We start from the raw sequence: 41,811 nt of genomic DNA on the forward strand, positions 1-41,811 counted from the left end.
GCCCCCAGCCCCAGATGCCGCAGGCCGCCCCCGCCTGGCAGGCGGCTCCCGGTTCCGCCCCGTACCCCGGCGGCCCCGGCTACACCTCGCCGATCCCGGTCGTACGCACGCACCTCGGCAACGCCATCGCCTCCGAGTGGACGAAGATCAGGTCGGTGCGCTCCACGATGTGGACGCTCGGGGTGTTCGTCCTGCTCGTCGTCGGCATCGGTCTGCTGACCGGCATCGTGGTGTCGAGTTCCTCCTCGGACCTGTCCGGCGAGAACGCGCTGTCCCTCGGCTTCTTCGGTCTGCTGCTCGGCAGCATGTGCATCATCACGCTCGGCGTGCTGACCACGGCCTCGGAGTACGGCACGGGCATGATCCGCACCACGATGGTCGCGTGCCCGAGCCGGGGACGCGTGCTGGCGGCGAAGGCCATCGTGTTCTTCCTGGTCGCGTTCGTGGTGACGCTGGTGGCCGCCTCCCTCGTGGCGTTCCTGCATGTGGCCATGCTGGAAGGCAACGGCGCCAAGGAACCCTCGGGCGGCGAGTGGCTGAAGAGCACGGTCGGCATCTCGCTCTACATCGCGCTGCTCGGCCTGCTCTCGCTCCTCATCGGCTCGATCATCCGGCACTCGGCCGGCGCCATCACCATCATGATCGGCGCCGTGCTGGCCCCGCTGGTGATCGCGCTGTTCATGTTCTCGGAGTCGCTGCAGGGCGTGCGCGACGCCCTGTTCGAGTACTCGATCCCGAGCCAGCTGAGCGTCTTCTACGCCAACTCCCTCAACACGGCGAGCCAGTCCGGCCCGTCCGGCTGGGACCCGCTGTGGATCATCCTCGGCGCCACGGCCGTCGCGTTCGCCGGCGCCTTCGCGCTGCAGGAGAAGCGGGACGTCTGAGTCGGGTCAGAACTTCGGCGCGTTACGGGACCGCTGCACCCCCGGGGTGCGGCGGTCCCGCGCGTTCCAGCAGGCCTTGTGCCAGTGTCTGCGGTCGTCGACGCCCGTGTGCTCGGCCCAGGCCACCACGTGCGGCACGCCGTCCGGGATCAGCTGGTCGCAGCCGGGGCAGCGGTACGACTTGCCCTGCGCGCTCGCGCCGGCCACGTGCCGCACGCTCCAGTTCTCGCCCTGCCAGTTCTCCGAGGACTGCCAGCCGCCGTAGCGGCCGGGACGGTCGTCCTCGACGCTCCGGCCGGACTCAGCGGCGCCCTTGGGTCGGTTGCGACGCGGGGACACGGGACACCTCTCGGGGCTATACAGGAAGCACGGGCCGCGTCCAGCCTACGCGGCGCGCACAGGGGTACGCGTACGGAACCAATCGCCATATGTCCCTCGCGGGCGCGGCGGGCTCACCCCGGTTGCTCTCCCCCGGGCTCCTGGCGGAACGCCCCATTCTGCAGACAATCCGCAAAATACTCCGCCCGGCCGTGTCCTCGGCACGTGTCAGACGGTTATGCGGTGTGGGGGAGCTTCGTGTCGGAGCCAAGGAAGCAGGAAAGCAATGCGCGTTGGAAGTTTTGTGTTGGCAGCCCAGTTCCCCGGTCAGGGTGAGGGAGAGGCGCTGCACCGCGCGGTCCGCTCGGCCGAGGTGGCCGAGGAGGCCGGGCTCGACACGGTCTGGCTGGCCGAGCACCACTTCGTGCCGTACGGCACGTGTCCGTCGGCCGTCACCCTGGCCGCCCTACTACTGGGCCGCACCCGCCGCATCCGGGTCGGCACGGCGGTCAGTGTGCTGCCCACCGTCCACCCCGTGGCCCTCGGCGAACAGGCCGCGCTGCTGCACCACACCAGCGGCGGCCGGTTCACGCTCGGCGTCGGGCGCGGCGGCCCCTGGGTCGACCTGGAGGTGTTCGGCGCGGGTCTGGAGGCGTACGAGAAGGGGTTCCCGGAGTCCCTGGAGCTGCTGGTGCGGTGGCTGCGCGAGTCGTCCGTGGCGGCCGACGGGGAGCGCTTCCGCTTCCGCGAAGTCCCGGTGGTGCCGCGGCCGTCGGAGGCCCTGACGGAGGCCGCGGGGCCCGAGGTCGTCGTGGCCTGCACCTCGCCGGCGAGCGTGCGGCTCGCCGCCGAGCGCGGCCTGTCGATGCTGCTCGGGATGCACGTGGGGGACGAGGAGAAGGCCGAGATGGTCGCGCTGTGGCGGCAGCACGCGCGGGCCTGCGGCAGGCCGCCGGAGGAGATCCTGGGCGCGTCCCATGTCTCGGCCGGCGTCTGCCAGATCGCCGACCGGCGGGTCGACGCGGCGGAGACGCTGATGAAGGCGATGCCGGGCTGGCTGAAGCAGGGCCTGGAGGCGCATGTCACGGTCGACGGGCGCACGCGCCGGATGCGCGACCCGCTGGCGTACACCGAACTGCTCTGCGGGCTGCACCCGGTGGGCACTCCGCGGCTGTGCGCGGACCGGCTGGCGGCAACCAGCGAGCGGACGGGCATCTCCCGCTTCGCGCTGCTCGTCGAGGGCTCCGGGGACCTGGCGGCGACCGAGGAGAACGTGCGGCGGCTGGGCGCCGAGGTGCTCCCCCAACTCGTCTGAGGGCGCGGGGGATCCCTGGGGGCTTGCCGCTCCGGTACAGAACTGCACCTCCCGCGTACGGAGCGGCAAGCAGTGGCGCCGCGTCAGCAGTCCCGGAACTCGGGTGACTGGTTCAGCACCTGACTGCGGACCGAGGTGAAGCGGTCCAGCTTCTCGTCCACCGAGGAGTCAAGCGGGAACACGGCTACCCGGTGGCAGTTCTGGAAGGCCAGGCGCACACCGAAGTGCCGTTGCAGCGCGCCGCGTATCGCGTCACTCGCAAGCGCACGCAGCAGCTGACCGCGTGCCTGCTCGTCCGGCGGGGGCGTCTGGTTGTCGGCGAACGCGCCGCCGTCCACCTTCAGCTGGGCCACCAGTGAGCTGATCATCTCCCACGCGAAGGGCAGGGAGGTCCGGACGCAGTCGACGAATTCCGCTTCGTCGACCTCGCCTCGCTCGGCCTGTTCGAGTAGGGCCGGTGAGACGTCGAGCGACATGAGTTCTCCTCTCGCACCCCCGACGAGCAGGGGTTGCCGGACGAATAGAGGGAGTTCGCGATACCGGACACGCTGCGTACACGCCTCGCGACCTCCCGTTCATACGGTAAGCACCGTACGGTGGCGGCACCAGGAAAATGCGCAGATGAGACACTCCCGCTGAGCACACCATGCACACAATCGGCCATTACCGAACACGTGTTTTCCAGGGCGAATCGCGTGGACAGGTGCCCGTCGAGTAGCGTTGCCGACCATGCGTCTCGTCATTGCCCGCTGCTCCGTGGACTACGCCGGGCGGCTCACCGCCCACCTTCCCTCGGCCCCGCGCCTGATCCTGGTGAAGGCGGACGGCAGCGTCTCGATCCACGCCGACGACCGGGCCTACAAGCCTCTGAACTGGATGTCGCCGCCCTGCACGTTGAAGGAGGGCACCGGCGAGGAGGAGGGCGTCTGGACCGTCGTCAACAAAGCGGGCGAGAAGCTCATCATCACGATGGAGGACGTCCTCCACGACTCGTCTCACGAACTGGGCGTCGATCCCGGCCTGATCAAGGACGGCGTGGAAGCGCACCTCCAGGAGCTGCTCGCCGACCGCATCGAGACACTCGGCGACGGCTACACGCTGATCCGCCGCGAGTACCCGACGGCCATCGGGCCGGTCGACATCCTGTGCCGGGACGCCGACGGCAAGACCGTCGCGGTGGAGATCAAGCGGCGCGGTGAGATCGACGGCGTGGAGCAGCTCACGCGCTATCTGGAACTGCTGAACCGCGATCCCCATCTCGCCCCGGTACGCGGTGTCTTCGCGGCCCAGGAGATCAAGCCCCAGGCCCGCGTCCTGGCGACCGACCGCGGCATCGGCTGCCAGGTCCTCGACTACGACGCGCTGCGGGGCATCGAGGACGACAAGCTGCGGCTGTTCTGACAGCCCCTGAGACGACGAACAGGGCCGGGTCCGCGCAACGGACCCGGCCCTGTCGTGTGGACGGGTGTCAGATCACCCTCTCCGGGCCGCTCGGTGTGCCGGTGCTGCTCTGTGGCGCGCTCGCCGAGGTGCTCGTGGGAGCGCTGGGCGCCGGGCCGCTGGCCGAGTCGGAGGTGGACGGGCTGGTCGTCGGAGGCTCCGAGGTCGGCGGCTCGGAGGTGGGCGGCTCCGAGGTCGGGGGCTCGGACGTGGGCGGCTTCGATGTCGGCGGCTTGGACGTCGTCGGCTTGGACGTCGGCGGCTTGGACGTCGTCGGCGGCTTCGAGGACGTCGGCGGCTTCGACGGCGACGCGGACTTGCTCGGGTCCTGCGAACCGCTCGGCGAGTCCGTCGGGGTCGGGTCGTCCGACGTGCCGAGCGTGCCGTCGGGGCCCGGGTCCGTCGGGCGGGGGGCCGGCTCGCCGTTGTCGCCGTCGCCGTCGTTCGCCGCCGGGTCGGCGCCGAGGCTGCCGTCGTTGATGCCCTGGCTGGCGGAGGGGTTGACGCCGACCCGGTCGGACGGCGTGTTCGGGTCGTTGTCGGAGGTGGCGCCGAGCGTCACCACCGTGCCGAGGACGGCCACGAGCAGGGCACCGGCACCGGCGGCCACGAGGTTGCGCCGGGCGAGGCCCCTGAGGCCGCCGCGGGCCGCCCGCGAGGGCGCGGGCGAGCTGCGGTGGGTGACCAGGGTCGGGGAGGGCGGCTTCTGGAGCGTCGGGAAGGCCGCCGGAACACCGCCGGGCGGGGACGCCGACTCCTCGTCACGGGTGTCGGGCACCTCCTCCCCCGCGGTCGGGCCGAGCCCGAGGGGTGTGCCCGAGCGGTCGGCGACCAGGGCGAGGGCACGGCGGCCGGCGACGGTGCCGCGCTTGTCGGCGAGGGCGCCGCGCAGGCCGATGGAGGCCTCCAGTTCGGCACGGGCCCGGTCGAGCTGTCCCCCGCACAGGGCGAGGACACCGAGCTCGTGGTGGAAGTAGGCCTCTTCGCCGACGTCCCCGGCGAGCCGGGCGGCCTCGGCGCCGGAGCGCAGGGCCCGCTCCCAGGCGCTCCAGTGCAGTCCGGCGGCGAACGCGGGGGCGGCGGTGCGGGCCAGGTGCACGGCCGCGCTCTCCTCGCCCTCGGCCGGCGGCCGCGTCGCCGGGCCGAGGAGGGCCAGGGCGGCGAGGACCGCGTCGGCCTCGGCGCACACCCGCTCCGGGGTGACCGAGGGGTGCCCGGCCCACCAGGAGTAGTGCTGTGCGGCGCTGCGGGCGCCGGCCTCGGCCTCGTCGGCGTACCCGGCGGCCTCCAGCTGGGCCGGGACTCCGGCCGCGAGGCGGTAGCGGGAGCCGACCGGGGAGACGAGGCCGCAGGCGGCGAGTTCGCCGAGCGCGGCGTCCGCGTGGGTGTCGCCGACCAGGGCGGGCAGATGCGCCTGGTGCGGGACCTCGCCACCGAGGGCGACGGCGAACCGCAGGGTGGCGCGGGCGGAGGCGCTCAGCCGGGAGGCGAGCAGCGGCGCGGGCGCGGCGGCCTCGCCGAGCGCGGGCAGCGGCACGTCGTCGCCGAGGTCGTAGGCCTCGGCCGGGGGCGCGTCCTCGAAGACGCCGAACTCGTCGACGGCGCCGGTGCCGGCGCGCAGCCGGTCGCGCTGCCGGAGCAGGGCGCCGGCCTGGACGAAGCGCAGCGGCAGGCCCTCGGACTCGAACCAGAGGTCGCCCGCCCAGTTGGACTCGTCCTCGGTGAGGGTCCGGCCGACGGCGTGTTCCAGCAGGTCGAGGCCGGCCGCGCGCTCCAGTCCGCCGAGGAGGACCTCCTCGACGCCGGCGCCGGCGGAGGGGGCGGGCACGTCCGGGGTGGCGCCGAGCAGGAAGGCGCACTCGGGGGTGGCCTCCAGCAGCTCGTCGAGCGCGGCGCCGCCGAACTCCAGGTCGTCGAGGACGACGACCGCGCCGATCTCCCGCACGTAGGTGAGCAGCTCGTCCCGGTCCGGGCGGTGCAGGGGGGCGCTGTACACCGCGTGGAACAGGTCGTAGAGCAGGTCGCCGGAGGTGCGTCCGAAGCCGTTGAGGCGGACGACGCCGTCGGGGGCGAGGTCGGAGCAGTCCTCGGCGACGAGGTCGAGCAGGCGGGTGCGGCCGGAGCCGGGCGCGCCGATGAGGCGGGTGGAGCGGCCGCGGGCGAGCAGGCGCACCAGGCGCTCGCGTTCGTCCTGGCGGGCCAGCAGCGGCAGGGCGGGCTGCGCGGGGCCGGGCGGAACGGGCGGGCGGGCCGCGCGCTCGGCCTCGGCGCGTTCGGCCTCGGTGAGCTTGACGGGCCGGGCGGGCCGTTCGGTGGGCGGGCAGGCCTCTATCTCGCTGCCGTCGACGGGGTTGACGGTCAGCAGGAAGTCGCCGGAGACGAGCTGCACCGTGCGGGCGAGTGCCGGCGCGTGCTGCGCGAAGTCGGGTGTGAGGGATTCCCTGGGAGGGCGCTGGCGCGGCGCAGGGCCGTCACCGTCATGGCCGTACTCCTCGGGTCCCTGGTTGTCAGGATCCATAGGTCAAGCCCCCCAAAAGCGTGTGCGTGCTCGGAAAAGCCCCTCCCGGCCTTGCTGCACACCGCGCTGTCGCTTCTGGTCCGGTCCCGCTCGAAGGGTGTCAAGGCAGCGGGCAGCCGAACCCTAAACCTTCGCACAGTATCTACGACAGTCCGGGGTACCGCGCCGTCCATAACGTCACGGTCTCGTGAGGATTGTGCGCGTCGCACGATTCGACGACGTGCGTCCGGGTCTCCCCGGTCGCCCGGCTCACACCCGCGGGAGGCGTCACACGCGGGGAAGGCTCTCCACCCCGATGCCGCCCTCGATCGCCAGGATCCGGTGCAGGCGGGTGGCCACCAGCAGGCGCTGCATCTGCGGCGGTACTCCGCGCAGCACCAGACGCCGGCCGCAGCGGCCGGCCCGCCGGTGGGCTCCCATGATCACGCCCAGTCCGGTGGCGTCCCAGGAGTCCAGTTCGGACAGGTCCAGCACCAGGTCTCCGACTCCGTCGTCGACGGCCGAGTGCAGGACCGTACGGGCGTCCGCCGCGCTCCGGACGTCGAGGCGGCCCCCGACGACCAGCTCGGCGTGGTCGCCCCTGATGTACATATGCGCTCCCCGTGCGTGCGAATCGTGCTCCGCGTTCTGATGTGGGTGATGCAACCTCTGACTGTGTGGAGGTGTCAGAGGTTGCTTCTTGTAAGCGAACCGATACCGAATTCACCCTGGCGTGTGATGGGCCCGGGGCATGTGCGGTTTCAGTGCTTGTAGAAGCCCTGCCCGCTCTTGCGTCCGATGTCACCGGCGTCAACCATCCGGCGCATCGACTCGGGGGCCGCGAACTTCTCGTCCTGGGACTCGGTGTAGATGTTGTTCGTGGCGTGCAGCAGGATGTCGACGCCGGTCAGGTCCGCCGTCGCCAGCGGGCCCATGGCGTGACCGAAGCCCAGCTTGCAGGCGAGGTCGATGTCCTCGGCGCTGGCCACGCCCGACTCCTGCAGCTTCGCGGCCTCGACGACCAGGGCGCAGATGAGGCGGGTCGTCACGAAGCCGGCGACGTCGCGGTTGACGACGATGCAGGTCTTGCCGACCGACTCGGCGAACTCCCGGGCCCTGGCGAGGGTTTCGTCGCTGGTCTTGTAGCCGCGGACGAGTTCGCACAGCTGCATCATCGGCACCGGCGAGAAGAAGTGCGTGCCGACGACCCGCTCGGGGCGCTCCGTCGCCGCCGCGATCTTGGTGATCGGGATGGCGGAGGTGTTGGAGGCGAGGACCGCGTCGTCCTTCACGATCTTGTCGAGCGCACGGAAGATCTCGTGCTTGATCTCGAGCTTCTCGAAGACGGCCTCGACGACGACGTCCGCGTCGGCCGCGGCGTCCAGGTCGGTGGTCGCGGTGATGCGGGCCAGGGCGGCGTCGGCGTCGTGCGCCTCCAGCTTGCCCTTGGCGACGAACTTGTCGTACGACGCCTTGATGCCGTCGGTGCCCCGCGTCAGTGCCTCGTCGGTGACGTCCCGCAGGACCACCTCCCAGCCCGCCTGTGCGGAGACCTGGGCGATGCCGGATCCCATGAGGCCGGCTCCGATGACGGCGAGCTTCCGTGCCACTGTGCGACTCCCCTGACGCGCTGCTTATGTCTGCTTCTCGGGCGGAGACTAGCGCTCGTGAGAGTGCGTGTGAGCGCTTAGTAACGCGTTTCACGTCTCACGACGTGAGACGCGCGTCACGCGCCGCCTCGTACGGCGTAGTTGAGCACCTTCTCGCTCAACAACTCCTCGATGTCGTCGAGGAGGACGAGCGTCTCCCGTGACACTTCGTCCGGGTTGCGCCCCTTGGCCATCTCGCGGCCGATCGCGACGAAGACGGTGCCGTGCACCCAGCAGATCTGACCGGCGATCAGCCTCGGCAGCGGGTCGCCGGTCTCGGCACTCACCTCCTCGCGGAGCGTCGCCTCCAGGTTGTCCTGAACCTCCTGCTGCATGCTCCACAGCCGGGAGCGCAGCGGTGGCGCCTCTTCGATGCAGCGCATGAAACGGTCGTAGCCCTCGATGAGGCCCATACGGGGCGAGACGGCCTCGATCTCGGCGCGCAGCTCGCGCAGCACCGCCCGGGCGGCCGACTCCCCCGCGTCCCGGCCGCGCACCCAGCGCGAGAGCCGGTCGACGACGCCCTGAGAGCGGTCGAAGAACAGGTCCTCCTTGGCCGGGAAGTAGTTGTAGACGGTGTTCACGGAGACGTCGGCCGCTTCCGCCACCTCGGCGATCGTCACCGTCACGAACCCGTGCTCCAGGAAGAGCCCGGTGGCGATGTCCGAGATGCGCTGCCTGGTCTCGCGCTTCTTCCGTTCCCTGAGCCCCTCAGCCATATCCGAATCCTAGCTTCCCTGGAGCCTCTGAAAACTTGGGGTCATTGCAAACTTTAAGAGACTCTGTTTTTCTGGGGTCATGGCAATCATCAGTACGGCCGGGCTGGCCCGTACCTTCCTGACCGAGAACGGCCCCGTGGAGGCCGTGCGCTCCATCGACCTGACTGTCCGCGAGGGCGAGATCCTCGGCTTCCTCGGCCCGAACGGGGCCGGCAAGACGACGACCCTGCGGATGCTGACGACCCTGCTGGCACCGACCGGCGGCGCCGCCACCGTCGCGGGACGCGACCTGGCGACGGACGCGGCCGGGGTACGGCGGGCCTGCGGCTACGTGGCGCAGTCCGGCGGGGTCGATCCGCAGATCAGCGTGCGGGAGGAACTGGTCACCCAGGGGCGGCTGTACCGGCTGACCAGGGCGCAGGCCGTCGAGCGCGCCGGGGAACTGGCCCGCGACCTGGACCTCACCGGGCTCCTCGACCGCAAGTGCGGCGCGCTCTCCGGCGGTCAGCGGCGGCGGCTGGACATCGCGATGGCGCTCACCCACCGCCCGAAGGTGCTGTTCCTGGACGAGCCGACGACCGGTCTCGACCCCGGCAGCCGTGCCGACCTGTGGGACCTGGTGCGCCGGCTGCGCGACGAGCACGGCACGACGGTGTTCCTGACCACGCACTACCTCGACGAGGCCGACGCCCTCTCCGACCGGCTGGTCGTCGTCGACCACGGCGTGGTCGTCGCCGAGGGCACCCCGAGCGCGCTGAAGCTGCGGTACGGCGGCTCACTCGACGCCTCGCTCCAGGACACGTTCCTCGCCGTCACCGGCCGCAGTGCCGCACCGGCCGACGCCGCCCCCGTAGCCGTATAGGAGTTCCGGAATGCTGCTGCACGACACCGCCCTCGTCTACGGGCGCTACCTCCGACAGTCACTGCGCTCGCGCTTCGCGCTGCTCTTCGGCGTGCTCATGCCGCTGCTGTACCTGCTGTTCTTCGGTCCGCTGCTCACGGACCTGCCGCTCGGCGCGACAGGCAGCTCCTGGCAGGTGCTCGTCCCCGGGCTGCTGCTCCAACTCGGCCTGTTCGGGGCGTCCTTCGCGGGATTCTCGATCATCATCGAGAAGGGCCACGGCGTGGTCGAGCGCATGCGCGTCACCCCGGTCAGCCGGCTGGCTCTGCTGCTCGGCCGGGTGCTGCGGGACGCCACGGTGTTCGTCTTCCAGGCCGTGCTGCTGGTGCTGGCCGCGGTGGCGATGGGCCTGCGGGCCCCTCTGGCCGGGGTGCTGATCGGCTTCGCCTTCGTCGCCCTGCTCACGCTCTCGCTGGCCGCCCTGTCGTACGCGTTGGCGATGAGGATGGACACCCCGCAGAGCTTCGGCCCGGCGATCAACGCGCTGACCATGCCGTCCATGCTGCTGTCGGGCCTGATGCTGCCGATGACCCTGGGACCGGCCTGGCTGGACGCCCTCTCGCACCTCATGCCGTTCCGCTATCTGGTGGACGCGGTGCGGGACGCCTACGTCGGCAGCTACACGACACCCCACATGCTCTACGGCGCGCTGGTGGCCGCCGCGCTGACGGCGCTGTCCGTGACAGTGGGCACACGTGTGTTCCGAACGGCCTGAGCGTAACTACGCTGGCCACATGGTCAATCTGACGCGCATCTACACCAGGACCGGCGACCAGGGCACCACCGCCCTCGGCGACATGAGCCGGGTCGCCAAGACCGACCTGCGGATCTCCGCGTACGCCGACGCCAACGAGGCGAACGCGGCGATCGGCACGGCCATCGCGCTGGGCGGCCTGGACGAGGAGATCGTCACGGTCCTCACCCGCGTCCAGAACGACCTCTTCGACGTGGGGGCGGACCTGTCGACGCCCGTGGTGGAGAACCCGGAGTTCCCGCCCCTGCGGGTCGAGCAGTTCTACATCGACAAGCTGGAGGCGGACTGCGACCGCTTCAACGGAGAGCTGGAGAAGCTCCGCTCGTTCATCCTCCCCGGCGGCACCCCCGGCGCGGCCCTGCTGCACCAGGCCTGCACGGTCGTACGCCGGGCCGAACGCTCGACCTGGGCGGCGCTGGAGGTCCACGCCGAGGTGATGAACCCGCTGACGGCGACCTACCTCAACCGCCTGTCCGACCTCCTGTTCATCCTCGCGAGGACGGCGAACAAGGAGGTCGGAGACGTGCTGTGGGTGCCGGGCGGGGAGCGCTGAAGCGCCCCTGAAGGGGGCGCGGGGAACGGCGCGACAAGCCCCCACGGACCCGCGGTCGAAGTACGGGCCCTTAACGCTGCGCCCTCTCCTTCTCCACCGTCCGCCCGGAATCCCTGGTTTCCCCGGTTTCCCCGGCGGGAGCCCTCCGCGGCCAGATCGCATAGCTCAGCGCGATCAGGCCGTGGATCCCGGCCGCACGCCAGGCCACGTAGCGCCAGCTCTCCAGGGAGGTCACGCGGCTCGGGTCGTCCACGTACCAGATCGCCAGCTGGAGGAGCACGGTCGCGACGGCGGCGCCCACCAGCGTGCCCAGCCAGACCTTGCCCTCGTGCCGGGCCCGGGCCATGCCGTACCGCGGTGGGCCGGCCGGCTTCGGGGCGCCGCCCAGCCGGTGGGCGGCGTGGCCGTCCAGCCACTTCACCGTGCGGTGGCCGTGCCCGACCGTGTAGCCGATGTACAGCGCGGCCAGGCCGTGCGTCCAGTTCGGCTCGGCGCCGTTCTTCAGGTCCAGCGCGGTGGCGACCAGCAGGACGACCTCCAGCAGCGGCTCGCACAGCAGCAGCGCCAGGCCCGTGCGCGGCATCTTCAGCAGGTAGCGGGTGGCCAGTCCGGCCGCCAGCAGCACCCAGAAGCCGATCTCGCAGGCGGCGATCAAGGCGACGATCACGGTTCGCTCCTCTCGGTCACCTCTCCAGGCTCCCGGGCAGGGCGGCGGGAATCGTCGTCGTGACTGACGAACCCCGGGTACATCGAAAGATGCAGCCGGAGCCCCTACGAACGGATCATGCGCGGGCCGCGACCGGCCGTGTTGGATGGTGCCATGGCCGCTGGACTCCCCCGCCCCCGACGCTTCGACGTCTACGTCGCGCTCGGCAGCCTGCTCGGCGGGCTGTTGCTGTGGGGTGTCGGCCTGGCCACGAGACCGAGCACCGAGGTGTACGTGCTCCTGCCCGGGCGCTGGCCGGTCCTGGTGCCGCTGTTCGTGCTCGCCGGCTGCGAGTTGCTGCGCCGGGCCGCCCCGCGCACCGGCCTGCTGATCGGCACGGGCGCGATCGTCCTGGACGTCGTCACCCAGGGCAACCTGGTCTCGATCCTGATGTACACCGACCTGATGTACGCGGCCGTCCTGTACGGTCCGCCCGCCTCGGCCCACCGCATCCCCCGGATCACCGGGCTGCTCACCGTGGCCGGAGCCGTCGTGCCGTTCGCGGTCTGGCGCGAGCCCGAGGCGCTGCTGATCGGCGTGGTCACCGGCCTGGTCGCCTTCGGGCCCGCCTCCACCGGGCTGATCGTGCGCAACCACCGCGAGGCCGCCGACGCGGCCCGGCTGCGCGCCGAGCAGACCGCGCTGCTCGCGGAGATGGACCGCACCCAGGCCGTCACCGCCGAACGCGCCCGCATGGCCCGCGAGCTGCACGACATGGTGGCCAATCACCTGTCCGCGATCGCCATCCACTCCACCGCCGCGCTGTCCCTCGACGATCCGAAGACCTCTCAGGACGCGCTCGTGGTCATCCGCGAGAACAGCGTGGAGGGGCTCGCCGAGATGCGGCGGCTGATCGGCATCCTGCGCGACAGCAGCGGCGACGTGGAACCGTCCGCCGCTCCCACGCTCGACGGCCTGGGCTCGCTGGTGGACGGCGCCCGCGCCAACGGCCTCGACGTCACCCTCGACGCCGAACGGAGCGAGGTGCCCGCCCCCGTCGAGCTCGCCGCCTACCGCATCGTGCAGGAGTCACTGACCAACGCACTCAAGCACGCGGCCCCGGGCCGGGTCACCGTGTCCCTGATGCGGCGACACGGCTCACTCGTCGTCAGCGTGACCAGCCCCTACGGCGACCGGGACGCGCCGCGCGCCCCCGGGTCCGGCGCGGGCCTGGTCGGCATGAGCGAACGGGCGGCCCTGCTGGACGGCACCTTCGACGCCGCCCCCGAGGACTCGCCCGAGGGCAAGATCTGGGCCGTGCGCGCCACCCTCCCCGTCGACGACACCCTCGAAGGAGACACCGCATGATCCGCGTCCTGGTCGCCGAAGACCAGTCCGCCGTCCGCGCCGGCCTGGTCCTCATCCTGCGCAGCGCGCCCGACATCGAGGTGGTCGGCGAGGCAGCGGACGGCGAGCAGGCGGTGGCGCTGGCCCGCGAGCTGCGACCGGACCTGGTGCTGATGGACGTTCAGATGCCGCGCCTGGACGGGGTGTCGGCCACCCGGCAGGTCGTCGCGGAGCGGCTCGCGGACGTACTCGTGCTGACCACCTTCGACCTCGACGAGTACGTCTTCGGGGCGCTGCGGGCGGGGGCGTCCGGTTTCCTGCTGAAGAACACCGAGGCGAAGCATCTGCTGGAGGCCGTGCGGACGGTCGCGCGTGGGGAGGGGCTGATCGCCCCGGCCGTGACGCGGCGGCTGATCGCGGAGTTCGCCGCGAAGCCCGCCCGGGAGCCCGCGGCCGATCCGGCGGTGCTCGAACAGCTGACCAGGCGGGAGCGCGAGGTGCTGTCCTGCCTCGGCCTGGGCTTGTCCAACGCGGGCATCGCGGAGCGGCTCGACATGGCCGAGGCGACCGTGAAGACCCATGTCAGCAGGCTGCTCGGGAAGCTGGGGCTGCGCAGCCGGGTACAAGCCGCGGTGCTGGCACAGGAGTTGGGTGTCTGAGGAGTCCGGGGCGTGGTGGTCCAGACCTATTGACCGGTGGTCCAGACCTTTCTATTCTCACCGCACCACGAGTGGGCGTGAGGCTCAGTCACGCCCCCACAACTCCATCAAGGAGGCGCAGCATGCGCTTCAGACACAGAGCCGCGGCAGGGTTCGCGACGCTGTTGCTCCCGCTGGCCGGCCTCGTCGGCCTGGCGAGCCCGGCCCAGGCCGCGACGTCCGCCACCGCTTCCTACGCAAAGACCCAGGACTGGGGCTCCGGCTTCGAGGGCAAGTGGACGGTGAAGAACACCGGCACCACGGCCTTGAGTTCCTGGACCGTCGAGTGGGACTTCCCCTCCGGTACCTCCGTCACCTCCGCCTGGGACGCCGACGTCACCTCCTCCGGCACCCACTGGACCGCGAAGAACAAGTCCTGGAACGGCACCCTCGCCCCCGGCGCCTCCGTCTCCTTCGGCTTCAACGGCAGCGGCACCGGCTCCCCCTCGAACTGCAAGCTCAACGGCGGCAGTTGCGACGGCGGCACCACGGAACCCGGCGACAGCGCGCCGAGCGCCCCGGGCACCCCGACCGCCTCGGACATCACCAACACCTCGGTGAAGCTGTCCTGGTCCGCCGCCACCGACGACAAGGGCGTCAAGAACTACGACGTTCTGCGCGACGGCAGCAAGGTCGCCACCGTGACGGGCACCTCGTACACCAACACCGGCCTCACCGCGGGCACCGACTACTCCTACTCCGTCCAGGCCCGGGACACCGCCGACCAGACCGGCCCGGTCAGCGGCGCCGTCCGGGTCCGCACCACCGGCGGCACCACCGAGCCGCCCACCGGCGACAAGGTCAAGCTCGGCTACTTCACCGAGTGGGGCGTCTACGGCCGCAACTACCACGTCAAGAACCTGGTGACCTCGGGCACGGCGTCGAAGATCACCCACATCAACTACGCCTTCGGCAACGTCAAGAACGGGCAGTGCACCGTCGACGACACCTACGCCGCCTACGACAAGGCCTACACGGCCGACCAGTCCGTCAGCGGCACCGCCGACACCTGGGACCAGCCGCTGCGCGGCAACTTCAACCAGCTGCGCCAGCTGAAGGCCAAGTACCCGCACATCAAGGTGCTGTACTCCTTCGGCGGCTGGACCTACTCCGGCGGCTTCGGCCAGGCCGCCGCCAACGCCGCCGCGTTCGCCAAGTCCTGCAAGGCCGTCGTGGAGGACCCGCGCTGGGCCGACGTCTTCGACGGCATCGACATCGACTGGGAGTACCCGAACGCCTGCGGTCTGACCTGTGACACGTCCGGTCCGGCGGCCTTCAAGAACCTCTCCCAGGCCTTGCGCAACGAGTTCGGCCAGAACTACCTGATCACCGCCGCCATCACCGCGGACGGTTCCTCCGGCGGCAAGATCGACGCGGCCGACTACGGCGGCGCCGCGCAGTACCTCGACTGGTACAACGTGATGACGTACGACTACTTCGGCGCCTGGGACAAGACCGGCCCGACGGCCCCGCACTCCCCGCTGACCTCGTACAGCGGCATCCCGAAGGACGGCTTCAACTCCGCGGCGGCCATCGCCAAGCTCAAGGCCAAGGGCGTCCCGGCGAGCAAGCTCCTGCTCGGCATCGGCTTCTACGGCCGCGGCTGGACCGGCGTCACCCAGTCCGCCCCGGGCGGATCGGCGACCGGCGCGGCTCCGGGCACGTACGAGGCGGGCATCGAGGACTACAAGGTCCTGAAGAACTCCTGCCCGGCCACCGGCACCGTCGCCGGCACGGCGTACGCGCACTGCGGCAGCAACTGGTGGTCGTACGACACCCCGGCCACGATCGCGGGCAAGATGAGCTGGGCCAAGAACCAGGGTCTGGGCGGCGCGTTCTTCTGGGAGTTCAGCGGAGACACCGCGAACGGAGAGCTGGCGAACGCCATCGACAGCGGCCTGAAGTAGGCCGGATCAAAGGAAGGTTCGAAGTGTCGTAGACCCTAGGCGACATTGACGCGCTGACCGGGCGGGGCTGCCTCAAGCCACGCGAGGAAACCGGTCAGCGCGTCTTCGCTCATCGCGAGTTCGAGACGCGTGCCCCGGTGCAGACAGGCCAGGATCACATGGTCGGAGAGCAGCGCCAGCTCCTCCTCGCCCTCCGGGACGCGGCGGCCGGCCACCTCGATCGCGGAACGCTCCAGGACGCGGCGCGGACGCGGCGAGTACGAGAAGACGCGGTACCACTCGACCCGGTCGCCGTTGTAGCGGGCCACCCCGTACGCCCAGCCCTTGCCGTTGGCGTCACCCTCGGCGGGGGCGTCCCAGCGCAGGCTGGCGTCGAACGTGCCGCCCGACCGCTGGATCAGCCGACGGCGCAGGCCGAAGACGAACAGACCCACCACCACCAGGGCCACCACGATTCCGCACACAGTCAGAGCGAGGACCATCGACACCGACCTCCTCGTCTCCTAGGTAACGCAACGTAAAAATCACCCACATCCGCCTCAGCCGCGGCTGGGTCCGGATCTCTCCGGTACCCAGCCGCGGCTGAGTGACGTCATCACACGGCGGACTCCGGTCAGCGCGCCGCCGTGGCAGCCCGCAGACGGACGTCCGCGCGGCGCTGGGCCTCCGCGTCGTCCTCCGCCTTCGCGCGCTCGAGCTCCTGCTCAGCGCGCTGGACATCGATCTCGTCCGACAGCTCGGCGACCTCCGCCAGGAGCGAGAGCTTGTCGTCCGCGAACGAGATGAATCCGCCGTGCACAGCGGCGACGACCGTCCCGCCCTCGCTCGTACGGATGGTCACCGGGCCCGACTCCAGCACACCGAGCAGCGGCTGGTGACCGGGCATGACGCCGATGTCGCCGGACGTGGTGCGCGCGACGACCAGGGTGGCCTGGCCGGACCAGACCTCACGGTCGGCCGCGACCAACGCGACGTGCAGCTCAGCAGCCAAGGGTGGCTCCTCGGGTCACCACCCGGCGGGAGTGCCGGGTGTTGGTTACAAGTCTAGTAGGCGTGACAGAGGGGGCGGGACGAACCCCGCCCCCTCCGACGAGCACGGGGCTCAGGAGACGCCCAGCTCCTTCGCGTTCTTCTTCAGGTCCTCGAGACCACCGCACATGAAGAACGCCTGCTCCGGGAAGTGGTCGTACTCGCCGTCGCAGATCGCGTTGAACGCGGCGATCGACTCGTCCAGCGGCACGTCCGAACCGTCCACGCCGGTGAACTGCTTGGCGGCGTGGGTGTTCTGGGACAGGAAGCGCTCCACGCGACGGGCACGGTGGACGACGAGCTTGTCCTCCTCGCCGAGCTCGTCGATACCGAGGATCGCGATGATGTCCTGCAGGTCCTTGTACTTCTGCAGGATGTTCTTCACGCGCATCGCGGCGTTGTAGTGCTCCGCCGAGATGTACCGCGGGTCGAGGATGCGGGACGTCGAGTCCAGCGGGTCCACGGCCGGGTAGATGCCCTTCTCGGAGATCGGACGGGACAGAACCGTCGTCGCGTCGAGGTGGGCGAAGGTGGTGGCCGGGGCCGGGTCGGTCAGGTCGTCCGCGGGGACGTAGATCGCCTGCATCGAGGTGATCGAGTGACCACGGGTCGAGGTGATGCGCTCCTGGAGGGTGCCCATCTCGTCGGCCAGGTTCGGCTGGTAGCCCACCGCGGAGGGCATACGGCCGAGCAGGGTCGACACCTCGGAACCGGCCTGGGTGAAGCGGAAGATGTTGTCGATGAAGAACAGCACGTCCTGCTTCTGGACGTCACGGAAGTACTCCGCCATCGTCAGGCCGGCCAGGGCCACGCGCAGACGGGTGCCCGGGGGCTCGTCCATCTGACCGAAGACCAGGGCGGTCTTGTCCAGAACGCCGGACTCTTCCATCTCCGCGATGAGGTCGTTGCCCTCACGGGTGCGCTCGCCGACGCCCGCGAAGACGGAGACGCCCTCGTGGAGGTTGGCGACACGCATGATCATTTCCTGGATCAGCACGGTCTTGCCGACACCGGCACCACCGAACAGACCGATCTTGCCGCCCTTGACGTACGGGGTGAGCAGGTCCACAACCTTCAGGCCCGTCTCGAACATCTCGGTCTTCGACTCGAGCTGGTCGAACGCGGGGGCCTTGCGGTGGATGGACCAGCGCTCGCCCTCGTGGGTCTCGTCGCTGTTCAGCACCTCACCGAGGGTGTTGAACACCTTGCCCTTGGTGAAGTCGCCGACGGGGACGGTGATGCCCGCGCCCGTGTCGGTCACCGGGGCCTGGCGGACCAGACCATCGGTGGGCTGCATGGAGATCGCGCGGACCAGGCCGTCACCCAGGTGCTGGGCGACCTCCAGGGTCAGCGTCTTCTTCTCGCCCGCGAGCGCCGGGTCGGCGACCTCGACGTGAAGGGCGTTGTAGATCTCCGGCATCGCGTCGACGGGGAACTCCACGTCGACGACCGGGCCGATGACCCGCGCGACGCGGCCCGTCGCCGTGGCCGTCTCAACAGTGGTGGTCATTTATCGGTCACTCCCCGCGGTCGCGTCGGCCAGGGCACTCGCGCCACCGACGATCTCGCTGATTTCCTGGGTGATTTCGGCCTGGCGGGCCTGGTTGGCAAGCCGGGTGAGCGTCTCGATGAGCTCTCCGGCGTTGTCGGTGGCCGACTTCATCGCGCGCCGCGTGGCGGCGTGCTTGGAGGCGGCCGACTGGAGCAGCGCGTTGTAGATGCGGCTCTCGACGTAGCGCGGCAGCAGGGCGTCCAGGACGTCCTCCGCCGAGGGCTCGAAGTCGAACAGCGGGAGGATCTCGCCCTTGGGCTTGGCCTCCGCCGCCACCTCGTCGAGGCTGAGCGGCAGCAGCCGGGCCTCGATCGCCGTCTGCGTCATCATCGACACGAACTCGGTGTAGACGATGTGGAGCTCGTCCACGCCGCCCTCGGCCGTCTCCGTCTCGATCGCCTCGATCAGCGGGGCCGCGACCTTCTTGGCGTCCGCGTACGACGGCTCATCGGTGAAGCCCGTGAACGTCTCCGCGATCTTGCGCTCGCGGAAGTTGTAGTGGGCGACACCACGGCGGCCGACGATGTAGTTGACGACCTCCTTGCCCTCGGCCTCGAGCGCGGCCGTGAGCTTCTCCGCGGCCTTGATGGCGTTGGAGTTGAAGGCGCCGGCCAGACCGCGGTCGCTCGTGAGGAGCAGGACCGCGGCACGGGTCGGGTTCTCCGGCTCCGTCGTCAGCGGATGCTTGGTGTTGGATCCGCCGGCGACCGCCGTGACCGCGCGGGTGAGCTCGGTCGCATACGGGGTGGAGGCCGCCACCTTGCGCTGCGCCTTGACGACGCGCGAGGCGGCGATCATCTCCATCGCCTTGGTGATCTTCTTGGTCGCGGAGACGGATCGGATGCGACGCTTGTAGACCCGGAGCTGGGCTCCCATGAGTCAGGTCCCTTCCGTCGTCACTTGCCGGCAGCCGGGGAGTCCTCGCCGAGCAGCTTGCCGTCGGAGGTCTCGAACTGCTTCTTGAACTCCGCGATGGCGTCGGCGATGGCCTGGAGCGTGTCGTCGGACATCTTGCCGCCCTCGCGGATGGAGGTCATCAGACCCTGCTCCTTGCGGTGCAGGTACTCCAGCAGCTCCTTCTCGAAGCGGCGGATGTCGACGACGGGAACGTCGTCCATCTTGCCGGTGGTGCCGGCCCAGACGGAGACGACCTGGTCCTCGGTGGCCATCGGCTGGTACTGCGCCTGCTTCAGCAGCTCGACCATGCGCTGACCACGCTCGAGCTGCGCCTTGGACGCGGCGTCCAGGTCGGAACCGAAGGCGGCGAACGCCTCCAGCTCACGGAACTGGGCGAGGTCCACGCGCAGACGGCCGGAGACCTGCTTCATCGCCTTGTGCTGCGCGGAACCACCGACTCGGGAGACGGAGATACCGACGTTCAGCGCGGGGCGCTGACCGGCGTTGAACAGGTCCGACTCCAGGAAGCACTGGCCGTCGGTGATGGAGATGACGTTGGTCGGGATGAACGCCGAGACGTCGTTGGCCTTCGTCTCGACGATCGGCAGACCGGTCATCGAGCCGGCACCCATCTCGTCGGAGAGCTTGGCGCAGCGCTCCAGCAGACGGGAGTGCAGGTAGAAGACGTCACCCGGGTAGGCCTCACGGCCCGGCGGGCGGCGCAGCAGCAGCGACACGGCGCGGTAGGCGTCGGCCTGCTTCGACAGGTCGTCGAAGATGATCAGGACGTGCTTGCCCTGGTACATCCAGTGCTGGCCGATGGCCGAACCGGTGTACGGCGCCAGGTACTTGAAGCCGGCCGGGTCGGACGCCGGGGCGGCGACGATGGTCGTGTACTCCAGCGCGCCGGCCTCCTCCAGAGCGCCGCGCACACCGGCGATCGTGGAGCCCTTCTGGCCGATGGCGACGTAGATGCAGCGGACCTGCTTGTTCGGGTCGCCCGAGCGCCAGTTGTCGCGCTGGTTGATGATCGTGTCGACGGCCAGGGCGGTCTTGCCGGTCTGGCGGTCACCGATGATCAGCTGACGCTGGCCACGGCCGATCGGGGTCATCGCGTCGACGGCCTTGTAGCCCGTCTCCATCGGCTCGTGCACCGACTTGCGGACCATGACGCCCGGGGCCTGCAGCTCCAGGGCGCGGCGGTCCTCGGTCTCGATCTCGCCGAGGCCGTCGATCGGGTTGCCGAGGGGGTCCACCACGCGGCCGAGGTAGCCCTCGCCCACCGCGACGGAGAGAACCTCACCGGTACGGGAGACCGGCTGACCCTCCTCGATGCCGCTGAACTCGCCGAGGACGACGCAGCCGATCTCGCGCTCCTCGAGGTTGAGGGCGAGACCGAGGCTGCCGTCCTCGAACTTCAGCAGCTCGTTGGCCATGACCGAGGGCAGGCCCTCGACCTTCGCGATACCGTCGCCGGCGAAGGTGACCGTACCGACCTCCTCGCGCGAGGCCGCGTCCGGCTTGTACGCCTGGACGAAGTTCTCCAGCGCGTCCCGGATCTCCTCCGGCCGGATCGTGAGCTCCGCCATCTGGGTTCCCTGCTCTCCTTGTTGGGCCCGAAGTTTCACTTTGGGGGTCTGGGGGCGACCCCCAGGATTCTTCTGCACGGCCCAACCAGGGCCGTCGTAAGTACGTTGTGCCTATTGAGTTGCTGCTCAGCCGGCGAGCCGGCGGCTGGCGTCCTCGATGCGGTCCACCAGGGCGCCGTTGATGACCTCGTCGCCGACCTGCACCCGGATTCCGCCGAGGACCTCGGGGTCCACGTCCAGGTTGAGGTGCATCCGGCGGCCGTAGAGCTTCGCGAGGGCGGCGCCCAGGCGCTGCTTCTGCGGGTCGCTCAGCGGCACCGCCGAGGTGACGATGGCCACCATGCGGTCCCGGCGCTCGGCGGCGAGCTTGGACAGGGACTCGAGTCCCGACTCCAGGCTACGTCCCCGCGGCGCGGTCACAAGGCGCGTGACCAGACGCTCGGTGGTCGGCTGCGCCCGTCCGCCGAGCAGGCTGCGCAGCAGCGCGCTCTTGGCCGAGGCGGTGGCCTTGCGGTCGGTCAGCGCGGCGCGCAGCTCGGTGCTGCCGGAGACGATCCGGCCGAACCGGAACAGCTCGTCCTCGACGTCGTCGAGCTTGCCCGCCTGCTGGGCGGCCGTGAGGTCGGCGATGTTGGCCAGCTCCTCCAGCGCGTCCACCAGGTCGCGGGACTGCGACCAGCGGGAGCGCACCATGCCGGCCACCAGGTCGGCGGCGGGGCCGCTGACCTGGGTGCCGAGCAGGCGCCGGGCCAGCTCTGCCTTGGCCTCCGCGGGCTGCGCCGGGTCGGTGAGGACCCGACGCAGCGACACCTCGCGGTCGAGCAGCGCGGTGACGGCGGCCAGCTCGTCGGCGAGCGAGGCCGCGTCCACGGACGTCGAGTCCGTCAGCGCGTCGAGACGCTCACGTGCGGCTGCCAGGGCCTCGCGGCTCGCTCCGTTCATCGCCCGGCCTCGGCCTTCTCCTCGAGCTCGTCGAGGAACCGGTCGATCACGCGGCTCTGGCGGGCGTGGTCCTCGAGGGACTCCCCGACGAGCTTGCCGGCCAGGTCGGTGGCGAGCTTGCCGACGTCCTGGCGCAGCGCGGAAGCGGCGGCCTTGCGGTCGGCCTCGATCTGGGCGTGGCCGGCGGCGACGATCTCCTCGCGCTGACGCTGGCCCTCGGCCCGCATCTCGGCGATGAGCGTGGCACCCTGCTCCTGCGCCTCCTGGCGCAGGCGCGCGGCCTCGTGCCGGGCCTCGGCGAGCTGTGCCTTGTACTGCTCAAGGACGCTCTGGGCCTCGACCTTCATGGTCTCGGCCTCTTCGATACCGCCTTCGATCGCCGCGCGGCGCTCCTCCAGAACCTTGTTGATGTTCGGAAGCAGCTTCTTCCAGAAGAAGAAGAACACGATGGCGAAGGCGATGGTGCCGATGAGCAGCTCGGGGCCCGGAGGGATAAGCGGGTTCTGCTTCTCCTCGGCCGCCAGCTGCACCAGGTTGGCGATCACATCAGTGCCTTCCGTTGAAAGGTTTCGATCGTCCCGGACGTCTCTTAGTAGACGAACGGCATGACGATGCCGATGAGGGCGAGCGCCTCACAGAACGCGAAACCGAGGATCTGGTTGGCACGGATCAGACCGGCCGCCTCGGGCTGGCGGGCCAGGGCCTGGGTGCCGTTGCCGAAGATGATGCCGACGCCGACGCCGGGGCCGATGGCGGCAAGGCCGTAACCGATGGAGCCGAGGTTGCCTTCGACGGCGGCGAGGGTCTCAAGGGCAGCCATGCTGAATCTTCCTTCTCTTTCAGGACCGATGGGGGTTGGCCACCGGACGTTCTGGGGGCTGAGAGTGGTGGGGGCTCAGTGATGCTCGGCGAGAGCGCCCTGGACGTACGTGCAGGCGAGGAGTACGAAGACGTACGCCTGGACGGCCTGCACGAAAAGCTCGAAGACGATCATGACCGTGGCCATGACGAAGGAGACACCGGCCGCCGGGATCATCCAGCTGTTCAGCAGGTACCAGGACGCGACGGTGAACATGACCAGCATCAGGTGGCCGGCGAACATGTTGGCAAACAGTCGCACCGCGTGCGTGAACGGGCGGACGAGCAGGTTCGAGAAGAACTCGATGACCATCACGAGCGGCAGCACCGGCCCGAGCGACTTGTCGTAGCCGGTGACGTTCTTGAAGAACCCGACGAAGCCGTGCCGCTTGAAGGTCAGTCCGACCCACGTCACGTACACCACCGCGGCCAGAACAGCCGGGTACGCGATGATCGAGGACACCGGGAACTGCGCGAGCGGGATCACGGACCAGATGTTCATGATCCAGATGAAGAAGAACAGCGAGACCATCAGAGGGACGTACTTCTCGCCCTCCTTCTTACCGAGGGTCTCGTAGACGATGCCGCGGCGGACGAAGTCGTAGCCGGCCTCACCGACCATCTGCAGCTTGCCCGGCACCACCTTGGCCTTGCCGAAGGCTGCCCAGAAGAAGCCGATGACAACGATGGTGGTGATGATGGCGAGCAGCATCACCTTGTTGAACTCGTACCCCCCGACAGTGCCAATCGGCTTGAAGAGGAACGAGTGCAGGCCCGGAGCCGGAAAACCACACCCGTTGTCGGACATGATCCGACAGCTCCAGTCAAAGGCGAGCTGGGTCTGGTCAGCACTCACCACGGGCTCCTTCGGCGTGACGCATGGGTACGGCAACCTCGTTGTGTCGGCGCGGCACAGAGCCGCGGTTCGGCACGGGACTGGTGTTACGGATGTGGGGGCGGCTGGGGGGCATCTCGCCTCGCGATGGAGCAGGCGTCAGCTCAGATGCCCGCGCCCGCGATGCCGCAGTTGGCACCGGACGATAGCAGGAGATCTCATGCCTCTTTATCCCGGCCCTATCCCTCACGACGAGTGCCCCGACTTTTCGGGCTTCTCGCCCTTCGTCGAATCGGGCTCGACGTAAAGGATCTTGGCCTTCATGTGGGCACGCGTCTGTGCGGCGATCCACGCGAGGGTGCCGACAACGAGCGTGATGGCAAAGGCCTTGGGGTTGAACAGCGTCGTGTTCTTGAACGCGGCGACGAAGATGAACAGCAACAGAATCTGCGCCGCGTAGAGCATGAGGCCCATCGCCTGGAACAGGTGCGGAAGCGATTTGGCAGTGCGCTGCAAGACATAGAGGCCGATCCCCATGAAGAGGATCACAATGAGTGTCGCGACGACCGCCCCGATCGCTCCCTTGCCGCCGACGACCACACCACTGACGACGGCGGCAACAGCACCGACGGCGGCCGTGGGCACGGCAGCCTGGGCCAGAATCCGGGCGTCATTGGACGGCATGGCGGCAACTCCGCTTTCGCAGGGGGCAGGGGTGTCGTCATGGACGAGCGTAGTCCCGGGCTGAGTGGAGACCTCACACCAATGGACCGTCGCACTGCGGTCCTTCGGCTCTATCCGGGGGGTTCTCGTGAACCGTATCACAAACTATTTGATGCAGTCTTTACCTGGAGGTGTGCGGACTCTCACACATGAGAGTGAACCTGCGCGTCTGAGCGAGAACACTGACGACATGTCTGGTATTGGGATGCTTCGCACCCCCATCACAACCCCACGACTTGGCAATGCTCTAGTCAGATTCTTACCTTGTCCCCGCCTTGCGCCGATCGGCCAGACGCGAACGGGGCCCGATGGCCGTCGCCCCGTTGACGCCGGCGACGCCGGACACCACGGGCGTGCGGTTCTCGGCTCCGGCGGGGGCGGGCTGGTCCGCCGTCGACGCGGGGGTGGAGGCAGCGGGTGAGAGGGCCGCGACCGAACCGCGGCGCCGGTAGCGCGGCGGGACGAAGCGCTCCATCCAGCGCGGGGCGCGCGGCGTGAAGCGCGGCAGCAGAAGCAGGAGCAGTCCGATCGCGCTCAGGAACACCACACCCAGCACGATCCACATGGACGCCGAGTTGACCGAGTAGGCGAGCGCCCCGAAGGCGATCAGCGCCGACCAGAAGTACATGATCAGCACGGCCCGGCTGTGCGAGTGGCCGATCTCCAGCAGCCGGTGGTGCAGGTGACCGCGGTCGGCGGCGAACGGGGACTGGCCGCGCCAGGTGCGGCGCACGATCGCCAGGATCAGGTCGGCGGCCGGCACGGCGATGATCGTCAGCGGCAGCAGCAGCGGGATGTAGACGGGGACCGTCTGGTGCACGGCCTCCTTCTCGGAGCCCACGTAGAGGTTGAGCGCGTCCGGGTCGACCTGGCCCGTGACGGAGATCGCGCCGGCGGCCAGGACCAGGCCGATCAGCATCGAGCCCGAGTCGCCCATGAAGATCCGCGCCGGGTGCATGTTGTGCGGCAGGAAGCCCAGGCACATGCCCATCAGGATCGCCGAGAAGAGGGTGGCCGGGGCGGCGGCCTCGATGCCGTACGAGTACCAGATGCGGTAGGCGTACAGGAAGAACGCCGTGGCCGCGATGCAGACCATGCCCGCCGCGAGGCCGTCCAGGCCGTCGACGAAGTTGACCGCGTTGATGGTGATGACGACCAGAGCCACCGTGAGCAGGGTGCCCTGCCACTGGGTGAGCGCGACCGAGCCGACGCCCGGGATCGGCAGCCACAGGATCGTCAGACCCTGCACGACCATCACGCCCGCGGCGATCATCTGGCCACCCAGCTTGATCAGGGCATCGATCTCGAACTTGTCGTCCAGCACCCCGATCAGCCAGATCAGGGCCGCCCCGGACAACAGCGCACGGGGTTCGTTCGACGTCTCGAAGACCTGGTTGAGGTTGGTCAGGTGGTCGGCGACCAGCAGGCCCGCGCACAGGCCGAAGAACATCGCGATACCGCCGAGGCGCGGCGTGGGCTCCCGGTGCACGTCACGTGCCCGGATCTCCGGCATCGCTCCGGCCACGATCGCGAACTTCCGTACCGGCCCTGTCAGCAGATACGTCACCGCGGCCGTGATGCAGAGCGTCAGGAGGTATTCACGCACGGGCTTCCCCACAGGTCTCGCTGGCCATCTCAGCCCCACACCCTAGCGATGCGCGCATATCAGTGGGGACTTCCGGGTAGCGACGATGGTTGCACGAGTGGCTGTGCACCCTGATGCGCTTACCCCCACTCAAGCGGGATACGGCGGAAATCCAGCGGCCAGCTCCCGAACATCTTCACGGGCTCTCGAGGTCTCCGTCACACCCAGCAGCACCCCGGTGATCAGCTCGGCGATCCGGACCATCTCCGCCTCCCCCATGCCCTGTGTGGTGATCGCGGCCGTGCCGAGCCTGAGTCCCCGGGCGTCACCGTGCGGCAGCGCACAGCAGTCCATGACCAGGCCCGCAGCGGCGAGACGGCCCCGGGCGGTACGCCCGTCGACGCCGAGCGGGGCCGGGTCGGCGGTGATCAGATGGGTGTCCGTGCCGCCCGTGGTGACGACCATGCCCGCCGCGGCCAGCCGGGCCGCCAGAACCCGCGCATTGGCCACCACCTGATGGGCGTACGCGGAGAACGCCGGTGTTGCCGCCTCCCCGAACGCGACCGCCTTGGCGGCGATGGTGTGCATCTGCGCACCACCCTGTGTGAAAGGGAACACGGCCCGGTCGACCCGCTCGGCCAGCTCCGCACGGCACAGGAGCACACCGCCGCGCGGGCCCCGCAGCACCTTGTGGGTGGTTCCGCAGACGATGTCCGCGAACGGCACCGGATTCGGGGCCGCTCTCCCGGCGACGAGGCCGAGGGGGTGCGCGGCGTCCGCGATGAGGTGGGCGCCGACCTCGTCGGCGACCTCGCGGAAGAAGGCGTAGTCGACATGGCGCGGGTAGGCGATCGAGCCGCACACGATCGCCTTGGGCCGACGCGTGCGGGCCAGCGTGCGCACCTGCTCGTGGTCGATGAGCCCGGACTCGGCCTCCACCCCGTAGCCGACGAAGTCGAACCAGCGGCCGGAGAAGTTGGCGGGCGAGCCGTGCGTGAGATGCCCGCCGTAGGGCAGGCCGAGCGCGAGGACGGTGTCGCCGGGGCGGAGCAGGGCGGCGTAGGCGGCGAGCACCGCCGAAGAGCCCGAGTGCGCCTGGACGTTGGCGTGGTCGGCGCCGAACAGCGCCCTGGCCCGGTCGACCGCGAGGCGTTCGGCGACGTCGACGATCTCGCAGCCGCCGTGGTGCCGCGCCCCCGGGTAGCCCTCGGCGTACTTGTTGGCCAGCGGGGAGCCGAGCGCGGCCAGCACGGCCGGGGACGTGAAGTTCTCGGCGGCGATCAGCTGGAGCGTCGTCGACTGCCGCTCCCGCTCCCCGAGCAGGATGTCGGCGAGCTCGGGGTCCTGGCGGCGCAGGACATCGGCCTCGATGGCAGGGGTGACCGTCATGGTGGGCTCCGGGCGTCGACGGTGACACGTACGACCAATGTAGGCCCGGGACCTGCGGGGCGCTCGGCTGTTACGTCTTTGCGGGGACCCCGGTGAGGGCCGTGACGACCGGATCGAGTGCCTGGTGTATCTCGTCCCCGATGGAACGGAAGAACGTCAGGGGCGCGCCGTAGGGGTCGTAGACCTCGTCCGCCTCGGCGGTCGGCGCGAGCAGCCACCCGCGTAGAGCGGCCGCGGCGCGGACCAGGGCACGCGCACGGATGACCACGCCCTCCTCCAGGGGCGGCAGGGTCGCCGGGTCGATGGCCTTGACCAGGCGGGTGAACTCCTTGAGCGTGAAGGTGCGCAGACCCGCGGAGTGCCCCATGGAGATGACCTGCGCCCGGTGGTCCCGGGTGGCGGTCAGCACCAGGTCGGCGCGGATCACGTGCTCGTCGAGGAGCTCGCGCCCGGTGAAGCCGGAGGCGTCCGCGCCGAAGTCGGCCAGGACGGTCTCCGCGTGGGACTCCATGGGCGCGCCCTCGTGGCCCCAGGTGCCGGCGCTCTCCACGATCAGCCCGCCGCCCAGGATCCCGAGCCGCTCCCGCACCGCATGGCGGGTCAGCCGCTCGGTGATGGGCGAGCGGCACACGTTGCCGGTACTGACGTGGAGGATCCGGAAGCTGTCACGCGGAAGTCCCACGAAGGTCGTCGTGATCTCCGCCGCGCTTTCCCCGTTGCCTATGCCACGCCCCGATCCAGGGGCCGTCAATTCGCCACCTCGAGGTCGGGTACGACCTTTCGCAGCTCGTCCGCCGAGATGGCGCCCGCGCGCAGCAGCAGCGGCACCTCACGGGTCACGTCGACGATCGACGACGGGACGATGCCGGGGGTCGGGCCCCCGTCGAGGTAGACGGAGACGGAGTCGCCCAGCATCTGCTGCGCGGCGTCGCAGTCCTCCGGCGCCGGGTGGCCGGTCAGGTTGGCGGAGGAGACGGCCATGGGGCCGACCTCGGTGAGCAGCTCGATGGCGACCGGGTGCAGCGGCATGCGCACGGCGACGGTGCCACGCGTGTCCCCGAGGTCCCACTGGAGGGACGGCTGGTGCCGGGCGACGAGCGTCAGCGCGCCCGGCCAGAAGGCGTCGACCAGCTCCCAGGCCAGCTCGGAGAAGTCCGTGACGAGGCCGTGCAGCGTGTTCGGGGAGCCGATGAGGACGGGGGTGGGCATGTTGCGGCCCCGGCCCTTCGCGTCCAGCAGGTCGGCGACCGCCTCCGAGGAGAACGCGTCGGCGCCGATGCCGTACACCGTGTCCGTCGGCAGCACCACGAGCTCGCCACGGCGGACGGCGGACGCTGCCTCGCGCAGACCGGTCACACGGTCGGTCGCGTCGTTGGTGTCGTATCGCCGTGCCATCTTTAGCTGGCCTCCTCGTACACGTGCTGCTGGGATGAAGTCCGCGAAGAGCGCGGGGTGCCCGGTGTGCTCACGGCAGTGCCTTGCGGGCCGTGGCGAAGCGCGGGCGGTTGTTGAGGTCCGGGTGGTCGGCGGCGTCGGCCCAGCCCCGCTCCTCGGTGAAGATCCACGGCACCTGTCCGCCCTGGGTGTCGGCGTGCTCCACGACCACGACGCCACCGGGGCGCAGCAGCCGGTGGGCGGTGCGTTCCAGGCCGCGGATGAGGTCCAGACCGTCCTCGCCGGAGAAGAGGGCCATGCCGGGGTCGTAGTCCCGCGCTTCGGGGGCGACGTACTCCCACTCGGTGAGCGGGATGTACGGCGGGTTGGTGATGACCAGGTCGACCTGGCCGTCCAGATCGGGGAAGGCGGTGAGGGCGTTGCCCTGCCGCAGGTCGACCCTGGACCCCTCGACGTTCTTGCGGGTCCACTTGAGGGCGTCCTCGGACAGCTCCACGGCGTGCACGCGCGAGCGCGGCACCTCCTGGGCGAGGGCGAGGGCGATGGCGCCGGAGCCGGTGCACAGGTCGACGATGCACGGCTCGACGACGTCCATGGCCCGCACGGCGTCTATGGCCCAGCCGACCACGGACTCCGTCTCGGGCCGCGGCACGAACACCCCTGGGCCGACCTGGAGTTCCAGGTACCGGAAGTAGGCGCGCCCGGTGATGTGCTGGAGCGGTTCGCGGGCCTCGCGGCGGGCGATGACCTCCCAGTAGCGGGCGTCGAAGTCGGAGTCCTTGACGGAGTGCAGCTCGCCGCGCTTGACGCCGTGCACGAACGCGGCGAGTTCCTCCGCGTCGGTGCGCGGCGAGGGCACGCCGGCGTCGGCGAGCCGCTGGGTGGCCTGGGCCACCTCCGCGAGCAGCAGGTTCACGCAAGTCCTCCGTAGTACTCGTACGCGATCTCGTACGTGCTCGTGCCTGCCTTACGCAGCCGCCAGCTTCGCCGCGGAGTCCGCGTCGACACAGGCCTGGATCACCGCGTCGAGGTCGCCGTCCAGGACCTGGTCCAGGTTGTACGCCTTGAAGCCGACGCGGTGGTCCGAGAGGCGGTTCTCCGGGAAGTTGTACGTGCGGATCTTCTCGGAGCGGTCGACGGTGCGGACCTGGCTGCGGCGGGCGTCGGCGGCCTCCCGCTCCGCCTCCTCCTGCGCCGCTGCGAGCAGCCTGGAGCGCAGGATACGCAGTGCCTGCTCCTTGTTCTGCAGCTGGCTCTTCTCGTTCTGGCAGGAGGCGACGACTCCGGTGGGAAGGTGTGTGATGCGCACGGCGGAGTCGGTGGTGTTGACGGACTGTCCGCCGGGCCCGGAGGACCGGTAGACATCGATGCGCAGGTCGTTCGGGTTGATCTCGACGTCGACCTCCTCGGCCTCGGGCGTGACGAGCACACCGGCGGCGGAGGTGTGGATACGGCCCTGGGACTCCGTCGCGGGCACGCGCTGCACGCGGTGCACGCCGCCCTCGTACTTCAGCCGGGCCCAGACGCCCTGTCCGGGCTCGGTGGCGCCCTGGCCGCCCTTGGTCTTCACGGCGACCTGGACGTCCTTGTAGCCGCCCAGCTCGGACTCGGTGGCGTCGATGATCTCGGTCTTCCAGCCGACGCGCTCGGCGTAGCGCAGGTACATGCGCAGCAGGTCGCCGGCGAACAGGGCCGACTCGTCGCCGCCCGCGCCCGCCTTGATCTCGAGGATGACGTCCTTGTCGTCGCTGGGGTCGCGCGGGACCAGCAGGAGGCGCAGCTTCTCGGTGAGCTCCTCGCGCTGCTTCTCCAGTTCCTTGACCTCGGCGGCGAAGTCGGGGTCGTCGGCGGCCAGTTCGCGCGCGGTCCCGATGTCGTCGCCCGTCTGCGTCCAGGAGCGGTAGGTGGCGACGATGGGGGTGAGCTCGGCGTAACGCTTGTTCAGCTTGCGCGCGTTGGCCTGGTCGGCGTGGACCGACGGATCGGCGAGCTTCTTCTCCAGGTCGGCGTGCTCGGCGACGAGTTCCTCGACGGCCTCGAACATCTTGGGCTCCTGTGTACGGACGGGGGTGAAGGGCGGGCGACCAAAAACGCCGGTCCCGGCGCGCCCGGTGAAGGGGCGCTGCCGTGGACCGGCGAATTGAGACTCGCTACTTCTTGGAGCCGGCGGCCTTGCCGAAGCGGGCCTCGAAGCGGGCCACACGGCCACCGGTGTCGAGGATCTTCTGCTTGCCCGTGTAGAACGGGTGGCACTCGGAGCAGACATCGGCGCGGATGGTGCCGGACTCGATGGTGCTGCGGGTGGTGAACGACGCGCCACAGGTGCAGCTGACCTGCGTCTCGACGTACTCGGGGTGGATGTCGCGCTTCAAGGTGTCTCCTAGGTTCGGGAGGGCGCCGGGTCGCTGACGCGGGATACGGGAGCGTGAACCGGAGCCGACGTACCAGTCTGCCAGGACTGGGGCCTACTCCCAAAACCGGGGGTTGTTGTGATCTATTCCGCGCGGGCCGACCCCGCCCCTCACGGGGCGGTCACCACGCCCTTGGCCTCGCCTGTCGCCGATCCCGACGTCGCCGACCTCGGGATCGGCTTGTCGTTCTCCAGGGCCTTCCAGATCTGGTCGGCCTTCTTCTTCTGGAGGAGGACGCGGTTGGGGTCGGCCGGGTCGTAGGCCACCGGCATCGTGATCATGTGCATGTTGGACGGGCTGATGCCCTTGAGTCCGTTCGCGAAGGACGCGAGCTTGTTGACCGAGCCGAGGTCGGAGTCGGCCGTCACCGTCTTGGTCGCGGTTTCGGCGAGGTCGAGCAGCTTCTTCGGGTTCGAGAAGACGCCGACGTCCTTGAGCTGGTTGACCAGGGCCTTGATGAAGGCCTGCTGGAGCTGGATGCGGCCCAGGTCGGAGCCGTCGCCGACGCCGTGTCTGGTGCGGACCAGGCCGAGGGCCTGCTTGCCGTCGAGCGTGTGGGTGCCGGCCTTCAGCTTCAGATGGCTGTCGGGGTCGTCGATGCTCTCGGTCGTGGTGATCTCGACGCCGCCGAGGTCGTCGATGAGCTTCTGGAAGCCTGCGAAGTCGACCTCGAGGTAGTGGTCCATGCGCAGGTCGGTGATCGACTCGACGGTCTTCACGGCGCAGGCGGCACCACCGGTGGAGTACGCGGAGTTGAACATCGCGTTCCGCGCGGCCGGGTGCTCGTTGCCCTGGGTGTCCGTGCAGGCGGGGCGGTCGATGAGGGTGTCGCGCGGGATGGAGACCACGCTGGCCTTCTTGTGGCCCTTGTAGATGTGCACGATCATCGCCGTGTCGGAGCGGGCGCTGCCGTCGTCGGTGCCGCCGCCGAGCTTCTTGTTGCTGCCGGAACGGGTGTCCGAGCCGAGGACGAGGATGTTCTCCGAGCCGTTGTCGGCCTTCTTGGGCCGGTCCGTGCCGAGGGCCTGGTCGATGTCGACGCTCTTGAGGTTGCCGTTGAGCTTGAAGTACAGGTACCCGGCGCCGGCGCCGCCGACCACGACGATGCCCGCGGCGGTCCAGGCCGTGATCATCAAGCCCTTGCGTCGCCGCTGGGGCTTGCGGCGCTTGCCCTTGCCGCGGTGACGTGCTCCGTCTGTGCCGGTATCGCCCGGTATACCCGGTCCCGGTGTGCTCTCGGCAGACATGTACTCCTCAGCTCTTCTACGGTCGGTTACCCCCTGCGGTCAGTACCAGGCGTGGCCGGAGAAGACCCTTCCTCGCACTATCGTCGCCCCACCTGGGAGGACGGGGAAACTCGGGAAAGGGTTGCACAACGGACTGTGCCCACCGCGTGCGGCGGTGGGCACAGTGCGTGTTCGTCACAGCGGGGTGAGCCTCGCTCACCTGCGGTTTCAGCCGAAGATGTCGTACTGCTTGAAATCGGTGCCGACGGACTTCCTTGTGGCAAAGATCTCGCTCGTCCCCTTGCCGGTGCCCGCGTACAGGTAGAGCGTGCCCCCGGGGGTGCGGGCCAGGAAGTCGGCCCTGCCGTCGCCGGTGACGTCGCCGGGCGCGTCGAAGGCGTTGTAGCCGTCCCACGTGCGCACCTTGACCCGGGCCGAGAAGGCGCCCGAGCCGGACTTGCCGGTGCCCTTGTAGAGGTAGAGGTAGCTGTTCGACTTGCTGCGGGCGATCAGGTCGGTCTTGCCGTCCCCGTTGAAGTCGCCCTTGCCGCGCACGGAGTTGTACTGGTTCCAGCCGGAGCCGACCTGCACGCGGGTCGCGAAGGTGCCGTTGCCCTTGCCCGGGTAGATCCACAGGACGCCCGCGGAGTCGACCGAGAGCAGGTCGGGCAGGTAGTCGCCGGTGACGTCACCGGGGGTGACGATCCGGGTGCGGGTCTTCCAGTTGTCGGCGATCTGCTTGGTGGTGCCCGTACGGCCGGAGGCCCAGAAGACGTCGCCGTCGCTGCTGCGCCGGTAGACGAGGTCCTGGTAGCCGTCGCGGTCGAGATCCGTCTGCAGGACGACGTTCACGCCGTTCCAGTTGCCCCAGGACTGGCGGGCGGCGAACGCCGTGCCCGTGGAGTCCTTGGAGTAGCCGGTCTTGGTGGAGGCGTTGCGCACCCACAGGTCGGCCTTGCTGTCGCCGCTGAGGTTGGCGTCGTCGACGCGCGGGTAGGCGGCGCCCACGTACGTGCTGACCTTGCTGAAGACGCTGTAGGCGCCCTTGGCGACGCAGTCGGTGACACCCCAGGACACGACGCCGACGATCCGGTTGTTCACGACCAGAGGGCCACCGGAGTCGCCGTTGCAGGCGGAGACGGTGCCGGCGTCGCTGCCGGTGGCGGGCTTGCCCGCGCAGACCATGTGGCCCTTGACGAAGTCCGTGCCGTACGCGCCGGAGCAGGTCGTGTCGGACTGCATGGGCAGCGTGGCGGTCTTCAGCGTCTCGGAGATGTCGTCGCTGGTGGAGCTGGTGCGGCCCCAGCCGTAGACCTTGGCGCTGACGCCGGCCTTGTACGACGCGGTGTCACCGGACGTCGTCATGCGGATGGGCGTGGCCTTGACCGCTGTGTCGAGCGTCAGCAGCGCGATGTCGTTGTCGATGGTCGTCGCGTTGTACGACGGGTGGTTCCACTGCCGCCAGACCGCCGTGGCGGTACCGCCGTGCAGGTCGGTGCCGTTGCCAGAGGGCAGCTGGGAGGTGCCGGTGACGACGGCACCGTTGGCCTTCCAGTTGTAGCCCTTGACGCAGTGCGCGGCGGTGAGGATCTTCGTCGGCGCGACGACGGCGCCGCCGCAGAAGAAGCCGATGTCGTCGCCGGTGCTGGAGGTGCCCCGGTCGTCGTAGTAGTGGAGCTGCGCCATCCACGGAGCCGTGCTGATGGTGGTCTCGTTGCCGCCGATGACCTTCGGGTCGATACTGCCGACGACGGTGCCCGCGGTGAGCGCGGTCTTGCTCGTCTCGCCGGCGACGTCGTCACCGGCCATGGCGCCCGCGACGCGCTTCTCCAGCTCGGCGGACGACGGCGAGTCGGCGGCCGGCCTGACCTTCGGCTGCGGCAGCGGGGTGGCCGCACCGGCGGAGGTCGTCAGCAGCGCGCCGGCCACGGCGGCGGCGACACCGGCCGCGGCGACGGGCAGTGCTATGCGTATCCGGCGTCTGTGCCGACCGCCCCCGGGCATGGGTGTACCCACGAATGTCCCCCCTCGGGATCACAAGTTCGAAGAGAGCGTGATCCTATACGCACACGAACAGCACAGAGGGCCGCCCCCGGTTCGGGGAACGGCCCTCTTGTGCGGTCCTTACGCGGTCGACCTGCCTCAGTCGCCGTTGCCCGGCGTCGGGGTGGTCTTCTGGATCTGCATCAGGAACTCGGCGTTCGACTTCGTCTGCTTCATCTTGTCGAGAAGGAGCTCGACCGCCTGCTGCTGGTCGAGCGCGTGCAGCACCCGGCGCAGCTTCCAGACGATGGACAGCTCGTCCGGGGCCAGCAGGATCTCTTCCTTGCGGGTGCCGGACGCGTCGACGTCCACCGCCGGGAAGATGCGCTTGTCGGCGAGCTTCCGGTCGAGCTTCAGCTCGGCGTTGCCGGTGCCCTTGAACTCCTCGAAGATCACCTCGTCCATGCGGGACCCGGTGTCCACCAGGGCGGTGGCGAGGATCGTCAGCGAGCCGCCGTCCTCGATGTTGCGGGCCGCACCGAAGAAGCGCTTAGGCGGGTAGAGCGCCGTCGAGTCGACACCACCGGACAGGATGCGGCCGGAGGCCGGGGCGGCGAGGTTGTACGCGCGGCCCAGACGGGTGATCGAGTCGAGCAGCACGACCACGTCGTGGCCCAGCTCCACCAGACGCTTGGCGCGCTCGATGGCCAGCTCGGCGACGGTGGTGTGGTCCTCGGCCGGGCGGTCGAAGGTCGAGGAGATGACCTCGCCCTTCACCGACCGCTGCATGTCGGTGACCTCTTCCGGACGCTCGTCGACGAGGACGACCATCAGGTGGCACTCGGGGTTGTTGTGGGTGATCGCGTTGGCGATCGCCTGCATGATCATGGTCTTGCCGGTCTTCGGCGGGGCCACGATCAGACCACGCTGGCCCTTACCGATCGGCGCGACGAGGTCGATGATGCGAGTGGTGAGGACGCCCGGGTCCGTCTCCAGACGGAGCCGGTCCTGCGGGTACAGCGGCGTCAGCTTGTTGAACTCCGGCCGCCCGCGGCCCGATTCGGGCGCCATGCCGTTGACGGAGTCGAGCCGCACCAGCGCGTTGAACTTCTCGCGCCGCTCGCCGTCCTTGGGCTGGCGCACGGCACCGGTGACGTGGTCACCCTTGCGCAGGCCGTTCTTGCGGACCTGGGCGAGGGAGACGTACACGTCGTTCGGGCCGGGCAGGTAGCCCGACGTGCGGATGAACGCGTAGTTGTCGAGGATGTCCAGGATGCCCGCGACGGGGATCAGGACGTCGTCCTCGTTGATCTGCGGCTCGGAGGCGATGTCGTCGCGGCCGCGACGGCCCCGGCGGTCGCGGTAGCGCCCGCGACGGCCACGACGCCCGCCCTCGAAGTCGTCGTCGTCCTGCTGCTGCTGACCACGGTCCTGACGGCCGCCGCCGCCCTGGCCCTGCTGCTGGCCGCGCTGGCCGCCGCCCTGCTGGTCGTCACCCTTGCCGCCGCGGCGGTCGCGGTCCCGGCCACCGCGGTCACCTCGGTCGCCACGGTCACGGCGGTCGCGACGACGGCCCTCGCCGCCGTCACCGGCGTCGGACTTGGCGTCGTTGCCCTGGGACTGCTGCTGCGACTGCGCGGGCGTCTCGGCCTTGGTGTCGTTCTTCGCCTCGGCGACGATGGTCTCCGCGCCGGCGGAAGCCGGGGCTCCGGCCTCGGCGGTGGCTCGGCGACGGCGGCGCTCGGGCGCCTCGTCCCCCCCGTCACGGGAGGGGCCGCCAGCCGGCTGGCCGGGGATCTCGATCTGCTGCTGGGCCACGGCCTTGTCGGCCTTGTCCGCGGGGGCCTGGGGGGCCTCCTTCGCGTCCGCCTTCTTGTCCGCCTTCTCGGCGTTGTCGCCCGTACGGGTCCGCGAGGTGGCGCGGCGCTTGGGCTTGGTCTCGGCGGGCGCGTCGGCCTTCGCGGCCGGGGCGGCGCCGCCGGACCCCTGTGCCTCCTTGATGACCTCGATCAGCTGGCTCTTGCGCATACGCGCGGTGCCCCTGATGCCGAGGCCGGATGCGACCTGCTGCAGTTCGGCCAGCACCATGCCCTCGAGGCCGGTACCGCGGCGCCGCCGGGAGCCGGCACCGGTGGCAGGCGCGGAGGCGTCCGTGGCGGGCGCGGCAGCGGTCTCCTCGACACGTGCGCCCATCAGATCGGTGGTGTCGCTCACGAAGGGTCCTTCCCTGGAGCGGACGTCGGCCTGTCTGGCTCGGCGACCGGTTGTGCTGTCCGACTTCGGTCCGTGTGGTGTGAACCGTGCCGGGGCGGTGGTCCGCCTAAGCGGCGGAGGAATCTGGTGATGGCGCTTCCTTGAGCCGTGGCACCCAGTGTCAGTGTCACGCGGCGTGGTCGCACCGGTTCCGGAGCATGCCCTGCGCCCCGCTCAGTGCCCTTGTACGGCGTACGGTCCGACGTACAGAACACAGTGCGGCTTGGGGGGCTCCCGGAAGAATGTCTGTCCCGGACGGGGACACAAGGCACCTCGCCATGGTGGGGTCGGGTGCAGACTTGAGGTTAACACTACCGGATCCAACAAACATTCCCCCTCTCGAAATCCAGCAACCGCGCCGTTTCAGATAGCACCGGAGGCGGCGAGCGGCAGCACGCTCGCGCCCTGCTGATCGAGGCGCATCCGGTTCGCGGCCCATTCCGCGCCCGCCAGGGCCTCGACCTTGTCCGCGGTCTCCGCGTCGGCCAGGGCCATGACCGTGGGTCCGGCCCCGGAGATGACCGCAGGGATGCCGTCGCCCCGCAGCCGCTCCACCAGTGCCGCACTCTCGGGCATGGCCGGTGCCCGGTACTCCTGGTGCAGCCGGTCCTCGGTGGCGGGCAGCAGCAGTTCGGGGCGGCGCGTCATGGCCTCGACGAGCAGGGCGGCGCGGCCCGCGTTGGTGGCCGCGTCGACGTGCGGAACGGTGCGCGGGAGCAGGCCGCGCGCCGTCTCGGTCAGGACCGGCTTTCCGGGGACGAAAACCACCGGAACGATGGAATCGGCGGGCTCCATCCTGATCGCGCGGGCGGCGCCGGCCTCCATCCAGGACAGCGTGAAGCCGCCGAGCAGGCACGCCGCGACGTTGTCGGGGTGGCCCTCGATCTCGGTGGCGAGCTCCAGCAGCGCCGTGTCGTCGAGCTTGGCGTCGGCCCCTATGGTCACCGCGCGGGCGGCGACGATCCCGGCGCAGATGGCGGCCGAGGAGGAGCCGAGGCCCCGGCCGTGCGGAATGCGGTTGGCGCAGACGATTTCCAGACCGCGCGGCTGTCCGCCCAGCAGGTCGAAGGCGGTGCGCAGGGAACGCACGAGAAGGTGCTGCTCGTCGCGCGGGAGCGTCTCGCTTCCCTCACCCGCGATGTCGATGTGCAGCCCGGAGTCGGCCACCCGGACGACCACGTCGTCGTACAAGCCCAGCGCGAGGCCGAGGGCGTCGAAGCCCGGGCCGAGGTTGGCGCTGGTGGCGGGGACGCGCACCCGGACGGCGGCGGCGCGGAACGCTGGACCGGCCATCGCTCGATGACTCTCCTTGAGCTGCGGTGATTGTCGAATGACGTTCAGTGGACATTCGATGGCGTACGAGAACCCTGGGGGCCGCTGCCGGCCGTGACGGCCGGCCGCTGTCCCGGCCGCGGAGACGGCGCGGCACCGCGCTCCGTGCGGAGGCATATGCGGCGGGCGGGTTCAGTACAGCCTATCGAAGGAAGGTTCTGTGGCGACATAGGGCGCACAGGAGGCGCACGATGCGTGTCGTAAGCCCCCTGTGCACCCCCCGTGGGGAACACCCCCGGACAAGCGCCGTCCTACGCCGGACCGTGTCCGGCGTTGCGCCGGCGCTCGGCGCGTCGCCGCAGGTCAGGCCAGGCCGAGGCGCTCAGCGGCGGCCACCGCGTCGACCGGCACGGTGACCGGCTGCGGGGCACCGGCGACGGCCCAGTCGGGGTCCTTCAGACCGTTGCCGGTGACGGTGCACACGATCCGCTGCCCCGGGTCGACCTTGCCCTGCTCGGCGGCCTTCAGCAGACCGGCGACGGACGCGGCGGACGCCGGCTCGACGAAGACGCCCTCCTGCGACGCCAACAGCCGGTAGGCGCGCAGGATCTCACGGTCCGTCACCTCGTCGATGGCGCCACCCGACTCGTCCCGCGCGGCGAGCGCGTACTGCCAGGAGGCCGGGTTGCCGATGCGGATGGCCGTGGCGATGGTCGAGGGGTCCTTGACGACCTCGCCGCGCACGATCGGGGCGCTGCCGGAGGCCTGGAAGCCCCACATCCGCGGCTTGCGGGACGCCACACCATCGGCGGCGTACTCCGTGTAGCCCTTCCAATAGGCCGTGATGTTGCCCGCGTTGCCGACCGGCAGGACGTGGATGTCGGGCGCGTCGCCGAGCATGTCCACGATCTCGAAGGCGGCCGTCTTCTGACCCTCGATACGTACCGGGTTGACCGAATTGACCAGCGAGACGGGGTAGTTGTCGCTCAGGCCGCGGGCGAGGGTGAGGCAGTCGTCGAAGTTGCCGTCGACCTGGAGGATCTTCGCGCCGTGCACGAGGGCCTGGCCCATCTTGCCGAGCGCGATCTTGCCCTGCGGCACGAGTACCGCGCAGACCATCCCGGCCCGCACGGCGTACGCGGCGGCGGAGGCCGACGTGTTGCCGGTGGAGGCGCAGATGACGGCCTTCGCGCCCTCCTCCTTGGCCCTGGTGATGGCCATGGTCATGCCGCGGTCCTTGAAGGACCCGGTCGGGTTCGCACCCTCGACCTTGAGGTGAACCTCGCAGCCCGTGCGCTCGGAGAGCACCTGCGCGGGCACGAGGGGCGTACCGCCCTCGCGGAGCGTCACGACCGGCGTGCTGTCGGAGACGGGCAGCCGGTCCCGGTACTCCTCGATGATTCCGCGCCACTGGTGGGTCATTGCTGGTTACTCTCCTTCAACCCGCATGATGCTGGCGACACCACGCACGGTGTCGAGCTTGCGCAACGCCTCGACGGTCCCGGTGAGGGCCGCGTCGGACGCACGGTGCGTGACGACGACGAGGGAGGCCTCGCCGTCCTTCCCCGACTGGCGAACCGTATCGATCGAGACTCCGTGCTCGGCGAAGACGGTCGCGACCTGGGCGAGAACACCCGGTTTGTCGGCCACGTCGAGGCTGATGTGGTACCGCGTGACGACGTCACCCATCGGGGACACCGGCAGCGCGGCGTAGGCGGACTCGCCCGGTCCGGTCGTGCCGCTCAGACGGTTGCGGCAGACGGCGACGAGGTCGCCGAGCACGGCGGAGGCGGTCGGGGAACCGCCCGCTCCGGGGCCGTAGAACATGAGCTGCCCGGCGGCGTCGGACTCGACGAACACGGCGTTGTAGGCGCCGCGGACGGAGGCCAGCGGGTGGCTCAGCGGAATCATGGCCGGGTGCACGCGCGCGGTGACGGACGCCCCGTCGCCGGCCCGCTCGCAGATGGCGAGCAGTTTGATGGTGCAGCCCATCTCCTTCGCGGATGCGAAGTCGGCCGCCGTCACCTCGGTCATGCCCTCGCGGTAGACGTCGTCGAGGCGCACGCGCGTGTGGAAGGCGATGCCGGCGAGGATCGCGGCCTTGGCGGCGGCGTCGAAGCCCTCGACGTCGGCGGTCGGGTCGGCTTCCGCGTACCCCAGGGCGGTGGCCTCGTCGAGGGCCTCCTGGTAGCCGGCGCCGGTGGAGTCCATCGCGTCGAGGATGAAGTTCGTCGTGCCGTTGACGATGCCCATCACCCGGTTGATCTTGTCGCCCGCGAGGGACTCGCGCAGCGGCCGGATCAGCGGGATGGCACCGGCGACGGCGGCCTCGTAGTAGAGGTCCTTGTCGTGCTGCTCGGCGACGGCGTGCAGGGCGGCGCCGTCCTGGGCGAGCAGCGCCTTGTTGGCGGAGACGACGGAGGCGCCGTGCTCGAAGGCGGTGGTGATGAGGCCGCGCGCGGGCTCGATGCCGCCGATGACCTCGACCACGACGTCGATGTCGCCGCGTTTGACGAGGGCGGTGGCGTCGGTGGTGATGAGCTCGGGAGCGATGCCCTCACGCACGCGGTCGGGCCGCCGCACGGCGACACCCGCGAGCTCCACCGGGGCCCCGATCCGGGCCGTGAGGTCGTCGGCGTGCGTCGTCATGATGCGCGCCACCTCTGAGCCGACCACTCCACAGCCCAGCAGCGCCACCTTCAGCGGACGCGTACGCATCATCCGACCTCGTTTCCTCTTTACCGTCTACGGTGGAACCAGTCTCACTCACCGGACGGGAGTTTCTGCCCCCGGTCCGGATCGTGAGATGTCTATTTCATTTTCACGGGGGCGGCAGACAGGAGATCTTCCGCCGCCGACTTCTCCGCCCCGGTCGCTCAGCCCACGTCGAGGCGCAGCAGGTCCTCCTCGGTCTCGCGGCGGACGATCACCCGGGCCTCACCGCCGTCGACGGCGACGACCGGCGGGCGGAGCACGTGGTTGTAGTTGCTGGCCATCGACCGGCAGTACGCGCCGGTGGCCGGTACGGCGACGAGGTCACCCGGTGCCAGGTCGGCCGGCAGGAACGCGTCCTTGACCACGATGTCCCCGCTCTCGCAGTGCTTGCCGACGACCCGGGCGAGCATCGGCCCGGCGTCGGAGGTGCGCGAGACCAGCGCGATGCTGTATTCGGCGTCGTACAGCGCGGTGCGGATGTTGTCCGACATGCCGCCGTCGACCGAGACGTAGGTCCGCAGCCCGTCGAGGGGCTTGATGGTGCCGACCTCGTAGAGCGTGAAGGCGGTCGGGCCGACGATGGCCCGGCCCGGCTCGACGGAGATGCGCGGCGTGCGCAGCTTGGCGGCCTCGCACTCCCTGGTGACGATCTCGGTGAGCGCCTTGGCGATCTCGTGCGGCTCGCGAGGGTCGTCGTCGCTGGTGTACGCGATGCCGAGCCCGCCGCCGAGGTCGATCTCGGGCAGCTCGACGCCGTGCTCGTCGCGGACGGCCTTCAGCAGCGAGACGACCCGGTGCGCGGCGACCTCGAACCCGGACATGTCGAAGATCTGCGACCCGATGTGGCTGTGGATGCCGACGAGCTCGAGCCCCTCGAGCTGCAGTGCCCGGCGTACGGCCTCGGCTGCCTGCCCGCCGGCCAGCGGGATGCCGAACTTCTGGTCCTCGTGGGCCGTGGCGATGAACTCGTGGGTGTGGGCCTCGACGCCGACGGTGATGCGGATGAGCACCTTCTGCCGCGTGTCGAGGCTCTGCGCGATGTGCGCGACGCGGACGATCTCCTGGAAGGAGTCGAGGACGATGTGCCCGACTCCGGCCTCGACGGCCCGGATGATCTCGTCGACGGACTTGTTGTTGCCGTGGAAGGCGATGCGGTCGGCGGGCATGCCGGCGGAGAGGGCGGTGGCCAGCTCGCCGCCCGAGCAGACGTCGACGTTCAGGCCCTCCTCGTCGAGCCAGCGCACCACGGCACGGGAGAGGAACGCCTTGCCGGCGTAGAAGACGTCGGCCTCGGTCCCGAAGGCGGTACGCCAGGCACGCGCGCGGGCCCGGAAGTCGGCCTCGTCCAGGACGTAGGCGGGGGTGCCGTACTCCTCGGCGAGCCGAGTGACGGGGATGCCGACGACCTCGTCGAGGAGGTCCTGCGGCGCGGGCCTCGCTACGGGCACGCGACGACCGGGTTCAGCGGGAACGCCGTGCTCCTCTCGTGCCCCGCCGAGGTGCGTGCCGTCGTAATCGCGGACGTCGTG

The 41,811-nt window shown here is 70.0% G+C and carries 40 protein-coding genes; 9 read left to right on the forward strand and 31 right to left on the reverse strand.

Features of this window, described 5'->3' with window-relative positions; translation table 11 throughout:
• Nucleotides 1-884: ABC transporter permease subunit (locus tag K4G64_RS16315; RefSeq protein WP_260460533.1), on the forward strand; the 884-nt coding region annotated here is incomplete at its 5' end.
• Nucleotides 885-890: 6 nt separating this feature from the next.
• Here the strand turns inward: K4G64_RS16315 and K4G64_RS16320 are convergent.
• A complete protein-coding gene (locus tag K4G64_RS16320) occupies nucleotides 891-1,223 on the reverse strand; it encodes an ATP/GTP-binding protein (RefSeq protein WP_185013193.1) in 333 nt (110 codons plus the stop codon).
• A gap of 265 nt (nucleotides 1,224-1,488) precedes the next feature.
• Here K4G64_RS16320 and K4G64_RS16325 point away from each other — a divergent pair, with 265 nt between their 5' ends.
• Complete coding sequence (locus K4G64_RS16325) at nucleotides 1,489-2,517, forward strand: LLM class flavin-dependent oxidoreductase (protein ID WP_221756765.1); 1,029 nt, start codon at nucleotides 1,489-1,491, stop codon at nucleotides 2,515-2,517.
• An 83-nt stretch (nucleotides 2,518-2,600) separates the two neighbouring features.
• Here the strand turns inward: K4G64_RS16325 and K4G64_RS16330 are convergent, their stop codons facing one another.
• A complete protein-coding gene (locus K4G64_RS16330) occupies nucleotides 2,601-2,993 on the reverse strand; it encodes an SCO5389 family protein (protein ID WP_221756766.1) in 393 nt (130 codons plus the stop codon).
• 253 nt (nucleotides 2,994-3,246) lie between these two features.
• Here K4G64_RS16330 and nucS point away from each other — a divergent pair, with 253 nt between their 5' ends.
• Entirely contained in the window at nucleotides 3,247-3,918 is a 672-nt protein-coding gene (nucS, locus tag K4G64_RS16335; protein WP_221756767.1) for an endonuclease NucS, read from the forward strand.
• A gap of 67 nt (nucleotides 3,919-3,985) precedes the next feature.
• On the opposite strand, the gene K4G64_RS16340 is transcribed toward nucS, so the two are convergent.
• The 4 genes from K4G64_RS16340 to K4G64_RS16355 form a co-directional block, all read right to left on the reverse strand.
• Nucleotides 3,986-6,475, reverse strand: coding sequence for an ATP-binding protein (locus K4G64_RS16340; RefSeq protein ID WP_221756768.1), 2,490 nt, complete (start codon nucleotides 6,473-6,475; stop codon nucleotides 3,986-3,988).
• A gap of 267 nt (nucleotides 6,476-6,742) precedes the next feature.
• Nucleotides 6,743-7,066 (reverse strand): STAS domain-containing protein, encoded by a 324-nt coding sequence (locus tag K4G64_RS16345; RefSeq protein ID WP_030672301.1) that lies wholly within the window; start codon nucleotides 7,064-7,066, stop codon nucleotides 6,743-6,745.
• A 149-nt stretch (nucleotides 7,067-7,215) separates the two neighbouring features.
• Nucleotides 7,216-8,064, reverse strand: a complete 849-nt coding sequence (locus K4G64_RS16350) for a 3-hydroxyacyl-CoA dehydrogenase family protein (RefSeq protein WP_221756769.1) — start codon at nucleotides 8,062-8,064, stop codon at nucleotides 7,216-7,218.
• A 116-nt stretch (nucleotides 8,065-8,180) separates the two neighbouring features.
• Nucleotides 8,181-8,822, reverse strand: coding sequence for a TetR/AcrR family transcriptional regulator (locus K4G64_RS16355; protein WP_221756770.1), 642 nt, complete (start codon nucleotides 8,820-8,822; stop codon nucleotides 8,181-8,183).
• A gap of 79 nt (nucleotides 8,823-8,901) precedes the next feature.
• On the opposite strand from K4G64_RS16355, the gene K4G64_RS16360 reads away from it, so the two are divergent.
• From K4G64_RS16360 to K4G64_RS16370, 3 genes are read left to right on the forward strand one after another with little or no spacing between them, the layout of a single operon-like run.
• Nucleotides 8,902-9,684, forward strand: a complete 783-nt coding sequence (locus K4G64_RS16360; protein WP_221756771.1) for an ABC transporter ATP-binding protein — start codon at nucleotides 8,902-8,904, stop codon at nucleotides 9,682-9,684.
• A gap of 10 nt (nucleotides 9,685-9,694) precedes the next feature.
• Nucleotides 9,695-10,438 carry an ABC transporter permease gene (locus tag K4G64_RS16365; RefSeq protein WP_221756772.1) on the forward strand — a complete coding sequence of 248 codons (744 nt, stop codon included), beginning with the start codon at nucleotides 9,695-9,697 and terminating at the stop codon, nucleotides 10,436-10,438.
• Nucleotides 10,439-10,457: 19 nt separating this feature from the next.
• Nucleotides 10,458-11,030 (forward strand): cob(I)yrinic acid a,c-diamide adenosyltransferase, encoded by a 573-nt coding sequence (locus tag K4G64_RS16370; RefSeq protein ID WP_221756773.1) that lies wholly within the window; start codon nucleotides 10,458-10,460, stop codon nucleotides 11,028-11,030.
• Between the two features lie 70 nt (nucleotides 11,031-11,100).
• Here the strand turns inward: K4G64_RS16370 and K4G64_RS16375 are convergent, their stop codons facing one another.
• On the reverse strand, nucleotides 11,101-11,697 hold the full coding sequence (locus tag K4G64_RS16375; protein WP_221756774.1) for a hypothetical protein: 597 nt from the start codon (nucleotides 11,695-11,697) through the stop codon (nucleotides 11,101-11,103).
• A gap of 153 nt (nucleotides 11,698-11,850) precedes the next feature.
• Here K4G64_RS16375 and K4G64_RS16380 point away from each other — a divergent pair, with 153 nt between their 5' ends.
• The 3 genes from K4G64_RS16380 to K4G64_RS16390 all read left to right on the forward strand — a co-directional run bounded on the left by K4G64_RS16380 (nucleotide 11,851) and on the right by K4G64_RS16390 (nucleotide 15,628).
• Complete coding sequence (locus K4G64_RS16380) at nucleotides 11,851-13,044, forward strand: sensor histidine kinase (RefSeq protein ID WP_221756775.1); 1,194 nt, start codon at nucleotides 11,851-11,853, stop codon at nucleotides 13,042-13,044.
• Nucleotides 13,041-13,682, forward strand: coding sequence for a response regulator transcription factor (locus K4G64_RS16385; protein WP_221756776.1), 642 nt, complete (start codon nucleotides 13,041-13,043; stop codon nucleotides 13,680-13,682). Before K4G64_RS16380 ends, K4G64_RS16385 begins: the two co-directional genes overlap by 4 nt.
• A 122-nt stretch (nucleotides 13,683-13,804) precedes the next feature.
• The gene (locus K4G64_RS16390) at nucleotides 13,805-15,628 is read left to right on the forward strand and encodes a glycoside hydrolase family 18 chitinase (protein WP_221756777.1); all 1,824 of its coding nucleotides are present in this window, start codon (nucleotides 13,805-13,807) and stop codon (nucleotides 15,626-15,628) included.
• A gap of 35 nt (nucleotides 15,629-15,663) precedes the next feature.
• Here K4G64_RS16390 and K4G64_RS16395 read toward each other — a convergent pair whose 3' ends face one another.
• The 24 genes from K4G64_RS16395 to lysA all read right to left on the reverse strand — a co-directional run bounded on the left by K4G64_RS16395 (nucleotide 15,664) and on the right by lysA (nucleotide 41,730).
• Nucleotides 15,664-16,110 (reverse strand): DUF2550 domain-containing protein, encoded by a 447-nt coding sequence (locus K4G64_RS16395; protein ID WP_221756778.1) that lies wholly within the window; start codon nucleotides 16,108-16,110, stop codon nucleotides 15,664-15,666.
• Between the two features lie 131 nt (nucleotides 16,111-16,241).
• Nucleotides 16,242-16,619, reverse strand: coding sequence for a F0F1 ATP synthase subunit epsilon (locus K4G64_RS16400; RefSeq protein ID WP_033312984.1), 378 nt, complete (start codon nucleotides 16,617-16,619; stop codon nucleotides 16,242-16,244).
• A 111-nt stretch (nucleotides 16,620-16,730) separates the two neighbouring features.
• On the reverse strand, nucleotides 16,731-18,167 hold the full coding sequence (atpD, locus tag K4G64_RS16405) for a F0F1 ATP synthase subunit beta (RefSeq protein ID WP_221756779.1): 1,437 nt from the start codon (nucleotides 18,165-18,167) through the stop codon (nucleotides 16,731-16,733).
• Nucleotides 18,168-19,085: a F0F1 ATP synthase subunit gamma gene (locus K4G64_RS16410; protein WP_221756780.1), complete on the reverse strand. Its 918-nt coding sequence runs from the start codon at nucleotides 19,083-19,085 to the stop codon at nucleotides 18,168-18,170.
• Nucleotides 19,086-19,105: 20 nt separating this feature from the next.
• Nucleotides 19,106-20,695: a F0F1 ATP synthase subunit alpha gene (atpA, locus tag K4G64_RS16415; protein ID WP_221756781.1), complete on the reverse strand. Its 1,590-nt coding sequence runs from the start codon at nucleotides 20,693-20,695 to the stop codon at nucleotides 19,106-19,108.
• Between the two features lie 126 nt (nucleotides 20,696-20,821).
• A complete protein-coding gene (locus K4G64_RS16420; RefSeq protein ID WP_221756782.1) occupies nucleotides 20,822-21,637 on the reverse strand; it encodes a F0F1 ATP synthase subunit delta in 816 nt (271 codons plus the stop codon).
• Entirely contained in the window at nucleotides 21,634-22,182 is a 549-nt protein-coding gene (locus K4G64_RS16425) for a F0F1 ATP synthase subunit B (RefSeq protein WP_221756783.1), read from the reverse strand. Before K4G64_RS16425 ends, K4G64_RS16420 begins: the two co-directional genes overlap by 4 nt.
• A gap of 44 nt (nucleotides 22,183-22,226) precedes the next feature.
• Nucleotides 22,227-22,457 (reverse strand): ATP synthase F0 subunit C, encoded by a 231-nt coding sequence (atpE, locus tag K4G64_RS16430; protein ID WP_030049631.1) that lies wholly within the window; start codon nucleotides 22,455-22,457, stop codon nucleotides 22,227-22,229.
• A 75-nt stretch (nucleotides 22,458-22,532) separates the two neighbouring features.
• Complete coding sequence (gene atpB, locus K4G64_RS16435) at nucleotides 22,533-23,303, reverse strand: F0F1 ATP synthase subunit A (protein WP_185013237.1); 771 nt, start codon at nucleotides 23,301-23,303, stop codon at nucleotides 22,533-22,535.
• 273 nt (nucleotides 23,304-23,576) lie between these two features.
• The gene (locus K4G64_RS16440) at nucleotides 23,577-24,014 is read right to left on the reverse strand and encodes a hypothetical protein (RefSeq protein ID WP_221756784.1); all 438 of its coding nucleotides are present in this window, start codon (nucleotides 24,012-24,014) and stop codon (nucleotides 23,577-23,579) included.
• A 298-nt stretch (nucleotides 24,015-24,312) separates the two neighbouring features.
• Nucleotides 24,313-25,659: an MraY family glycosyltransferase gene (locus tag K4G64_RS16445; RefSeq protein WP_221756785.1), complete on the reverse strand. Its 1,347-nt coding sequence runs from the start codon at nucleotides 25,657-25,659 to the stop codon at nucleotides 24,313-24,315.
• Between the two features lie 129 nt (nucleotides 25,660-25,788).
• Nucleotides 25,789-27,027 carry a serine hydroxymethyltransferase gene (glyA, locus tag K4G64_RS16450; RefSeq protein WP_221756786.1) on the reverse strand — a complete coding sequence of 413 codons (1,239 nt, stop codon included), beginning with the start codon at nucleotides 27,025-27,027 and terminating at the stop codon, nucleotides 25,789-25,791.
• A gap of 70 nt (nucleotides 27,028-27,097) precedes the next feature.
• Nucleotides 27,098-27,778, reverse strand: coding sequence for a protein-tyrosine-phosphatase (locus tag K4G64_RS16455; RefSeq protein WP_142159456.1), 681 nt, complete (start codon nucleotides 27,776-27,778; stop codon nucleotides 27,098-27,100).
• The gene (locus tag K4G64_RS16460) at nucleotides 27,775-28,422 is read right to left on the reverse strand and encodes an L-threonylcarbamoyladenylate synthase (protein ID WP_221756787.1); all 648 of its coding nucleotides are present in this window, start codon (nucleotides 28,420-28,422) and stop codon (nucleotides 27,775-27,777) included. Before K4G64_RS16460 ends, K4G64_RS16455 begins: the two co-directional genes overlap by 4 nt.
• A 70-nt stretch (nucleotides 28,423-28,492) precedes the next feature.
• The gene (prmC, locus tag K4G64_RS16465) at nucleotides 28,493-29,338 is read right to left on the reverse strand and encodes a peptide chain release factor N(5)-glutamine methyltransferase (RefSeq protein WP_221756788.1); all 846 of its coding nucleotides are present in this window, start codon (nucleotides 29,336-29,338) and stop codon (nucleotides 28,493-28,495) included.
• A gap of 51 nt (nucleotides 29,339-29,389) precedes the next feature.
• Nucleotides 29,390-30,466 (reverse strand): peptide chain release factor 1, encoded by a 1,077-nt coding sequence (prfA, locus tag K4G64_RS16470; protein ID WP_221756789.1) that lies wholly within the window; start codon nucleotides 30,464-30,466, stop codon nucleotides 29,390-29,392.
• A gap of 106 nt (nucleotides 30,467-30,572) precedes the next feature.
• Nucleotides 30,573-30,794: a 50S ribosomal protein L31 gene (gene rpmE / locus K4G64_RS16475; protein WP_003992975.1), complete on the reverse strand. Its 222-nt coding sequence runs from the start codon at nucleotides 30,792-30,794 to the stop codon at nucleotides 30,573-30,575.
• Nucleotides 30,795-30,943: 149 nt separating this feature from the next.
• The gene (locus tag K4G64_RS16480; RefSeq protein WP_221756790.1) at nucleotides 30,944-32,080 is read right to left on the reverse strand and encodes an LCP family protein; all 1,137 of its coding nucleotides are present in this window, start codon (nucleotides 32,078-32,080) and stop codon (nucleotides 30,944-30,946) included.
• Between the two features lie 207 nt (nucleotides 32,081-32,287).
• Nucleotides 32,288-34,063, reverse strand: coding sequence for a trypsin-like serine protease (locus tag K4G64_RS16485; protein ID WP_221756796.1), 1,776 nt, complete (start codon nucleotides 34,061-34,063; stop codon nucleotides 32,288-32,290).
• Between the two features lie 138 nt (nucleotides 34,064-34,201).
• Nucleotides 34,202-36,256, reverse strand: coding sequence for a transcription termination factor Rho (gene rho, locus K4G64_RS16490; protein WP_221756791.1), 2,055 nt, complete (start codon nucleotides 36,254-36,256; stop codon nucleotides 34,202-34,204).
• A 402-nt stretch (nucleotides 36,257-36,658) separates the two neighbouring features.
• Nucleotides 36,659-37,588, reverse strand: a complete 930-nt coding sequence (gene thrB / locus K4G64_RS16495) for a homoserine kinase (protein WP_221756792.1) — start codon at nucleotides 37,586-37,588, stop codon at nucleotides 36,659-36,661.
• Between the two features lie 342 nt (nucleotides 37,589-37,930).
• Entirely contained in the window at nucleotides 37,931-38,989 is a 1,059-nt protein-coding gene (gene thrC / locus K4G64_RS16500) for a threonine synthase (RefSeq protein WP_221756793.1), read from the reverse strand.
• A gap of 6 nt (nucleotides 38,990-38,995) precedes the next feature.
• Entirely contained in the window at nucleotides 38,996-40,288 is a 1,293-nt protein-coding gene (locus K4G64_RS16505; protein WP_221756794.1) for a homoserine dehydrogenase, read from the reverse strand.
• A gap of 155 nt (nucleotides 40,289-40,443) precedes the next feature.
• Nucleotides 40,444-41,730 carry a diaminopimelate decarboxylase gene (gene lysA, locus K4G64_RS16510; RefSeq protein WP_374206417.1) on the reverse strand — a complete coding sequence of 429 codons (1,287 nt, stop codon included), beginning with the start codon at nucleotides 41,728-41,730 and terminating at the stop codon, nucleotides 40,444-40,446.
• Nucleotides 41,731-41,811 lie beyond the last annotated feature (81 nt).

The organism is Streptomyces sp. WAC04114 (assembly GCF_019733245.1).
Classification (GTDB): Bacteria; Actinomycetota; Actinomycetes; order Streptomycetales; family Streptomycetaceae; genus Streptomyces; species Streptomyces massasporeus_A.

Bases quoted from the DNA above. Each gene is read 5' to 3' on its own strand.
- K4G64_RS16395 (WP_221756778.1), bottom strand. From the start codon at position 16,110: ATGGTCCTCGCTCTGACTGTGTGCGGAATCGTGGTGGCCCTGGTGGTG.
- K4G64_RS16365 (WP_221756772.1), top strand. From the start codon at position 9,695: ATGCTGCTGCACGACACCGCCCTCGTCTACGGGCGCTACCTCCGACAG.
- K4G64_RS16420 (WP_221756782.1), bottom strand. From the start codon at position 21,637: ATGAACGGAGCGAGCCGCGAGGCCCTGGCAGCCGCACGTGAGCGTCTC.
- thrC (WP_221756793.1), bottom strand. From the start codon at position 38,989: ATGACCCACCAGTGGCGCGGAATCATCGAGGAGTACCGGGACCGGCTG.
- K4G64_RS16380 (WP_221756775.1), top strand. From the start codon at position 11,851: ATGGCCGCTGGACTCCCCCGCCCCCGACGCTTCGACGTCTACGTCGCG.
- thrB (WP_221756792.1), bottom strand. From the start codon at position 37,588: ATGGCCGGTCCAGCGTTCCGCGCCGCCGCCGTCCGGGTGCGCGTCCCC.
- atpE (WP_030049631.1), bottom strand. From the start codon at position 22,457: ATGGCTGCCCTTGAGACCCTCGCCGCCGTCGAAGGCAACCTCGGCTCC.
- K4G64_RS16355 (WP_221756770.1), bottom strand. From the start codon at position 8,822: ATGGCTGAGGGGCTCAGGGAACGGAAGAAGCGCGAGACCAGGCAGCGC.
- K4G64_RS16385 (WP_221756776.1), top strand. From the start codon at position 13,041: ATGATCCGCGTCCTGGTCGCCGAAGACCAGTCCGCCGTCCGCGCCGGC.
- K4G64_RS16480 (WP_221756790.1), bottom strand. From the start codon at position 32,080: ATGTCTGCCGAGAGCACACCGGGACCGGGTATACCGGGCGATACCGGC.
- K4G64_RS16370 (WP_221756773.1), top strand. From the start codon at position 10,458: ATGGTCAATCTGACGCGCATCTACACCAGGACCGGCGACCAGGGCACC.
- nucS (WP_221756767.1), top strand. From the start codon at position 3,247: ATGCGTCTCGTCATTGCCCGCTGCTCCGTGGACTACGCCGGGCGGCTC.
- K4G64_RS16325 (WP_221756765.1), top strand. From the start codon at position 1,489: ATGCGCGTTGGAAGTTTTGTGTTGGCAGCCCAGTTCCCCGGTCAGGGT.
- K4G64_RS16505 (WP_221756794.1), bottom strand. From the start codon at position 40,288: ATGATGCGTACGCGTCCGCTGAAGGTGGCGCTGCTGGGCTGTGGAGTG.
- glyA (WP_221756786.1), bottom strand. From the start codon at position 27,027: ATGACGGTCACCCCTGCCATCGAGGCCGATGTCCTGCGCCGCCAGGAC.
- atpA (WP_221756781.1), bottom strand. From the start codon at position 20,695: ATGGCGGAGCTCACGATCCGGCCGGAGGAGATCCGGGACGCGCTGGAG.
- K4G64_RS16345 (WP_030672301.1), bottom strand. From the start codon at position 7,066: ATGTACATCAGGGGCGACCACGCCGAGCTGGTCGTCGGGGGCCGCCTC.
- atpD (WP_221756779.1), bottom strand. From the start codon at position 18,167: ATGACCACCACTGTTGAGACGGCCACGGCGACGGGCCGCGTCGCGCGG.
- prfA (WP_221756789.1), bottom strand. From the start codon at position 30,466: ATGTTCGAGGCCGTCGAGGAACTCGTCGCCGAGCACGCCGACCTGGAG.
- K4G64_RS16340 (WP_221756768.1), bottom strand. From the start codon at position 6,475: ATGGATCCTGACAACCAGGGACCCGAGGAGTACGGCCATGACGGTGAC.
- K4G64_RS16390 (WP_221756777.1), top strand. From the start codon at position 13,805: ATGCGCTTCAGACACAGAGCCGCGGCAGGGTTCGCGACGCTGTTGCTC.
- K4G64_RS16460 (WP_221756787.1), bottom strand. From the start codon at position 28,422: ATGGCACGGCGATACGACACCAACGACGCGACCGACCGTGTGACCGGT.
- K4G64_RS16360 (WP_221756771.1), top strand. From the start codon at position 8,902: ATGGCAATCATCAGTACGGCCGGGCTGGCCCGTACCTTCCTGACCGAG.
- K4G64_RS16330 (WP_221756766.1), bottom strand. From the start codon at position 2,993: ATGTCGCTCGACGTCTCACCGGCCCTACTCGAACAGGCCGAGCGAGGC.
- K4G64_RS16485 (WP_221756796.1), bottom strand. From the start codon at position 34,063: ATGCCCGGGGGCGGTCGGCACAGACGCCGGATACGCATAGCACTGCCC.
- K4G64_RS16440 (WP_221756784.1), bottom strand. From the start codon at position 24,014: ATGCCGTCCAATGACGCCCGGATTCTGGCCCAGGCTGCCGTGCCCACG.
- atpB (WP_185013237.1), bottom strand. From the start codon at position 23,303: ATGTCCGACAACGGGTGTGGTTTTCCGGCTCCGGGCCTGCACTCGTTC.
- K4G64_RS16410 (WP_221756780.1), bottom strand. From the start codon at position 19,085: ATGGGAGCCCAGCTCCGGGTCTACAAGCGTCGCATCCGATCCGTCTCC.